The following is a 57,671-nucleotide window of genomic DNA, read 5'->3' as shown; positions in this document are numbered from 1 at the left end:
TTTCAGCCGGGATCTCAAGGTTGTCGAAGAACAGTTCGTTGGTTTCATGGTTCACCATGTTGGCAATAGGCTGAACGGTCAGGCCGTTACCGATGGCTTCATGCAGATCGACGATGAAGATCGACATACCTTCGGATTTGCGTTTGACCTCAGCCAGCGGTGTCGTCCGGGCCAGCAGGATCATCAGATCAGAATGCTGGATACGGGAGATCCAGACCTTCTGTCCATTCACCACATATTTGTCGCCCTGACGTACTGCCGTGGTCTTGATCTTGGTGGTGTCGGTACCGGTTGTCGGTTCGGTAACACCCATGGACTGCAAACGCAGCTCACCCGCGGCAATTCTCGGCAGATACTTCTGCTTCTGCTCCTCACTGCCGTTACGCAACAAGGTAAACATGTTGTACATCTGGCCATGCACGGTTCCGGAGTTGCCGCCGGCACGGTTCACCTCTTCCAGAATCACCGATGCTTCCGAAACACCCAGACCAGAACCACCGTATTCCTCAGGAATCATGGCCGACAGCCAGCCGGCGCGGGTCATCGCATCCACGAATTCTTCAGGGAATGCCTTGCGCTCATCCACACTGCGCCAGTAGGCCGCATCAAATTCCGCACAAAGGCCACGAACACCTTCCCGGATATCGTCATACTTATCATGGGATGGACTGGTCATTTTATTGTTTCTCCTCAAACACGAGTTCTGCTTCATGGGCCGGGCCATCGTCATTGGCAGCCCAGAGTTTTGCCTGGCCATCGCCATCAATCCGTCCTTCCACCCTGAAGGATTTATTGACAGTCAACGGACGTAAACCACGGTATGACAGGCGGACCGGTTTTAACCCCGGGTTGGCATCAACAAACGCCTGCACCATTAATGTAGCGATCAGAGGGCCATGCACGACCAGATCCGGATACCCCTCTACCTCAGTGGTATAGGGGTGATCATAGTGAATCCGATGACCATTGAAGGTCACCGCGGAATAGCGGAACAACAACAGCGGAGACGGTTCTACCGGCTGACTCCATTGTGCATCCTCAACTGGCTTGTCCAGCGACAGGCGGGGCTTTGCCGGGGCCTTGTAGACGATATCCTGCTCTTCACTCAGGCATAGTTCGCCATTCTGGCGATACTCATGCTCGACAGTAACGAACAACAACTTACCGGAGCGGCCGGTCTTTTCATTCACCGCCTTGATTCTGGATTGCCTCTGTGCAGAGTCACCAATGGTAAGAGGACGATGGAAATTAACCCGGCCCCCGGCCCACATCCGCGTGTTGCCCTCTGATTTTGGAAGAAATCCTCCCGGTGCAATATGGCCATCCGGGCCGGTCCCCTGCGGAGGAACCGGAATCTGGAAAAACGCCCAGTGCCAAAGCGCTGAAAGCTCATCCCCAGCCTGGGGGAAAGGTCTGTCCAACATGGCTGCAATACGGCCGGCATGGGAAGGATCAATCCTGTCCACGCAGGATTCCTGCTTGCCAATCCAGTCTTCGGGGGAGCTAGCCATTTCGCATCCTCTATCAATCTTTATTCTGAGTTTTGGATTTTCATTAGAATGCCGGTATACGATGAAAGAGAGAATTTGTTTTTCCACAAGGGTGCGTTTGGTTTCCATGAACACCCCGGTGGTTTAGACTGATCATCCCATTGTTAGCCTGCTGACTATCTGAACCATGCACTTTGACATCCCTGATCTCCGTCTGTTTATTCATGTAGCAGAGGCCAGCAGCCTCACTGGCGGCGCACGCCGTGCCAACCTGTCCACCGCGGCGGCCAGCATGCGAATCAAATCTCTTGAGGGACAGCTGGGTAGCCGGCTGTTTTACCGGGACAGCCAGGGCGTGGAGTTAACCCCTGCCGGGCATGACCTTCTCACCCATGCCCGCGCCATCATGCGCCAGGTGGAATACATAAAGGATGAGTTTTCCCAGTATGCGGAGGGCGAATCCGGCCACTTGCGGATTTTTGCCAATACCACCGCTGTCAGTGACTTCATGCCAGACGTTCTGGCACGCTTTCTGGTCAGTCGCCCCGGAGTCACCATCGACCTTCAGGAAAGACTCACCCACGATATCATTCGTGGAGTGATCGACGGCTCAACGGATCTCGGTGTGGTTGCCGGTCCGGTGAAGCCGAATAAAAAGCTGGAGGTCATTCCGTTCAGCGTAGACCGCCTGGTACTGGTGACGTCAAAAGACCACGAACTGGCAGAGCGTAAGAGCATTTCGTTCAAGGAAACCCTCAGCTACCCCCACATCGGATTACGGGAAGGCAGCACTCTGTTCAACTTCCTGAAAGATCAGGCCAGTGAAGCAGGCGTTGCGTTGCAGATGCGTATCCAGGTCTTTGGCTTCGAATCCGCATGCCGGATGGTCAGCCGGGGCGTCGGGATCGGTATCCTGCCTCGTTCCATCGCACACCGGTATGAAGAGTTCATGGACATTGCATCCATTGATCTTGAAGACACCTGGGCAGAGCGCGAACGTAGCCTGATCGTCAGAGAGTTCGATGCTCTTCCCAGGTGTGGCAAGGAGCTGGTAGAGGAGATCCGTTCCTGACCAGCTCCGGGAGATACCCTGAGGCTACCTGTCAGCGGGTAGCCTAAAGACCGGAACGCTTCAGAATCAGCATATCCGAAACGCCATCCTGAACCACTTCGTCGTGCTCATTGACCAGCTCAAGGCGTCGGTTAACGCGGCCAACCCGTGCACTTGTCCCCTCCTCAAAATCAAGGATGGTCAGTCGAAGCCTGAGCGTCATACCAACCAGTATCGGCTTGACGAACTTCCATTCACTCAGAGACATCATGGCAACCGCTGACTTATCAAAGATGCCCAGGGTGTGCATCATGCCGGTTGCAATGGCAATGCCGTAGGCACCATGAACCAGCCGCTCGCCGAATCGGGTCTTGCTGGCATATGACTGATCGCAGTGAATGGGATTCCAGTCTCCCGAAAGCATCGAGAAGAAGGTCATATCCGACTCGGTGACAGTACGCCCCGTACTCTCAAACACTTCGCCCTGCTTCAGGTCTTCAAAATAAAGGCTATGGTCCATATTAGTCTCCTGGAGCCCGGTACCATTGAAACATCAGCCACGCTCAAAAATGGCTGCCACACCCTGACCGCCACCCACACACATGGTTTCCAGGCCATAGCGACAGTCACGACGTTTCATCTCGTGCAGCAGGCTGGTCATGATGCGAACACCCGTCGCGCCGATGGGATGCCCCAGGGAGATGCCTGAGCCATTCACATTCAGAATGTCATGGTCATCCCAGCCCCACTCTTTCAGCACTGCCAGAACCTGACAGGCAAAGGCTTCGTTCACTTCAACCAGTCCCATATCGCCAAATCCCAGACCGGTCTTGCGGAAGAGCTTTTCGACGGCTGGCACCGGGCCGATTCCCATGATGCCCGGATGGCAACCCGCCGCTGACCATCCGGCCAGGAAGGCCATGGGTTCAAGGTTCAGGTCCGCCAAACGATCTTCTGCCACGATAAGGCAGGCCGCTGCCGCGTCACTCTGCTGACTGGCATTACCCGCGGTTACCGTTCCGTCTTTCATCAGCGGGCGAAGGTTGGCGAGCGAATCCATGGTGGTCCCCGGACGAATCCCCTCATCACGGGTAAACAGGAGCGGATCAGCTTTGCGTTGCGGAATGCTGAGTTCTACCACTTCTTCACTGAACCTTCCCTCATCCCAGGCGGCAGCTGCGCGCTGATGACTTCTGACCGCATAGGCATCCGCTTCTTCACGGGAGATGTTGTACTTAGTGGCAAGATTCTCAGCGGTTTCGATCATCCCGGAGATATAACCGAAGCGATCCTCCGGCTGAGAACGTTCACGGCCACGGTCAAGACGATCGTGCATGGTGAATGAGCCTGCCCGCTTGCCCCAGCGAACATCATTCGAGTAGTACTCAATATTACTCATGCTCTCGACACCACCAGCGACCACGACATCACAGGCACCGGATTCGATCATCATGGCGCCGTTAATGATGGCCTGAAGTCCGCCACCACAGCGGCGATCCAGCTGCATGCCCGGCACGTGCTCCGGAAGCCCCGCCTGCAATGCAGCCCACCGGCCGACACAGGGCACTTCGCTGTTGGCGTAGGACTGAGCAACGACCACATCCTCTATGACCTCCGGATCAATACCGGACCGAGTAACGGTCTCTTTAACAACTGTGCCAATCAGATCCTCCACCGAAACCGGGCGGAGAGTTTTTCCAAAAGCTCCAACACCGGTGCGGACGGGAGCCACAATAGCTGCGCGACGTTTTTGCATAACAGTTCCTCAATGACTCAGTTTGATAACAGCGCGTTGCTTCAGCTTTCCGCCAACCGCTCAGCGGCCATCTTTCGAAGTTGAACCCGCTGGACCTTGGTGCCATTGGCACTTTCGGTAACCGGGAAACGCTCGACCAGCCAGATACGGCGGGGCAGTTTGAATTTTGCGACCTCACTCTCCATCTGAGACAGAATGCCCGCTTCCGACAAAGAGACACCAGACTCCGGGATGACGAATGCGACACAGGCAGGCTCCCCGGCCAGGTCAACACCAATGACCTGAGCTTCAGCTACTCCGGGAAGCTCACACATGACATCTTCAATCTCCGCAGGATTGACCAGGAAACCCGCCAGACGGATCGCATCGCCCTGGCGACTCTGATAGACAAAGCCTCCATCTTCGCGGAGGTAACCGATGTCACCGGTTTTGAAGAACCCTTCCTGATCCACTGCCTCAGCCGTGGCTTCGGGCGCATTCAAATAGCCCAGGAAGTTCGTTGGCGCGGCGATTTCGATAACACCGCTTTCGCCAAAGCCACAAAGTTCACCACTGTCCACATCGCGAATCCGGACCCTCGCAGCAGGCGATGTCGGGTAACCTCCTCCGAGTACCCGTGAGCCGGGGTCCTTCTCAGCGGATTGCAGAGAGAACAGTGCCTGGACCTCACTGGAACCATACAGCCCAACCAGAGGCAGCTGCCGACTCTCGGCTTCCTTCACCAACTGTTCAGGGCTGGCATTGAATGAGGCGAAACCGCAGCAGCGAAGCGACGAAAACGCCGCCGGGGCGCTATCGACTTCCAGCATGCGATGAAACATTTCATCACTGCCGAAGCAGTGGGTGACGCCATAACGCTCAATAAGATTGACCGCTTCCGTTCCGTCAAAGGCGTCCATAACGACCACCGTTGTGCCCGCCGACAGGGCGGCCAACACCGGGACCAGTCCGAATACACCACAAAACGGAAGCGCGGCCAGAACCGACGCGCCGGCTTGCTCCAGCCCATAGGCGGCAGCAACATTCTGACCGTGAAGACTCAGGGTTTTCTGGGAATGCATGACCAACTTCGGCAGCTTGGTGGTGCCGGATGTGGTGAACAACATGGCCAGCTCGTCTGGTTTTGCCGCAGACACAACCGCTGCAGACACCGTATCGGGCCACTGCATGGGGATCACAGGTTTGCCGAGCAGGTTTGCAGGGATATCACCTGCATCAGCAACCACAATGGTTTCAAGTGCCGGGACGGTTTCCGCATCTACTTCTGCCAGCAACGCCAGAAAGTCGATCTTGCGAAATCGTGACTGGAGCACCAGCATTTTCGCCCCAGAGCCAGAAAGAATGTGCTGGAGTTCTGCGGACCGGTATCGGGTGTTCACCGCGACCACAGCTGCACCAAGGCGACAGGCACCAAACAGCAGGGCCAGCCACTCCACCCGATTCACCATCCATACAGCCACACGGTCTCCCGCCCCGATTCCGCGGCTGGCCAACCACGACGCTGCAAGGTCAGCCAGCACGTTCAACTCTTTGTAACTGACACGCTGCCCGTTTTCGATCACGGCACAGGCATCACCTGCCCGCTGGGCGCGATCCGCCAGGAGGCCTGAGAGTGTGCAGATTTGCGACATCAATACAGCTCCATCAGTTTGCTGTTGTCATCCAGATCCGAAGGCAGACCTTCCCAGGTCATTTCCCCGGACTTCATGACCACAACGCGGTCCGACACCTTCAGCGCTTCCCGGACATTTTGCTCCACCAGCAATATCGACATTCCGGTGCTCTGCTGGAGCTCCCGGATGGGCCCCAGCAGGTCCTGGAATAGCTTCGGAGCCAGGCCTATGGAAGGCTCGTCCATCAACAGGCAGCGAGGCTTGCTCAGCAAGGCCCGGCCAATGGAGACCATCTGTTGCTGGCCACCGGAAAGATTACCGGCACGACGATCATAGAACTGTTTCATGACCGGCAGCACCGACATCACCCAGTCCACCCGGTCGGCACGCTCTGCCTCAGGCACACCAGCGGCCCACATCCCGAGTTTCATGGTCTCTGCCACCGTCATCCCCGGGAATACGCCGCGTCCTTCCGGTACCAGAGACAACCCATTGGCCGTCATCCCTCTGGGGTCCGGTGTCACGGCTTCTCCATTCAGGAGGATCGCCCCGGATTCAGGCGCAACCAGGCCAAACAGGGATTTCAGGAGTGTGGACTTCCCTGCGCCGTTGTGACCAATCAGGCAAAGCACTTCATTGGCGTTCAGGGACAGGTCAATATTGTTCAGAACCGGACGCCCGCCATAGCCGACAACAAGGTCCCTTACACTCAGTACAGCATCAGACATGGCTATCGCTCCCCAAAATAAATGGCGGCAAGTTCCGGATTATTGAGAATTTCGTCTGGCAGGCCGTCCGCCAACAAACGCCCCTGATCAAGGAAGGCAATGCGATCAGAGATGTTCACAACAATGTCCAGGTTGTGCTCGATGATGCACACCGTTATGCCATTCGCGACTTCGCTGCGAAGAAGCTCGAGGAACAAACCATAGGAGTTGGGATCAAGCCCTGACGCAGGCTCATCAAGCAGCCATAACCGGGAATCTGTCGCCATGATTCTGGCCATGCAGAGAAACTTCCGCTCTGCGTAGGCGAGATCAATAGCCCGTACCCGAGCCTTATCTTTCAGCCCCGTTCGTTCGAGAATTGATGCAACCCGCTCCTGACGCGCCGTCTTGGCTGACATACCTCCGGACTGCCACAACCAGCCACCCTGTTCCATCACGGTCAGAATGTTTTCTTCAACCGTCATATGGGTAAACAGACGAAGATCCTGAAATGTTCTCGCAATACCTTGCCGCGCAATCTTCCACGGCGGCTTGCCCAGGAGGCTGTCGCCGAGCCACTCAACTTCACCCGCGGTGGGCTTCAGGTGGCCGGTGATCATATTGAACAAGGTTGTCTTACCGGCACCATTGGGGCCTACCAGCGTTGTGACGATGCCCGCCCGCAAATCCATTGATACATCCTGGATAGCCTTGAGACCGCCAAAATCCATCTGCAGGTTACGTACTTTCAGCAGGGTTTCCTGTTCCGTCACCGGCTGGGCCGCCGTCGTGTCATACGCTGTGTTCTGCATATTCATGCGGCCTCTCCCCGTGTTTTAGGACTGACAATTCCACCCGGGCGATAGATCATCAGCAACACCATGGCGGAGCCGTAAATGATTTGCTGAATCGAACCTATTTCCGTCTGGGGCAGGAAAGACAGGTAGCTCAAAGCACCCGGCAGAAGCATCAGCAGAGCGGCTCCGACGATCGGCCCCAGAATGGTTCCGGTACCACCGATAATGACCATCGCCATGACCAGTACCGAGGTCGCCAGCATGAAGCTCTCAACGTTAATGAAAGCCATGTAGAACGCATAGAGGCCGCCTGCCAGAGCCGTCAATGAAGAAGACAACACCACCGACAAAGTCTTGATGACCGTGATGTTCTTTCCTGCCGCCAAGGCAGCGGATTCACTGTCACGGATGGACTTGAGGCTGCGCCCGAAGCTGGTGTGCACAAGTCGTTGAATGATGGCAATAACCAGTGCCAGACATACCAGTGTCAGGATCAGGAAGTGCCACGGTTTCACAAGGGCAAACCCGAAGATTTCCACAGGTGGAATGCCGATCACACCACCAATGCCCCCGGTAAATCCTTTCCATTCGGAAAACAGCGTTACGGCAAGCATCTGTAGCCCAAGGGAGGCCGCCACAAAGTACTCCCCCCGCACCCTCAGGGCGGGGAGAGCCAGCGCCAGGGAGGTGAGCGCCGCCAACACCATCGCGATGGGGATCGCCACAAAGAACGACGGAGTCAGGTTCATTGCAACAAAGGCCGACGTATAGGCACCGATGCCGAAGAAAACGGCGTGGGCCAGGGAAAAGATCCCGGCATAGCCAATAATAAAGTTCAGTGTGGTGGACAGAATCGCGTAGATCGAAATCAGGACCACCAGGTTCAGTATGTATGCTGTCATGACAATTCCTCAGGACACGGCGGCCCGGCCGAAGAAACCGGACGGTCTGAAAATGATGAAGAAGAACAGAACCGCAAACGTAAGTGCCTCACTCCATTGGGTTCCCACCTGCCAGAGTGCGACGTTCTCCACCATACCGATCAGCAGGCCCGCAAAAGCCGCTCCACGAATACTGCCGATCCCCCCCACAATGGTCGCCGCCAGGCTGATCAGCATGACGTGGTGACCCACTGCAGGGTTCAGGCCTGAACTTGAGGCGGTAAAAATAGCCGCAGGCACAACCAACACCGATCCCAGTGCGAAGGCATAGGCTGACAGGCGGCGGGGGCTTAAACCAAAGGTCTTCACCAGTTCGGTATTCTCACTCAGTGCTCGCAGAGCCATACCCGCGTGGGTATGCATCAGGAACATGTGGACAGCCACAAAACACACCAGCGAGGTAAGAACAGCCAGCCCAACCAGCGGCGAAACGTATAGGTCCGGCAGCAATTCGACGCTTCGGCTCAGCGATGTGGATACCGAAATAAAGCTACGACCGAACACCATGCCGATCACATTCTCCACCACAATCCCGATGCCGAACGAGGCAACAAACACCGTGAAGAATGAACCCTCATGGCGCTGGATTGGCGCATACATGAAACGGTCCAGAAGGATGCCGAACAGCACAGCTCCACCAGCCGCCATGGCGACCCCAAGCGTCCAGTGCAACCCCAGGTTCGTCAGCGCGTAATGGAACAGATAGGCCGCAATGGTGAAGGTAGCACCATGGGCAAAATGGAAGATCTTGGTGGAACCGAAGATCAGCGAGAAGCCTGCAGCAGTAAGGGCATAAATTGCCCCTACCTGCAGACCATTCAGGATCAGCTGAAGTAACAGCATATCAGCCTCGATCAGTCTTCTGCGTAAACTTTCTTGATTTCACCGGCACCGCCAGTGACTTCAAGAACCTGAATCGGAGCCAGAAGTGTTCCGTTATCCTGGAACGACACGGAGCCGCCAACCAATTCGAACTTGTCGGTCGCCTTACGCTGCGCCAGCAGGTTCTCACCGGTAACGTCCTTGCCCTGCGCTTCCAGCTCTTTCGCCAGCAACGCAAACACCCTTACCGCGTTGTAGTAGTTGGCAACGTATGACGTCGGCGTCTTGCCGTTGGCCGCCCGGTAGTCATCAACAAAACGCTTGGTAACCGGGTCGGTAGAATCCCAATCAATGCTCTGGGTGGTGTAGAGCGCACCTTTTGCTTCGGGCAGAGCCTGCAGACTTGGCAGGGAGAATGCGGAGTAGCTGATGATCTGCTGATCGACACCGTTATCCCGAAGCTGCTTCACGATCTGCAATTGCTGGGCGCCGTAGGAGGCAATGTAGACCGCGTCCGGATTACTGCTGCGAACCCGTGCGGCAACACCGCTGAACTGCTGAGCCGATGGTGTGATCGAGTGTGCTTCTACCAACTCACCACCCAGAGGTTCCAGGGTTTTTTCCAGCTCATTCAAGATACCGGCACCCAGAGGGTCATCGACATAAATCAGGGTTACCCGCTTGAGACCAAGCTCTTCGACAAGATATTTACTCGCTGCTCCGACCTCGTTATTGGCCAGAGGAATTACGTTCCAGAAGTACTCCCCGAGTGCTGCCAGATCCGGGCCAACCCCTCCACCGTTTACCGCGACGGTTTCACTCCGCTGGGCCAGCGTTGAAATTGCTTTGGAGACCCCGGTAAACGCGCTCAGGACATAAGGCACCTCTTCAACATTCACCAGTTTATTCATGGCGATAACACCATGCTGAGGTAACGCCTGGCTGTCCTCATACAGTACGTTCAGGTCACCAGACAGCATGTGGTCTTCATTGGCGTGCTTCGCTGCCAGGTTTGCACCAGACATAAAAACATCACCGTAGGACGCGTTGGGACCACTGAGGGGGAATACCGCACCAATTGAAACATCGTCAGCAAGTGCGACAGAGGATGAAAACAACGTGGCGGCCAGCGTAAGGGCGGGAAGGCGCTTGCGTATCATGAGAAATGTCCTTTGTGATTCTGCTTTGTTTTATTTGTTGAGCAAAATCACACTACCCATGCCCGAACAACCGCACAATTTGGGATTTCCGAACGCTGTGTTCAAGAAAAATGAACATTTTAAGTATCCACCCAAACTCAGCATTTAGCCTTTCACTAACCCCCCTTTAATCACTTTGAAATACCCAAAACAACACCACTTGGGCACTCTATGAGACATACATAGCTGTATGTATGTCAGCTCATTTGCTAGCTACAAAACAAATCCAATAAAAGTGAAACACAGCCCAATGGACTATCTGGAACGAGTTATAAGCAGAATAAACACCATAGTGACGTTTCTGGGCGGGCTCGCGATTTCTCTGATGATGATTCACATCACACTGGATATCCTAGCCCGATTCCTGTTCAACACCCCCCTTCCGGGAACGATAACTATCGTCGCGCACTATTACATGCTGATCGCAATATTCCTGCCGCTGGCTTACGCCGAGCAGACGAACTCCTCAATTGCGGTGGAAATTGTGACCACGAAGTTCAGTCAGCGAATACAGCAGCGCTTCAACGGCTGGACGCACCTGCTGATAAGCATTACAGCTTTCCTCATGACCAGCGAGGCCTTCAATGTGGCCGTAAAGAACTACCGCTCAAATACGTCAGTCATGCAGGGCGATTACACAATTATCACTTGGCCCAGTTACTTCATCCTGTGTGCCGGCACTTTCCTTCTGGGAACTTACTGTCTTCTCCGATTCATCACATTTGTTGTAGGTAAAGCACGCCCTGTAGCAGTGGAGGCAGCTCATGTCTGATATCGCTATCGGCTTTACAGGACTTGCCTCGCTGTTCTCTTTGATTGCGCTCAGAGTGCCTATTGGCATCGCCCTGATCATTGTTTCTTTTGTCGGGATCTGGGCCTTGATCGGTGTTGAAGTTGCGATGTCCTCGCTCGGCATTATTCCTTACAACTTTGCATCCAACTGGACACTCAGCTCCGTCCCGCTCTTCCTGTTTCTTGGTTTTATCTGCTATCACGCAGAGTTGACCCAGGGAATGTTCCGGGCCGCAAGAGCATGGTTGGCGGGAATTCCTGGCGGGCTGGCAATTGCGTCAATATTCGGGTCGGCAGGCTTTGCAGCCGTTTCCGGGTCATCTATTGCCTGTTCTGCAGCGATGGGACGAATCGCCGTTCCTGAAATGATTCGCTACAAATACGACCCGGGGCTCGCAACGGGAACTGTCGCAGTAGCAGGAACCATCGGCGCGCTGATCCCCCCGTCAATCATCATGATCCTGTACGGCGTTATCTCCCAGACATCCGTTTCCCAGCTATTTCTGGGTGGTGTAGCGGCAGGTGTTATCACCGTCGTTGGTTATGTTCTGGTGGTCTGGATCCGGGTAAAACTGAACCCTGACATAGCCCACGACGTGACGGAAAAAGTCCCCGTTGAAGAAAAGATACGGTCTCTGAAAGACACCTGGCCACTCTTTGCCATCATGATCGGAATTTTCGGTGGATTGTTTGCTGGTGTATTCACTCCGAACGAAGCCGGCGCTGTCGGAGCATCCCTCGCGTGCATCGTTGCCCTTACGAAAGGAAAACTAACCTGGAAAGTGTTCAAGGCATCGGTTCTGGAGACGCTCGTGACCACCAGCGCCCTTCTGATTATTGCCGTAGGCGCCAGTCTTCTGACACGCTTCCTGGTCTTTTCCGGTGCAGGAGACTATATCTCCGACCTTATTCTATCCTTTGAAGCCAGCGACATTCTGATCGTAATCGGCATTGCGCTTATCTATCTGGCTCTGGGCATGTTCCTCGAGCCTATCGGCGCGATGCTCCTGACCCTGCCTATCGTTCTGCCAGTCATAGAAAGCACGCAGTACAGCCTCGTATGGTTTGGCGTGGTTCTGACCAAACTTCTGGAAGTTGGCATGATTACTCCGCCAGTGGGGATGAATGTGTTCGTCATCAAAAGCGTGGTTGGAAACCTGGTTTCCACGTCCCAGATCTTCAAAGGCATTCTCTGGTTCCTGGTAATGGACCTCGTCATTGTCGCCGTGCTCATTGCCGCACCCGACATCATCATGTACCTGCCCAATTTGCTTAAATCATAACAACAGGACAAGACTCCCATGACTGTATCCGATCAAGTAAAAGCGCTCATTCACAACCAATCGTTCGTCAATGGTGAATGGGTTAATGCCCTAAGCGGAAAGACCTTTTCGGTCATCAATCCCGCAAACAATGAACTGATCACAGAGGTACCAGAGCAAACCCAGGAAGATACCAGCGCCGCTATCGCGGCCGCTGAGGCTGCCCTTCCGGCATGGAAGGAGTTGACCGCAAAATCCCGCTCTTTGATCCTCAAACGATGGGCCCAACTGGTAAACGAAAACCTTGAAGCCCTGGCAACCATTCTGACCCTGGAGCAAGGTAAAGCGCTGGTAGAGTCCCGCGCGGAGGTCGCCTCGTCAGCCAACTACATCGAGTGGTTTGCCAACGAAGCCATACGCATCAACGGAGATACACTGCCAAGAAGTGCAAACGGTAACTTCGAGTACATGCAAAAGTTGCCGATCGGTGTGGTCGCCGCTATCACGCCCTGGAACTTCCCGAACTCCATGATCGCCCGTAAAGTAGCCCCTGCTCTTGCGGCCGGGTGCACCGTGGTTATTAAACCGGCAGAAGATACTCCGCTCTCCGCTCTTGCCCTGACACACCTGGCCGCAGACGCAGGTGTACCCGCTGGCGTCATCAACGTCATTACCGCCAGCACCGGAGCCGAAGTCGGCCTGGAACTCTGCAAGAACCCCACCGTGAAGAAGCTGTCATTCACCGGATCCACGGCCGTCGGCAAGATTTTGCTGGAGCAGTGCGCCAGCACCGTCAAGAAGCTCAGTCTTGAGCTCGGCGGCAATGCGCCATTTATCGTCTTTGAAGACGCTGACCTGGACGCCGCAGTTCAAGGGGCCATTGCCATCAAGTTCTACAACAGCGGGCAAACCTGCATCTGCGCCAACCGGCTTCTGGTTCAGGAAAGCATCCACGATGAGTTCCTGGAGAAATACAACGCAGCCATCAACCAAATGGTGCAGGGCCATGGTCTGGAGGAAGGCGTCAGCCACGGCCCCCTCATTAACGAAAAGGCCATCACGAAAGTTCAGAGCCTCGTAGAAGCCACCATCAAGCAGGGTGCAACCGTGTATCGCGGAGGCAAGGTGCTACCTGAACTGGGCTCGAACTTCTTCCAATTCACGATACTGTCCGATCTGGCTAAAGATATGGACATTTTCAGTTCGGAAATCTTCGGTCCCGTTGCCGCCGTCTACAAATTCCGCGACGAAAGCGAAGCCGTCGCTATGGCGAACGACACACCGTATGGCCTGGCCAGTTACCTCTACACCAAAGATACCGGTCGCATCTTCCGTGTTTCCGAAGCTCTTGAATATGGCATGGTGGGAGTTAACACACCGAAGTTTGTTTCCGAGACTGTTCCGTTTGGCGGGGTGAAGGAATCCGGTATTGGCCGCGAAGGGTCCGTACACGGTATCGACGAATTCCTTGAAATGCATTACGTCTGCATCAGCGCCTGATCAGGACAGAAAAAGGGGGGCTTGAAGCCCCCCTTTTTTGTCGCTATTAGCTATTCTGAAGAATAATACGTCCCGGAACATTACCTGCAGACAGGTCATCAACCGCAGACTCCGCTTTCTCCAGAGGGCGAACCTCCACCGGGATATCCACAAGGTCGTGCTGGCTGGCAAACGCAACCAACTCTTTCATTTCATTCAGCGTTCCTGTGTAGGAGCCAATGATGGAAACAGCCTTGGTAATCAGCACAGGAATCGGGTAGCGAATTTCACCGCCATGCAGACCTACAGCTACCAACCGACCACCTTTCATCAGAACACTCAGCCCCAGCTCTGCAGTCTGCTCATTACCCACAAAGTCCAGCACCGCACGGCAATTGCCATTTGTCGCTTCGAGGATAGTGTCAACGATGCCCTCGTCCCGTGGATCAAAGGCAAACCTTGCACCACTCTTTTTAACGAGCTCTCTCTTCTCCTCAGACACATCGATGGCAATCACGTTTTTGATACCGGATAGCACCAGTGTTTTTACCGCCAACTGCCCAAGACCACCACAGCCGACAACCACCACGAACTCTTCTTCGTGAACAGGCTGTATCTTTTTGATGGCGGAATATGTCGTTAAGCCGGAGCACGCCAGCAGTGAAGCATTTGCCGGGTTCAGATTACCCAGGTCTGCCAGGTACCGGGGATGGGGAATAATCACATATTCAGAATAACCACCGGGTTTAAAGACTCCCAGTGACGCCGGTTTTGTGCAGAGGTTTTCCTCGCCACGCTGACAAACAGAGCACTCGCCACAACCAATCCAGGGATATATCAGTTTCTGCTGACCAACCGCTGCACCTTCTGCGTCTGGGCCAACGGATTCGACGGTACCGACAACCTCGTGCCCCAGGGTAACCGGCAGTTTGATGCCACGCCCACCCAGATCGAGTTTTTTACCTTGACCCAGTTCGTAATATCCCTCGCGGACATGGACATCACTATGGCAAACACCACAAAAATCCACTTTCAACAATACTTCGGTGCCCGTGGGAACCGGAATATCATGATCTACCGGTTTAATTTTCCCGGCAAACTCTGAAAGCTCATACCTTACGTATTTACCATTGGAAGCAACTGTATCAGACATAAAATCTCCTGATTGTTTGAATTATTTTATAAATACGAGAAAAAAATTATATATATCAAATGACTTTGATATTTAAAGGCTACTTAATATACTAAACCCGCGCAACATAATTAATTAACATTTAAAAGACCACAAAAACAAACAATAGGATATTTATATGCCTTCCAGAACAAAATTATATAAATCAATATTTGGCGCCATACTTGCTGGCACTATGGCCAGCACCAGCCTTCAGGCAGACACACTTCGCTATGCGGTCGGTTTTCCTTCAGGTGCGCCTATTGAAGCCGCCAAAGAATATGCGAAAGCTGTAAAGCAGAACACGAACAACGAACACTCTGTAAAACTTTATGAGTTGTCGCTACTGAACCACAGCGAAATGAATTCCGGAATTAGTCAGGGTATGGCAGATCTTGGTTACCTGTTAACAGCTTACTCTCCGTCTGACTACCCTTACTCTAACCTCGGCGCTGACATGTCAATGCAAACCGCATTGAAAAGCGACATCCCAGGTAAAGAGGGTTATGCCTACTCAGGAGCGATGCTCGAGTACATTATGCTGAATTGCCCGGAGTGCCAGGGTGAATTCTCCAAAAACAACCAGGTGTATACCGCCGTCGTATCCACACCTGCGTACGTGATGTTCTGTAACGAGCCGGTAAAAACCCTCGAAGACGTAAAGGGTAAACGCCTGAGGATCTCCGGTGCTCCCTGGGCACGATGGGCCAAACATTTCGAGGCCTCTCCCGTTGCCCTGCCCATCACAGAAATTTATGAAGCTCTCGAACAAGGCGTTGTGGACTGTACCTTCCTGTCACCCACGGAACTGACAAACTTCAACCTCGTCGACGTTGTTAAGAACATTACGACCGATGTTCCTGGCGGTCTGTACGCGGCCGGTGGTGCCGCAACAATGAACAAAGACACGTGGAATCGTTTTGACGACGAAGAGAAAACAGCCCTTTTGAAAGCAGGTTCGGTGATGTCGGCCTACGTGACATTCCTGTACCAGAAGCAGGCTTTCAGTGACATGAAAAAGGCAGCCGCCAAAAACATCAACATCATGACGGCAGACCCAAGCCTGCTGAAGGCATCAAAAGAATTCATCGAAGAAGATCTGAAATTTGTTCCTGAATTCTATGCCAACGAATACAACATTGATGGGGCAAAGACTCAGGAACTGTCTGACACCATGGCGAAGCTTATTGAGAAGTGGAATGGGCTGGTAGGCGATATCGAAACAGCCGACCAACTGTCAGAACTTTACTGGAATGAAGTTTACTCGAAGCTTGACCCGACCAAGTACGGCAATTAATCGAGCCATTTCCTCTAACACAGGCGGAACCTGAGGTTCCGCCTTTTTTACGACTATGAAAAGTTTGTCTAAAACGGCAACGTAAACACCGCACACACTACGCTGGCAGCCCCCAGAGCAACCATCGAGAACTTCAGACTCCATTCATAGGAAGCTGTGTGGGCTTTGTACCCAGTGCACCGCTCAAGCAAAAGGGAGTTAGCCGAGTACGGGGTTCCGGCGATGGTCACACCCCAGCCAACAATGATGCCCAAACCCAGGCCAAGCAGTCCATACGATGGCCAGATAGGGCCGAGTATGCTCCCTGAGAGGGTTCCGGAAATGATCGGATTCACCCCCACACTACCACCGATGAAGAAAAGCCAGGGAACCGCCATAGCAACCATAGGGTAGGCCCATGACGGCAGGCTGAAATCCATGCCCAACCAGCCAAGGGCAAAGGTACCGATAATGCCACCCAGAAACGCCGAGCCTCCCATGATGGCCAATTCATTATTGATCATCGACAGCGAGGGTAGTGCGACCCGTCCGTCCTTTACACGACGATAGAGCAATCCGATAGCAACCGCTGCGAGACAACTGAAGGTCACCGACTGGGAGTATGGCAAACTGCCCTGCGAGTTCAGGAGAAATGCACCAACACAGATCGAACCAATGATTCCGATAAACCTGAGCCACGGAAACAGTGCAGATTCATTAGTGGCATCTGCCAGTTCCCTCACTGGCTCATCTTCCCGAGCCAGCAGACCACCCAACAGGTAGAGAATGGCGAACGGGAGGCCAAGCGCTATGAGCTTCCAGCTCGACAACCCGGGGACAAGCGTGACAGTCATCACGATCGCAATAGAGAGGGGGGATGCCATTGGCGAAGCACCAAAGCCCCGAACGACTGCCCGGGCAGCGTTGCGGGCCGACGCCGAATCGCCCTGCTCTTTGACCTGCAGACCTATCATGGTGGCGATTACGCCAACAGCCCCGAAATTCAGAGGCACAGATAACAACGCCGTGCCGGATGTCATTCCGAAATAGCGGAAGACTGCCCTGCCACCGAACAGGCTTCGCGAAATCACCTTGAGGTCATCCGACTGACTCAGGACTGCAGACAACAACATAACGGTGATGATCAGAGAGCCGATTCTCGTCATGTTTGAAGCTGCCTGTTCAACAGCTTTAGGCTCCAAAGCCAGCGCTACGCCTGCAAGCACGACAATGAGCAGAACGATAACCCTGCCTACCATTCTCAGATTTCCCCACCCAAGCACGATGGCAGAAATCATCAGCAATACCGCCAGGTAGGTATGACCGGGCAGAAAGACCGAAACGCCAACCAGCAGGCCGGCATAGGCAAGCACAGAACGGAGCAACGAGAAACTATCCGGTTTCAAGGGGAGGCTTCCTTATCATCATGACGTACCTCCCCCGGAAACCTCACCAAGCAGGTCGGAGGAGGCAATGCACAGTTATGAGGTAAGAGGCGGCAGCAGGCGGGCGCCGGTAAGCGCCTGGACCTCTTCCAGAGTGTTATCACCAAAGAGCTCAACAACACGTAGCCCTTCCGGTGTGACATCAATGACAGCAATATCCGTGAAAATCCGGCTCACCACCCCCATACCCGTCAGCGGGTAGGTACACTTCTCAAGGATTTTCGGTTCGCCCTCACGGGTCGTGTGATTCATGATCACAAACAGCTTTCGCGCGCCAACGGCAAGATCCATGGCGCCACCTACAGCAGGCGGAAACTTGTCGTCATTGGTTGCCCAATTCGCCAAATCGCCATTCTCAGCCACCTGAAAGGCACCCAGCACGGAAATATCCAGGTGGCCACCACGCATCATCGCAAACGACTCTGCGTTATCGAAATAGCAACCTCCGGGCAGCAGGGTAACGTACTGCTTTCCGGCATTGATCAGGTTCGGGTTTTCCTCTCCGGGCAACGGTGACGGGCCAACGCCGAGGATGCCATTTTCACTGTGATAGATAACCTGCTTGTCGTCAGACACATAGTTGGCCACCTTGGTCGGCATCCCAATACCCAGATTCACATAGGATCCGTCCGGAATATCCTGCGCGGCCCGGCGAGCCATCTCTTCAGAACTAAGCCGTAACATGTTTCTTCTCCTCTGACACGACCCGATCAACAAAGATACTCGGGGTAATAACCTTTTCCGGATCCAGCTCACCCAGCGGCAGGATCTGATCGACTTCGGCAATGGTGACTGCCGCGGCCATGGCCATCATCGGATTGAAGTTACGTCCGGCGGTGTTATAGATCAGGTTGCCCCAAATGTCGGCGGTTTCGGCCTTGATCAGCGCGAAGTCAGCTTTCAGGGGCATTTCCAGGACATAGCCCTTGCCGTCAATAACCTTGGTCTCTTTACCCTCAGCCAGCCGGGTACCGTAGCCGGTTGGGGTCAGAAAGCCGCCAATTCCCGCGCCGGCAATCCGGATACGCTCGCTGAGGGTGCCCTGAGGCACCAGCTCCAGCTCGACACTGCCCTCTTCAAACCGTTTTTCAAACCAGACAGAACCAGCAGAACGCGGAAAAGAGCAGACAATTTTCCGGACCAGTCCATCCCGTAGCAGGCTGGCAATACCTTCCTCCGCCACACCCGCGTTGTTGGAAATAATGGCCAGGTCTTTGGCACCGTGCTGCCTGAGCGCCTCGATTAACTCAAGCGGAATACCTGAGCTGCCGAATCCGCCAATCATCACATCGGCCCCGTCCGGGATATCAGCGATCGCTTCCCGATACGTTGCGACTCGTTTATCAATCATCTTTCTTACCTTTCCAAATCCGGCCAAATCCGGTCATTCAGTGGTTACGGGCAGGAAGCGTGGCAGAGCCAAACAGCTTCTTGCCGGCATAGATCGCAACAATCACGCCTACTCCGAGCATCTCCGAGATTGCATCCGGATAGATCAGCAGCCCGCCCGCAATGAGTGCAAGCACTCGCAACGGCCAGCCGATGATGCCAACACGATAGAGATACCCTTCCATTGCCGAAGCAATCAGCCAGATCGCCGCGATCGCGGTGATTGCAGACATCAGGATTCGCTCGATATCACCTTGTAGAATCAATGACGGATTCAGCACAAACAGGAACGGCAGGATGAACAGAATGCCGCCGAGACGCATGGCGTAAACACCTGTCTTGGTGGCATTTGAGCCAGCAACGCCCGCAGCGGTGATCGCTGCCAGAGAGACGGGTGGCGTGATGTACGACAGCATGCCCCAATACAGAATGAACAGATGACTCGCCAGCGGGTTCAGGCCCGCATTTACCAGAGCCGGAGCCAGCAGGATGGACAGGAAGATGTAGCAGGCGCTGACCGTCATCCCCATGCCCAGAACAAAGCTGGTGACCGCTCCGGCAATCAGCATCAACGGGATGCTGCCGTCGGCGTATAACAACAGTTCTCTTGAGAAGGCACCGGCCACGCCGGTGTACGACAAACCGCCGACAACCAGGCCGATACCCGCAAGGATCGCCACCAGGTTGGAGACATTAGTCGTCAGATCCATTATGAATGCTTTCGCACGGGTCAGGTTCATACGGTAATCACGTTTGAACAGTGCAACAACAAGCAAGACCAGGGACGCGTAGTAGGGAGCGTATGCCTCAATTCGCATGACCAGCAGCATGTAGATCAGCATCGCCAGCGAAAGCAGATACGGCCAACCTTCTTTCAGCGTTTCCTTCAGCGATGGAATCTCAGACTCAGGCAGACCTTCGAGCCCTCGACGAGCGGCATAGTTATCCACCTGGAACAACAACGCGAGATAGAAAAGCAGGGCCGGTAAAAACGCGGCAATCATGATTTCCGCATAAGCAACACCCAGGAATGACGCCATAATGAATGCCACTGCGCCCATCACAGGAGGCATCAGGGTGCCACCGGTTGAGGCACACGCTTCCACGGCTCCCGCATAGTGAGCCGGATAACCGGTCTTCTTCATGGTTGGGATAGTGATCGGGCCGGTGGTCAGAATATTGGAAATCACGCTACCGGACAGACTGCCGAGGATACCGCTGGACAGCACCGACACCTTTGCTGGCCCACCACGGCTCCTCCCCATCAACGCAGTCGCAAACTTCATAAAGAAATCACCACCCCCGGTAATGGTCAGAGCTGCGCCGAACACAACGAAGCCGATCACCAGTTGCGCGACCACCTGCATCGGAATACCAATGACACTCTCCACCCCGATCACATGGGCGCGAAGCAACTCAGGCAGTTCATACTCATTGCCCCAGAGGAAGCCAGGCATGCTGTCGGCATAAAGGGGATAGGTTCCGAAGAACAGGGACACAAACAACAGCGGCCAGCCGCCACAACGGCGCACGCCTTCAAGCACCAGAACCAGCAGGATGCCGGAGAACACTGTCGCCTCGGTGGGCGCCATGTATTCCCAGCCCATGTTGATCATGGTCAGACCGTGGTAACCAAGATAGCCACAGGACACCAGCGCCAACACCGCCAGTACCCAGTCATACCACGAGATACGATCCCGCGCGCCGGACCATGCCGGGAAGCACAGGAAAGCAGCAGCCAGGAAAATCCCGATCAGATAATAGAGATAGGAGTTCCCCAACGGCTCAAATCCGAGCAATTTCAGGTGGAAGGTCTGATTGATTGCCATCAGCAATCCCAATCCACCAAGGGCGAGAGCTGTCCAATAGCCGACCCCGTGAAGGCGCCCCTTTTTCGGGGCTTGAGTTTCAGGAGTATTGGTTTGGGCATCAACGCCCTGAGAAGAAGTCATGTTGCGAACCGCTCCGGAATAGAAGTCAGGAAGACAGCGAGCGCATAACGCACCCGCTGCCCTTGATCAGAACCGGCAATTCCTGCCGGGCACTCAGAGTGAGCTGAGTGCTTGCTTCCGATATTTCTCCCAGATATCGGCGAACTCTTCATCGCTCTTACCTTTGCCTTCGGCAACCGCCTTCGGCCAGGCTTCCAGCAAGGCATTCAGACGCGCTGTGCGAGCATCATTCCAGGCCTGGTATTCATCGTTCCAGATACCTTTCTCTTTCAGGTATCGGATCGCACCTTCGTGAAACGGAACATCAATCGCAGGAACACCAGATTTGTTGATATCCCAACGCGGCATAGCCGCCGTGGCGTCCTTGTACATCGGATAGGTTTCATCCACGGCTTTCAGCATGTTGTAAACCGTGTCTGCGTCCATATCTGCGCGAACCGCCAGAACCGGGTAACGGTAGGCCATGATGTTCACTGGATTTTCTTCACTGATACCGGCTCCAATGGTCTCCGTGTATGGTGCAAAGAACGGAGCCAGTTCGTTTACCTTGGCCCAGCCTTCCGCATCATTCGGGTCCATGTTCAGCCAACGAATACCCCGTGGTGATTCCGCCAGTTCATACACGTGGCTCGGTGTTGTCGTGGTGCAGGAGGCATCCGCTTCGCCCCGCGCAAGCGAGCTCATCGCACTGGCGTAGGTCGGGAAGGTAACAGCTTCTACGTCGTCCTCGGTCAGGCCGGCGAAGGCCAGAAAGGCGCCACACTTCACGTTGATAGACGGGTTACCGGCCACGAACGCAAAACGCTTGCCCTTGAGCTCTTTCAGGCTGGTGATGTTCGCATCACGGGCGGTAAAAATACCGATGGATGAAGGTCGACCAGCAATGGCACGAAGGTCCTGAGGGCCCCACTGACGTGTGGAGAAATCGTAGACACCTTCCGCAGCGAAGAAGGTTTCAGTCGCCAGAAAGCCTACATCTGCGCGACCACTCAGCAACGGCTGAAGCCGGCCGATGGCAGAACCTGAAGGCTGGATCCGGATGCGTGTTCCGTATTTTTTACCAAATGCGTCTGCAATAGCAGAGGCTTCGGCATAACCGGCAGAACCTACGTCGTAAGAAGACCAGGTCATGGTGTCCGGCAAGGTGGTTTCAGCCGCCTGAGCGACAGTCGCTCCAAGAACCAGGGCGGCGGAGCAGATCGTTGCGGCAAGGGGACGTACAAAGTTCGAGGTACGATCGAGCATGGCAGTTCTCCAGTATTTGTTTTTGTTTCATGCAAGGCCGAAGCTAGTTCATCAGAAACAGCATCAACAACTTTCTATAAAAAATGGTTATGCATGTCGCCCTAAGCTAACCGCTGGATGATTCCGTGGTCAACGATTGTTTGCCCCTCCTATAAACCAATTTTATATAGAGTTCATACCGCATTTTTATACCGTGACGAACTAACACGTTATGGCCTGAATCCCATAACAAAAAAGCATAATTTAAAGATTACCTGATACCTGAAACACCCACCTTCGGCGTGACAGGTATCCGGCAAAACAACAGCTAGTACATCAACGAGGGAAGGAAAAGGGAAAGACCGGGGAACGACATAAGGAGAATCAGCACCACCGCCTCTGCAGCAAGGAACCAAACCGTTCCTCTGACGATTGTGCCGAACGGGACACGGTTTCCTACACCGGCACTAACCACAAACAGATTCAGCCCGATGGGTGGTGTCAGCAGCCCGATTTCGATGAACTTGACCACCAACACCCCAAACCAGATGACATCCACATCAAAAGCCATCACGAAGGGTGCCAGCACCGGAAGGGTCACCAGCATCAGACCGATAGGGTCGAGAAACATACCCAGCACGATGTAAAACACCGTCACAATGAGAAGGAACAACCAGAGCGAAACCGCATAACCTTCAACCCAACCGCCAACATTCATCGGTATCTGGCTGAGTGTCAGCATACGGCTGAACAACACCGCACCTATTGCAATCAGAAATATCGCTGCTGTGCTGCGTACGGTTTCGGCAACCGCCTCCTTCATCGCAGACCAACTGAATGCACCCTGCAGAACAGCTGCAATCACCGCAACCGAAGCACCGAATGCCCCCGCTTCCGTAGCCGTGACCATACCCGTGTACAAACCGCCCACAACCCCGGCCACGATGACCGGCAGCGGCCAGGACCGAATCAGCAACCGCACTTTTTCGGACATTTCATAACGATCACCCGAAGCGGGGGCCAGTTCAGGGCTCACTTTTACGCGCACAACAATCAGGACGGCATAGGCCAGCATGGTCAGTAACCCTGGGATAATTCCCGCCATCAACAACTGCCCGACAGAAGCCTCCATAAACACAGCATAAAGAACAAAAGGAATACTGGGCGGAATAAACGCCCCCAGGGTTCCGGACGCTGCAACCACCCCGGTAGCCAACCCCGGGTCGTATTTAGCACGCAGCATTTCCGGCACCGCAAGCCGGGACATAGCACCGGCCATAGCGACACTCGAACCGCTGGCAGCAGCAAAACCCGCGCTGGACACGTTCGTCGCAATCGCCAATCCGCCCGGCAGAAAACCCAGCCATGCACGCCCTGCGTCATAGAGGGTTCGTGTCAGGCCGGTATGGAAGGCTATCGCCCCCATGAGTATGAACATCGGGATGGCAGTTAATGACCAGTGCGCAATAAACTGGAAGGTGGTAGCACCCATCAGTGAAAAGGCAGCAGACGACCCCCTCAGCCACCAGATACCGGTGAATGCCGCAAGACCCAGCGCCACCCCAATAGGTATTCTCAGCGCAAGAAGCACCAGCAACAGGCCAATGCAGGACAGACCAATTTCAACAGGGCTCACGGCTTATCCTCCTGCTGAACATCCTTTGACACCAGAAGCCGGTACACCCCATACAGCGAAGCGAGGAAGGCGAGAAATATTCCGGCCAAAGCAAGCCAGCGCGAAGGCCAGGTGGTCAACTGAAAAGCGATAGCATCCACGGTTTCCTGGCGCTTCCAGCTCCCCACTGCTTTCAGGTATAAGCCGTAGGCGAAGATACCAAAATAGGCAGCAACGGCTATCGCACCGACCCAGTCAACCAGGCGCCTGACGCCGCCTCTGAGAAACTGCGCAAACACGTCCACCCGGACGTGACAGTCCTCCACCGTGCAGGAAAAAATACCGATAAACACCGCAGTCACCATGTAGTAATACGTAACCACTTCCATGGTCCCGGGAATATGGAGTTCAAACAGAACCCGCAACAATACCTCCGCGGTAACATGCAACATCATCAGCACAATGATGCAGCCTACGGCTACCGCTGCCCCATCACTGGTTTTCTTCAGCCAACGATTCATCATCGCCCCCTCAACAAATCCTGAGAATGACTTTGCCAACTGACCGGCGCTCAACAACGCTGGCAATTGCCTGTATTGCTTCGTCAAACTCGAAGGTTTGCGAGTCCCTGACGTTCAGGCGTCCCCCCGCGGCGGCCTGGAACAGTTCCGCCATGAGCTCCTGAATCTGGCTTGCGAACTCCTGACGGCGATCCACTTTGCCCCAGCCGATGTACTCAGAAAAGTTCACCCCATGCAGGCTGATGTTCTTAACCAGCAGGAGGTTCAGAGGCGCCTGGGGGATAACACCACTGGCAAATCCCAGCGTGAGGATATTGCCGCCAATAGCCGTACTGCGGATGAGCTGCTCGAACTGATCACCACCAACCGGATCGAACACAATATCAACACCCCGCCCTCCGGTTTCCGCACGGACAACATCCAGCAGGTTCTGGGTGTTGTAATTGATCAGAACCTCCGCCCCACTCTTTCGCGCAATGTCGAGTTTGGCATCCGAGCTTGCCGACGCAATCACTCGCGCGCCCTTCAGGCTGGCAATCTCAACGGCCGCCAGACCCAGGGCCCCGCCTGCTCCGCACACAAGTACCGTTTTGCCCGCTTCCAGACCACCGCGCTCCAGAGCCGTGGCGGCAGTACCGAAAGACAGAGGGATTCCGACTGCCCGAGCCAGGGGAACTCCGGCAGGGACCGGGTAAACCGTCGCGTCAGGGGTAACCACTTCTTCCCCATAGGCCCCGGCATCCACGATAGCTGCCACCCTGTCTCCCGGTTTGAAACGATCGACGCCGTCCCCGCATTCGAGAATTTCACCCGACACTTCCGTACCCGGAATAAAAGGCAACGGCATTTTGCGCTGGTAACGCCCGCTCACCATCAACGAAATGGCATAACTCACACTGGCATAATGAATCCGGATCCGAACGGCACCGGGTACCAGCTGTGGCCGGTCGGTTTCCGTCAGTTTGAGGTTTTCAAAACCTGAGTACTGCTCACACAAAACTGCTTTCATGACTCACCCGCATGATTATTGTTATTTGCTTGCGCCTGGACACAGGCCCTCTCTCGCATCAGGGCAGCGATTGCCTCATCGTCATATCCCAGTTCCTGAAGCACTTCACATGTGTGTTCTCCCAGTCCCGGGGCGGGCCTGAGATTTTCTGCAACAGCCCGGGAACCCGGAAATTGAGGTAATGGCACGCTACCAAACGCTTCATGATTCACCTCGGGCATCAACCCCAGATGCCGGACCTGGGGGTCCATCAGCAAATCCATGTAGCTGTTCTGCGGCCCACACAAAACACCGGCCTCGTTCAGACGATCAATCCAGTGAGCCCTCGGACGGGTTAAAAAAATGTCGCCCATCAAAGCGTGAATCTCCGTCGCATTCCGCTTCCGGGATTCGTTGTCGGTAAACCTCGGATCGGACTGCCATTCGGGGTGGCCAAGCACATTGGCCAGTGCATAGAACATCTCATTTCTGAGGCAGACGACGGAAATGGCACCGTCGGAGGCATCAAACGTACCGGAGGGCACAGTGACATGGGCATTACGCTGGCCACCCTGAAGGAACGATTCCATCATCGGCATAGCCTGAAACGCGGAGGCTGATGCCAGAAGGGAAAGATCCAGATGGCACCCTTCACCTGTCATCTTCTGCTCATACAGTGCTGAGGCCAGTGCAAAGCCTGCGTATAGCCCGGTGATCATATCCACCGCCAGCATACCAACCCGCTGTGGCTGTCCCGATTTGTCGGCATTCATAACGGACATACCGGTGACCGCTTGCAGAATGCTGTCTGAGCCAGGGCGCTCCACGTACGGGCCTGACTGACCGAAACCGGAAATCGATCCCATGATGATGCCCGGCCGAATCGCCTTGAGCGATTCATAGCCCAGGCCCAGTTTCTCGACAATGCCGGGCCGGAAGCTCTCCATCACCAGATCGGCCTGCCCCGCCAGCTTTTTCAGAACGGCTGCACCGCCCGTTGTCCTGGCATCCAGACAAATCGATCGTTTGTTCCAGTTCGCGGAAACACTCAGAGTGCTCTGATCCCCCCGACGCACACCCATCAACCTGCCCCAATCTCCCTGAGGAGGCTCCACTTTCAACACAGTGGCGCCCATCATCGCCAGCATCTGCGTGGCATAAGGACCCGCAAGGCCCTGACTGACATCCAGCACCCGAACACCGCGGAACGGTAGCCGTTCAGTTTTGTTGTTAGTCATCAATAACTCATCCCGGGAAGGGGGCTACAGGCAGGTTCTGGTGCCTGCAACCCAACGGAGGTTTGGCTCAGAAGGCTTTGTCGTAGATCTCACTTTTCAGAAGCGCGGCGTACTCTTCCTCTGTGATGTCCGGATCGGCCAGCAATTTCTCCCATTTCTCTAGATTGGCGATGAAACTGGCGACGATCCTGTCGGCATTCTCTACACCACGCCCGGCAGCAGTGGCAGCTGCCCGTTCCACCTGTGCCTGCATAAAGTCAGCCCGAACCTGCTTCATCTGGTCTGACACCTCAATAAAGCCAATGCCCTTCTCCGCTGCAGATCCACGCACTTCCTGCTCTTCCTTCTGATACTCGAAAATGGTCTTGGCGACGCCCAGAGGTACCGCAGAAACAACCGCTTGCTGCTCGGCATCAGACAACTCCTCCCACACCGAGTTACGAATGTTGAGTAGTGATCCGCCCACAAACGATCCCATGGGCAATTCAACAACACTGTTGGCCACCTCATTGAGCGACAGGGATTTCAGCCAACTGGTCGCTCCAATCACACAATCGAGCTGACTACGCTCCATCGCCTCATAGGATTCACTATTCGGAATATTGACAGGGATACCGCCGATCTGGGTTACCCAGCGCCCGATTTCCTCGCCGGCAACCCTCATCCTCAGCCCTTTCGGGTCGAAACCATTGGCAAAGTCGGCCTTGCACATAGCCTGATACGGCGGCGTTCCGTAGCTTGCAAGGAAACGCACGTCGTTGTCCTCGAATTCCTGAATGCATTGGGGACAGCCGGTCAGAACCGTATCGATACTGGCCGCGGTCGCAACCAGAGAATTCTGGTCCCAGAAAGACAGATCGCTGATGGTGGTATTCGCCGGCAGGGACGTCGGGTAATACACCGTCACCAGAAAACCGCCATCAATCATGCCGTCGCGGACAGCTGACAGCAGTTCTTTGCCAGAGGCCGCAGCACCGGAGGGGAAAAAATTGAACTTGATGTCGCCCTCAGTTCCGCTCTCCACCTCGTCAAAAAACACTTTCATGCCAGTGCTGGTGGGATGGTGCGGAGGCAGGTATGAACCGTAGGACAGGTCACGGGCCAGGGCGGGGGTAGCAGTAATCGAACCCGCCACGAGAACAACACTGACACCAATCGATGAAAACAGGCCAAGACGTTTTTTTAGCATTGTTGTTATCTCCAAACTGTGGATTTTGCCGCAATGACTTGCACTTCGTTCGCATTGCGAACACAATGTTCTTATTGGGAACACCAAGAAAATAAGTTCAGAAAACAGGCAATGTCAAAATATTTCGGGGAGACAACAGCCATGAATTCAGATGGCCAGGACGAACAGTTACCTATAGTTCAATCGTTTATACGTGGTCTGGAGGTGATAAAAACATTTGGTGAGGGGGCAGCCCAACTATCACTTTCAGAAGTCGCAAACAGGGCATCCATCTCAAGGGCCAGTGCCAGAAGATTACTTCACACACTTTGCGACCAGGGGTACGCGCGTACCGACGGAAAACTTTTCTGGCTGACGCCCCGCATTCTGGAACTGGGATTCTCGTACCTGTCCTCCATGGATATCTGGTCGTTTGCACAGGCGCACATGGAGGAGCTGGTACAGCGTGTCCACGAATCATGCTCCATTGCCGTTCTGGACGGATACGACATCTACTACGTGATGCGCGTTCCTACCAGAAAGCTTCTGAAGAGCACGCTGAATATCGGCTCATCGCTGCCAGCCCACGTGGTTTCGCTGGGACGAATACAGTTGGCGGCGCTTTCTGATGACGAACTGGATTACTTTCTCGAGACCGCAAAAATCGAGCGTTACACGCCCTTCACCATCACCGACAGGGAAGAACTCAGGCGTGCCATTCGGGAGGATGGAGCCAAGGGCTGGTCGTTGGTAGACCGTGAGCTCGAAGAAGGCATGTACGGTATTTCCGTTCCGATTCATAACCGGCATGGCAAAACCATTGCAGCCATCAATATCACCCTTCCCCCCAGCAAAGGAGCCGAACCCGGCATGCTGGACTATTTGCTGGCAGAGCTGCAGGAAACCGCAAATCAGATCAACAAGGAGCTGGCACGGAGACAATAACCGACATGCCACGGGTATTCATACCGGGCATAGCTCCAATAAAAAATATGCTTTTCCCATCTGCCCCTTAACTTGTTACGGTGCAGGGAACAACAATTTCAAGTGCCATCCTGGAGAAAGCTATGGACATGCCAAACCCGACCATTTCGCTGGTTGATTCAATCACGTCGCGACGCTCCATTCGCGGCTTCCTGCCGAAGCCTGTTTCTCAACAGACGCTTGAGCAGGTTTTTCAGCTGGCTCAGCAGGCACCGTCCAACTGCAACACCCAACCCTGGAAAGTATTCGTGGCCTCGGGCGCGACTAAGGACAAACTTCGCGATCAGTTTGTTGCAAGGCAGCAACAGGGTGTAGCTGGCAACCCGGACTTCGAGTATGTGTCTCGCTGGGAAGGGGAGTATCGGCAGCGCCAGGTAGATTGCGCCGTAGCCCTTTACAATGAAATGGGCATCGCCAGGGACGATAAAGCAGGCCGACTCCACGCCGTACAACGCAACTTTGAGCTGTTTGATGCGCCCCATATCGTCTTCCTCGGAATGGACAAGAACTTCGGTTCGACTATTGCTCTGGATGTGGGCATATACGCTCAGACCCTGATGCTGGCCATGCACGCATTTGGCATTGGCTCATGCGCCATGGGTAGCATGCGCGCATACCCTGACCTGGTTCGGGAAGCCTTCGATCTGGACGACAATGTCGGTATTCTGCTCGGTATCAGTTTTGGTTACGAAGACTCCGAAGTAGATGCCAACCGGACAAGGACCGTTCGCGAGCCGCTCTCGCAATCCGTCACGTTCCGGGAGTAATGGGTGCACTTGTGAACACCCTGTCACTACGATGGCCCCGGAGCTATGACTGGCCCACCACAAACCGCAACCTTGCGGCGATCTGTCTGGTCGTCACGTCTGCGTGTGCCATTCTGGAACAGTTTGTCAGTTCTGAGTGGCTGAGTGGGGTAGCCGGTCTGACCCTACTGTTGTTTGTCCTGCTGCAGTGGCATGGCATCACCCGCACCTATCGCATTTTCGCCATTCTCGCCCCATCCCTGACGGTGGGGCTTTGGCTCTCAGGCAGGATTGATCATACGGTTGTTGCGGCGGGTGTTGATCGAGCCACTTTTTTTACGCTCTTCCTGACGTCTCTCGCGGTATTGCGGGAATCCGCCCAGTCATCATCGCTGGTCCAGAGGTGTGGCAAAGTACTGGTCAATCAGCCCCCTGCCCGACGCTACATGCTGATGACTTTCGGCTCCCATCTTTTTGGCGTCATGCTCAACATAGGCGCTCTCAATGTGCTGGGAACCATGGTTCGCCGTGCAACTCGCCAGACGCCTGACCCGGAAGCCAGCCGGATCGCAGGGATTCGGCGAAAACGTATGCTGACAGCAACATTGAGAGGCTTCTGCGGAGTTCCGCTCTGGGCCCCCACATCCGTCACCATGCTGCTGGTACTTTCTTCCATTCCAGAACTGGACTGGGAGCATTACGCACCACTGGGACTGGTATGGACCCTGCTGTTTATTCTATGGGGGGGCATTCTGGACTGGTTTTCGTACCCTCGTCCAAAACCAGATGCAACGCCCGGTGGCGGGCTCAAGCAACTGATCCCTCTGGTAGGTCTGGTCGCGCTGATACCAAGCCTCGCGTTCGCCATCTCCAGGATAACCGGGCTGTCGTTGTTTCCAACCCTGCTGATGTGCGCACCGGTTATCGGTCTTGCCTGGATCTGGCTCCAGTTCCGAGGCCGCCCTACCCGGATAAAATCCGGGCTTTTTGTCAGACGCCTGACGCGGTCATTCCCCCGGACGTTCACTCAGCAGAGAAACGAAGTCGTACTCTTCACCTCATCGGGCATCATCGGCGTCATACTCATTCCGCTGATTGATCCCGTTGCCGTCAGTCAGCTGCTTATCGCCGCCAATATCACCGACGCGACGCTGATGGTCGGCATGTCCTTGACCATGTTGATATGCTCATTTGTAGGCATAAATGCCATCATAACCGTTACCCTGATGCTGGGCGCACTGCAGCAAATCCCTGACATGGCCATTTCACCGCTTGTGCAGGCCTCTGTCATTGCTATCACCTGGGCCGTTTTCGCCGGCGCATCTCCGTTCACTGCTTCTCTGAGATTCATTTCCAACTTCTCTGGCACCCCACCCCTACATTTTGGTGTGGTGTGGAACGGCTGGTTCAGCGTGAGCGTACTGGCAATCATGTACCTGACTCTGTACCTGGTGCTGTAAAGCACTTAGTTACGGGTAATCATACAAGAAGGAGTAAACCACCATGAGCTTACCTGACACCCTGAAAGGAAAACTGAACTTACCGGTTCTGTGCTCTCCCATGTTCATCATCTCAACCCCTAAACTGGTCATTGAGCAGTGCAAGGCCGGAATCATCGGTTCGTTCCCGGCCCTGAACGCACGCCCTGCCGAAAAGCTCGATGAGTGGTTAACGGAAATTGAAGAAACACTGGCCAGGTATAAGGAAGAAAATCCGGACGCCAAGGTAGGCCCCTACGCCGTCAACCAGATTGCGCACCCCACCAATGACCGTCTCGAACACGATATGCAGGTCTGCGTGAAGCACAAGGTGCCCATCATCATCACCAGCCTGCAGGCCAATCCCATGGTCATTGAGGCCGCTCACAGCTATGGTGGACTGGTCTTCCACGACGTGACCAACATCCGTCATGCCAGGAAGGCTCTCAGCATGGGCGTAGACGGCCTGATTCTGGTAACCGCCGGTGCAGGTGGTCATGCAGGCACCCTGAGTCCGTTTGCCCTGTTGTCTGAAATTCGCGAGTTCTTTGATGGCCCGGTCATCCTCGGTGGTGCAATCACCAAGGGTAACCACGTTCTCAGCGCGCAGGTGATGGGTGCAGACATGGCGTATATGGGCACACGCTTCATTGCCACCGAAGAAGCCAATGCCGACCAGGCCTACAAGGATATGGTCGTCAGCTCATCCGCCTCAGATATTGTATACACCAACCTGTTCACCGGGGTGCATGGCAACTATCTGCGAGGAAGCATCGAGAAAGCTGGTCTGAATCCGGATGACCTTCCTACATCCGACAAGAGCAAGATGAGCTTTGGTTCTGGCGGTAGCAGCAAAAGCAAAGCCTGGAGAGACATCTGGGGTGCCGGCCAGGGTGTCGGCGGCATTAGCGGCCAGACCTCTGTTGCTGACACTGTCGCCAAACTTCGGGATGAATACGATACCGCCAGACAGCAGATTGCGAACGGGCAGTAAGCACATTCGCCAAATGTAATCGGCGGGGCATTGCCCCGCCGCGTTACTCCCTCAATTCACCCGCCCGGGAACGTGCCAGCCACCACCTATCTGGAAACGATGTCCCATGCATTGCCAGGAGCTGGGTCCCCTCCCTGGGCAACCAGTTCGTTAGCCACTGCCATGCCCAGGCGCTCGGACCAATAGAACTCCGACCCGAACTCCTCCCGCCAGCACCAGACCCGACGGCTGTACTGCTGGAGAGGGTATTCAAAGCTGAACCCCATGGCTCCGTGAGCCTGATGGGCATCGCGACAGACTTTTCCAGCCGCTTCAGATGCCACCACTTTGGCAGTGGCGACGGCCATGAACACTACGGAATCACCATGAAATGCCTCAGAGTGTGAAGATAGGCTGCGTACGGCCTGTTCCACAGCTGCTGTCGTCAATGCGCTTTCGCCTGCAATATCGGCAACCTTATGCTGAATGGCCTGAAACTTACCGAGAGGCCGACCAAACTGGCTCCGTTCTTTCACATATGCCACGGTAACCTCGCCCATTTTCTCCAACGCGCCAGCTACCTGACTGGCACGAACCAAAGCACAGAACTGGCGGAGCCCGTCTTCGGTCATATCATTCACCGGTTCGGACAACTGACCGGGTATCGCTGATCGAAGAATAACCCGGGTTCTCGCCTCACCTGCCAGACTTTCCCGGTGCTCCATATCGATAGTGGACGGTACGAACGTCGCAATCCGAACCTCACCTTTCTCAATGACCGGCACCACCAGGAAACCCGATTCAACCGCGCCGCTGGCATTCTCCACTACGCCATTAACCTCGCCCTGAACCAAAACCGGCAAATCTCCGCCATCATAAGCAAGGGCCGCCCAACGATCAGACACCTCAAGCCCGCTGCGGGCCAGCAACAGGTTGGCAACCAGGGTATCAGCCAACGCGACAGGCAAAGCAAAACTTGAAGCCATCCGAATCAGGTTAAATCCCAGCGCCAGCGATCCGCCGACACCACCCGCCTCCTCCGGCACCCAGGCGAGGGTCAGGCCACATTCCAGTATGGCCTGCCTCAGTTGTTCAGGCTTTTCTCCGAGCTCTGCTCCGTTAACAACCTCAGCCCCGCTCAGCTCTGAAAATAAGCGGTGGGCTGTATCCAGGATCAATTGATCGGTCTGTTCCATTTCTAACCCCTAAATTTTTTGGTGATAGAGCAATCAACGCAGCCCAATGCCGCGGGCGATAATGCCCTTGAGCACTTCGTTAGTACCGCCTCGCAAGGTAAACGACGGCTGCCTCAGAAGACTGTCTGACATCAGGTACTGAAGCTCATCGCCATAGCCCTGCTTGAGCACGATAGGCCAGAACTCCCTCAAACGCTCAATCACATCCTGTTCGAGTCGGGTTCCCAGGTCCTTCACCAACGCAGCTTCGACATCGGGAGAACATCCCTCCCCAATCAGTGCTGCCACTCCCTGGGACATGGCTCTCAGAGCCCTGATACGGGCCAGGATGCCACCAAGTACAACTGCCTGGCGGCCCTGCATAGAGGGAGCCGCCTGCTGGATAGCCCTCTCCACCGAGACAAAAGTGCTCAAAAAGCGCTCCGGGCCGGACCGTTCCAATGCGAGTTCACTGGTAATCTGTTTCCACCCTTCTCCGACCTGCCCCAGTACGGCATCGTCTGGCACCATAACCCGGTCGAAGTGGCTTTCATTGAAATGTTCAACACCGCTCATATCTCGGATACCCCGGACGCTGACACCATGAGAGTCCAGAGGCACAAGGAACTGGGTCAGGCCCTCGTGGCGTTTGTCAGGATCCCAATCTCCGGTGCGTGCCAGAACGGTCATGTACTGGCAGTGTTGTGCCCCCGAAGACCAGAGTTTGGTACCGGTGATTTCCCAGCCACCATCAACCTTTCGTGCCCGTGTTCGCACGGACGCGAGGTCCGAACCGGATTCCGGTTCACTGAGCCCCAGGGCGACAAAGCAATCACCGGCGGCAATACGCGGGAGAATGTTCCGTTTCATGGCTTCCGTGCCGGTACTCAGGATCAACGGCCCGCTCTGCCTGTCGGCGATCCAGTGCGCATGGACAGGCGCTCCGGCTGCGAGGAGCTCTTCAGTAATGACATAACGGTGGAGAGCACTCATTTCGCCACCACCATACTGTCGGGGCCAGGTAATCCCGATCCAGCCTTTTGCTCCTAGCTTTCGGCTGAATTCGAGATCCACACCTGCACACCAACAATCGGTTACGGGTACAAAACCGCCATTCTGAATTTCTTCCCTGAGGAACTGGCGCACTTCCATGCGTAACGCCTCGACAGTTTCGTCAATTTCAGGGGCAGGAAAGTTGAACCGGACATTATCCATCACGATTACTCTTATAAATTATTTGTATTATTTATATATAAAAAAAGGGTTTTCCGAGAATATCGGAAAACCCTGAAAAGAACCTCACCAGAGGTCATAAGACAACAACGAGATTTCAATATCTAATATATCTTTCCGCATAACAAATACCAATTAAAGATAACACCCATAACAGGCAGGCATTACCTACCATCATTAATTATTTTTTTACGCAATTCAGCCTTCAGGACCTTATTAATTGTCGAGACAGGAAAAGCATCTTCCATAAATGTTACGGATGTTGGGCATTTATAATGAGCAATTCGTTGACGACAATATTCAATAACTTCTTTCTCGGTAATACTTCCAGGTTTCAATAGCCGGACAACGGCATGAACCGATTCCCCCCACTTATTATGGGGAACACCAACAACGGCACATTCTTTAATATTCGGATGGCGTGACAGGATATTCTCAATTTCGATGGGATAGACATTCTCACCACCGCTGACGATCATATCCTTGATCCGGCCAGCCATGAACAGATAACCCGCGTCGTCAAGATAGCCGCTATCACCGGTGTAATACCAACCATCCTGCAATACATCCCGGGTCAGGTCCGGAGCACGCCAATACCCCTTCATGACGTTGCTTCCCTTGACCACAATTTCTCCGACAGAACCGCGAGGCACTGACCGACGCCTGCCATCAACGATCCTGACCTGATTGTGAAATACCGGGCGGCCAACCGATTCCAGACGTTGAATGTGCTCACTGGAAAGGGAGTGGTCCTCGCTATCCAGCACAGTCACAACCGGAGACGCTTCTGTCATGCCGTAGGATTGTGCGAATGACACCCCAGGCAGGACCTCAAGCGCCTGCTCCAGCAGGGCAACCGGCATCGGTGAGGCGCCGTAGGTGATCAGCCGCAGGCTGGCAAACTTTTCGCTCGAAAAGTCAGGATGATCCAGCATCATCTGCAACATGGTCGGTACGATCTGCATCGTGCTTATACGTTCTTTCGCCACCGCCTCCATGACTCCGGGCACATCAAATTTCGAGAGTATGACCGAGTGGGTGCCCGTCATGGTTGCGGTGAACACCCGCGAGCCAGCCGCCGTGTGAAACATCGGGCTGGCCTGCAGGTGGGTTTCCCGTTCCCGCATGCGATACCAGCCAAGCCCGCCCAGCGCATTGGTAAACTGGTTGATATGGGTGAGCATGACGCCTTTTGATCGCCCGGTCGTGCCGCCTGTGTAAAAGAGCACCAGGGTGTCATCATTGCCACTTGGAGCCGTTTCCACCGGGCTGGCCTCGCCAAGCAGGCGCTCATAGGAAACCATGTCCCATGGTTCCTCCTGCCGCCCCGCGTAGATAACCGTTTTCAGCCAGGGGCACGCCTGGGTTATCGCAGCAGCCTGCGCCAGATGATGCTGGTCCACCACAAGAACTGTCGGCTCAGCATCAGTCACGCAGGCAATCATTTCACCCACTGAAAGCCGGAAATTCACCGGTACAAAGATCGCTCCCGCCATCGGTGATGCGAAGAAAAGCTCAAAGCACCAATGGGAATTGAACCCCAGATACGCAACCCGGTCACCCGGCTCGACACCTCGACTGGCCAGCCCCCAGGCAACACGTTGACAGCGGTCACGGGTCTGCTTCCAGTTGAATCGCAGGCCCTCGTAGGAAACCGACGGACTGTCAGGCCAGCGCTCGGCCGCAGCTTCCAGCAAGTGCTGAACTGCGATTGATTGGCTCGTTGCGTTAACGGCGGATTTGGTTTCGACGGCACACATAGGAACTACCCATCACCCCATACTGTTCGGAATAAGGAGAGAGATGATCGGGAACGCAACGATCAATCCCAACACAATCAGGTCAGCAACCAGGAACTTCATGACACCAAAGAAGATGGTGTGCACTTTAATTTCCCGGCCAACCACACTATTGATTACAAAAACATTCATACCCAAGGGTGGGGTAACCAACCCGATTTCGAGCAGTTTGACCACCACAACACCGAACCAGATCAGATCCATGCCCATACCTTCCACCAGGGGAATCACAAAAGGCAGGGTCAGCAACATGGTGCCGATCGAATCCAGGAACATGCCCAGCACGATATAGAGCAACACGATAAAGAACAGCACCATCCAGTTTTCGAGACCAAGGCTCGCAACAAACTCTACAAAAGTGCCGGTAACGCCGGTCAGAGAAACAAACGAAACGAATATCTTCGCCCCGATGGCAATGAAGAACAGGGATGCCGACTGGAAGGCTGTTTCTTTCATCGAGCTGAGGAAATCCGCCCAGCTCAGGCGACGCGAAATCACACCAAAGCCCAGCGCAAAGACAAGACACACCGCAGCAGCTTCCGTTGCGGTGAACAGCCCGCCATAGATACCGCCGATGATGATGGCCATCAACGCCAGAGCGGGCCACCCCTTAACAGCCGCTTTCAGGCGGTCACGATTAGTGAAGTTGAGGTCCTTTGGCGCTGGTGCATGACCCGGCTTCAGCATTGCCCAGACCATCACCACGATAATGAACCCACAAACCGTGAGAATTCCAGGCAGAACTCCGGCCAGGAACAGCTTGTTAACCGACTGCTCGGTGAACATGCCATAAAGGATAAACAGCACGCTGGGAGGAATCAGAGAGCCGAGGGTTCCGCCCATGGCGACGGTTGAAGTAGCCAACTGCTTGTTATAGCCAAACCGCAACATCTCCGGCACACAAATACGGCCCATGGAAGATGCACACGCCAGGCTGGAACCGGTGATCGCGGAAAATCCGCCGCAACCAAACAAAGAGGCAATAGCCAGACCACCCGGGAGCTTCGCCAACCAGACCCTCACAGCTTCATAGATGTCTGTGGTGATCCGTGAATGGTAAGCAATATGTCCAGCTGCAATAAACAGCGGAATCATACTCAGCGAGTAGGAATGGATAAAATCAAACGCATTGGATTCAATCAACGCCAGCGCCGGACGCACGCCACGCTCGAAGATGAATTCGCTTCCCGGTCGCCAGGCATAGGCAATCAATGAGCACACAGAAGCCACGCCAACCAACACAAACGCGATTGGTACCCGCAGAATCATCAGTACCAGGGCAACCGCAAATCCCCAGGTGCCAATTACGGAAGTTTCCATCAGTCTTCTACCTCATCGTTGAGGGTCAATTGCTTGCTCTTGATCACTCCCAGGGCGATGAGAGAGTCGTATACAGCCAGATCAATCAAACGGATAAAGAACAGGACATAACCCAGGAAAAACAGCGTGTGGCCCGGCCACTTTGGCAACGCCAGAAGGCCGAAGAAATACGATTCGGACTCAAAGGCATCAACCATGGAGAGGAAGGCCGCGTAGGTGATGGGCGTAACCGCCAACAGCCCGACTACAACGGTCAGAACATTCAGCACCTGCTGCCACCTGGGCCCTAGCTTCTGGGTGAAAATTTCAACGGAAATAAAACCACGGTCAGCAGCCACAAAAGCCAGCGGCAGAATCAGTGCGCCGATCATCAACTCACCGACAATGACGACTTCATCGGGTATACCGGAAGCCGAAAACAGGCGCAGAAACACACTGCTGGTGATAATGGCACAGAGCCCCAGAATACAGACGACGCTCAGGAGCAGGAAAACGCTCTCAAGCCGCGCCAGGAAGCCCCTGGCCGAGCACAGAATTTTTAAGGAACCGGTTGGGGAATCTTCGGACTGCAACTGTTCCACATGCCCAGTGGTAACCATGTGTACCTCCCGCGGAGCACCCTGACACAAGCGTGCTCCAAATGACGTGCATTGTTATTGGTAGTGGACTGATGGTCTTTTACGGGACAAGGACACCCGAAAAAGACCATCAGTAGTCAGAATCAGCCTCTGGCCCAGGGGTAACCTTTCTCGTCCAGCTCACTCTGGTATTTGTGGAGCAGTCCGCGGTACTCATCCCAGATGGCCTGGCCATCGAAGCCCGCTTTATTCATATCCTCGACCCACTCTTTGACGTACTTGTCAGAGTGTGTGAACAATTTGGCCCGCTCCTCGTCAGACCATTCGATGACTTCGACCTTGTTGCCCAACTCACCAGTCGGCAACTTCTCGCGAACTTCCTGATTATCACTAATCAATTTCTCTGCGTAGAAATCGACCATCTCAGAACCAACCTTGCGCAGCAGCTGCTGCTGTTCTGCAGACAGGTCATCCCAGGTCCACTTGTTCATCACCATGGCAAAACCGGCAATCTGGCCCCAATCCATCAATGCCACGCTGGTGCTGACTTCCGGAGTTTTGAATGCCTTCATGGCATAGAGATAGCCACCGGAGCAATCAACCAGTCCGGTATCCAATGCCTGGTAGATTTCGGAATAGGTAAAGTTGACCAGGTTGGCACCCACTTCATCCAGAATTTTGGCGTAAATGGCGGAAGCCCGAACTTTCTTTCCTACAAAGTCGTCCAGGGTTTCAATTCTGGCATCGCCTGCACACTCAAACTGTATCTCACTGGTGGAGTAGTTAGTGATGTAGACAACGTCGTTCTGAACAAAAGCTTCCTGGATCTGCTCGTTGGTCGTCATCAGCTCATACATTGCCCGCATGCCAACCCAGGCATCAGACTGAGGAACCGGAATATCTCCCACACTCAGAACACGCATTTTCTGGGGCTCATAGGCCGCCAGCACAGAGCCCATATCCGCTGTACCGGAGCTGACACCACCGAGAATCGCGCTGTACTTCAGCAATGCTCCGCCCCAATGGATATCCAGCTTCATGTCACCACCGGACTGTTCATTGAGCTGGTCCGCAAAATGTTGCAACGCCGCTGCCCTCGCCCCCCGGTTTGGGGTCGCCTCGGCATAGCGGAATGTTGTTTCTGCGGCGACCTGCCCCACGGTTGCGGCCGTAAGAACGGAACCAACCATCAGGGATCTGATCAGCTTATTGATACCCATACTTTGAATCCTCTTGTTTTTTTAGTAGCGGCCTGGCCGCCTGTTCGCTGTATTCCAATGCCCCAATCCGTTGTGTGTCCGGGATTGGCCAGCACTCGCTTTGTCAGTTGTTCCAGGGGTAGCCTTTGGTATCGAGTGTCGTCTGATACTGTGTCAACAACTCGATGTAGCGATCCCAGATTTTGCTACCCGCCATACCCCGGGCATTTACATCCTCAATCCAGCTATCCCGATACTTGTCAGCCGCGGCAAGAATTTTGCTGCGCTCATCCGGGGCCATACGGGTCACTGGAACAGTTTTACCGAAAGCACCATTAGCGAGACTCTCCGCCACGACGGTTGCGTCCTCAATCGTCCTTTGGGCGAAATGGTCGATCATGTTGGAGCCAGCCTCCAGAAAAATGGCCTTCTGACGGTCATCCAGATCACCCCAGATGTAGGAGTTCATCACAATGCCAAAGCCCAACAGTTGCCCCCAATCCACCTGGGTCACAGACTCCACAACCTCGTAGGTTTTGTAGGCTCTCATGGTGTAGAAATAACTGGCGAGACAATCCACCAGACCTGTATCGAGAGCCTGATAAACCTCACCGAACGTCATACTTACTGTGTCTGCCCCCAGATCGGACAACACGCTGGTGTAGGTGCCGGTCGCACGAATACGTTTGCCCTTGATGTCGTCAACGGAACGGATCACATTGCCTTCCGTACATTCAAACTGGACACCCGTGGTACTGAAATTGCTCAAATAGACCAGGGATTGGTCAGCGAGGGATTTCCTGAGCTCTGGCTCGGTGGTCATCAGCTCATACATAGCTCGCATGCCGACCCACGGATCAGAAAACTCAAGGGGGATATCACCGATGCCCAGAGCCTTGAGTTCCTGCGGCTCATAGGACGACAGTACGGAGCCGAGATCGGCACTGCCCGCGGAAACCCCCTCCATCACACCGCTCCACTTCAACAGTGAACCACCCCAATGGATATCAAGGGTTATATCGCCGCCGGAAAGGCGTTCAACTTCATCGGCGAAAAATTGGACAGCTTCAGCACGGGTACCGCGATTCGGGCCGGCCTCAGCGTAGCGCAGGACAAGCTCTGCAGACGCCTGCGCGGTCCAGGTCATCGCAAGCACCAGCCCACAGGCCAACGACTTGAACTTTGTTCTCATGATATATAGCTCCGGTCTACCAAGTGTTATTTTTGTTAAGCGGGACGAGAAAACTCACACCCCACGTCCACTCAAGCTATCACCGGAAACCAATATCAACAACGACCTATATTTTATAGAACCCATGCCTGAACAGCATAGGATGAAAAACGTTAATCCGCGGGCACACCTTCCTCGTTCTCGCCGCCAAGAACATAGCGAAACGTTCCCTGCCCCGTCGCGATCAGCAAGTCATCACAGAGAATTTTCGACTCCACAAAGAAAATTTTCCGGCCCCGGTTAACCACCCGGGCCTCAATCCTCAGGGTCCCGGATTTAACCGGGTTCATGAAGTGGGTATTCAGTGAGATGGTGATGCATCGGCGGACATTCCCCGGTACAGAACAATAGGTTCCACAAAGCCCCGCAGCACTGTCCAGAAGCGACACGAATACACCTCCGTGCACGAAACCGTTCCGGTTCAGGTGTCGCTCTTCCATGTTTGCAGTGATAACGGCGTACTCAGGCTTCCACTCGGCAATCTCGAAGCCAAGCACTTCCCGGAACCCGCTTCTGTTCTCCGTTTCATACTTCAGATTTTGTTCGCTCATAACATCCACATCATTTCGGCAGCGGTGCCAGGACAACACGTGGCACTATTTTTTTTATAAATCCGGTTTTCCTGATACAAAAACCGGATAACGCTTTGCAACCTAACAAACTGGTCTGGCAAAAAACATGAAGATCAACGCTAACACTATCCCCATCGCCGTACCTTTATAATTTCTCTATGTTTTCCATGCCAACACGGTATGGCAAAAGCTGGAGTCATGCAGGAATTCCGGGTTAATTTCAGAAGCCATGAAAGAACTTCCCACAATTTCTGACACAAGAACAAAAGGCACCAGCATGAGTGATCTACTGCACAGCATCAGCAATAACATTCTGACCATCACCCTGAACCGGCCAGACAGACTCAACGCCCTGTCCAACGAGATGCGCGAAACCCTGTTGGAGCTGTTATCTCAACAAACAGAGAAGCCCACCGTGCGAGCGATTGTCATCCGGGCTGAAGGTCGCGGCTTCTGCACCGGCGCCGATGTCCAGCCCGATCAGATCCTGGCGCGCAGGGGGAACATTGGCGAGCAGGTCGAGGCCGGGATCAACCGGGTTATCAAACTTATGACGAACTTGCCCATACCCGTGATTGCGGCCGTCAATGGTCCTTCAGCTGGCGCAGGAGTCAGCATAGCCCTGGCATCAGACCTTATGGTGGTCAGCAGCGATGCGGTATTCCACGTGTCATTCGCACGGATAGGCGCCGTTCTGGATGGCGGCGGCTCCTGGTTTCTGACCCGAGCCCTTGGACCACGCCGCACAGCCTCGCTGGCGCTGACCGGGGGAGCCTTCTCCGCCGAGGAGGCGCTGTTGTGGGGGTTAGCCCACAAGCTGACAGAAAGGGAAACCCTGTGGAACGAAGCCGACGCTCTCGCAAACCAACTGGCTTCCGGGCCGACAACAGCACTGGGACTGATCAAAAAGGAAATCCACGCAGCCGCTACTCATGACCTGGCGACATCCCTGAGCCTGGAGGCAGAGTGCCAGCAGATTGCCTTCAATACAGAAGATTTTGCCGAGGCCATCGATGCCCGTCAGAACAAGCGGGTACCGGCATTTACCGGCCGCTGAAAACCAGATAACGAAAAGGACCAGGCCCATAAGAGCCTGGTGTTTTGCTGACAGGCAGCGGTATCAGATCTTGCGGCCTGCTTTTTCCCAGTAATGATCCCTCAACCGGCGCTTGAAAATCTTTCCGGAGTCTTCACGGGGCAGGTTTTCGCCAATGACGATACTCCGTGGAACCTTGAAACCAGCCAGATGCTCCCTCAGGTATACGGTCACTTCGTTGATTGAAACGCCGTCTTCATTTTCCACTTCCAGAACCGCCATGACCGATTCGCCAAACTCGTCATCTGGCACCCCGAATACCGCACAATCCTTGATACCCGGATAGTTATGAAGGACTGATTCAATTTCAGCCGGGTAGATATTCACACCTCCGGAAATCACCATGTCCTTGACCCTGTCAGCGATAAACAGGAAGCCATCTTCGTCCATGTACCCCACATCCCCGGAAGTGATGTAACCATCCCGATCAATTTCAGCCCGGGCTTCCGGCTTGCCGTTATAGGTGAAGTCGTTGATTGGAAAACGGGAATAGATTTCCCCGATGGTATTAGCCGGAACGATATTACCCTGCTCATCCAGTATCCGGACGTCAGCTTCGGGAACAATCGTTCCGACACTTCCCGGTTTGGCCAACGCCTGCTCGGAGTTGCAAGCGACGACCGCCCCGGACTCAGTGGAACCGTAGAACTCGTTAATCACCGGACCAAACCAGTCAATCATCTTGCGTTTGATATCCGCCGGGCAAGGTGCCGCCGCGTGGATAACGAACTCGAGACTGGAGAGGTCGTAACGGCTGCGGGTTTGTTCGGGCAACTTCAGCAGACGGATAAACATGATCGGCACCATCATAGCTGCCGTCAGCTTGTATTCTTCGATCAGCCTGAGAGTATCTTCAGCATCAAAGCGCGGCACAATCACCAGCAGGTCACTGATTCTTGAGGCCTGGACGCCATAGCCGTTAGGGGCACTGTGGTATAACGGACCGGGCACCATACAGCGGGCTCCCGGAGCACAACCATAAACCCGGGAGCGGAAATCCAGCATCTGTTTGGCTTCATCTGCCGCCAGGGGAATACGGCGAACGCCTTTAGGGTGTCCCGTTGTGCCGGAGGTGTAGAGCATTGAGGCGGGCCCTTGCAGCGGTGGCTCGCCGGTCGGCTCATGGGAAGCCAGCCACTTGTCCCAGCTCACCATTCCCGAAGGTACCTCACAATCTCCCGGGCTGAGGCCATAGGCCGCCCGGATGTCCTCATGGGTTTCCACCACAAGACACTGCACACCCTCAGGAATATCGTCACGGATACCCCGCCAGAGATCAGCGTGAATCACCAACACCTTGGCTCCACAATCCTGCAGGATGTAGGAAAGTTCCTCGCCTGCAAGGTGCCAGTTGATCGGCACCGCGTAGGCGCCGATATAACTCGCGGCCTGGTTTACCGCAACAAACGGTATGTCGTTGCGTAGGAAAATACCGATGCAGTCTCCAGGCTCAATGCCCAGGTGCCGAAACCCGGTCGCAGCCCGAAGCATAGTCTGCCGGAACTCTTCATGGGTCAGATGCCTGCTACCGCAGACGATACCTTTGAATGTCGACTTGTCGATTGTTGTCATTGTTTCTGCCACTCATACACGCAAACTGCCACCAGGATCTGAGATCGGGGCCTGAAATATAGCCTTGGATCAACGGCCAGTGAACTGGGGTTTTCGCTTCTGATTAAAGGCGCTGACACCTTCAACCCAGTCTTCACTCATCACCGTTTCACCGAAGGTTTCCGCTTCTGACTGGAGTTGCTGGTCCAGCGAATTCTCAGAGGATTGCAGGATCAGTTTCTTGATGTTGCCATAGGCAACCGTTGGGCCCTGGGCCAGTCTTTCGGCAAGCTTGCGGGTTTCATCCTGCAGATCTGCTGTCGGTACAACACGGTTGATCATGCCCAGATCCTTCGCCTCCTGAGCGGTGAAGCGATCACCCAAAAGCGCAATCTCCATGGCCATTTTGGTACCGACCAGACGCGGCAGATAATAGGTAGCACCGCCATCCGGGCTACTGGCGATCTTTGAGTAGGCGAGGGTGAAGAAGGCGTCATCAGACGCCACAACCAGGTCACAGCTCAGCGCAATACTGACCCCGGCCCCTGCGGCAGCGCCGCGAACGCTCGCGATGATCGGCTTGCTCAGGCGGCGCATCGCATACATCATGCCGTTAAGATTTCGGTGAATGCGGTTTACAAACACGACTCGCCGCTCATCCGGCGTCAGCTCGGTAAACTCCATGAACGACTTCACATCCCCTCCGGACATGAAGTGTTCGCCTTCACCCCGCAGAACGACACAACGCACCGAGTTGTCCCCTTCCAGGGACTGAAATAACGAAATCATCTGCTCCCGCATATCCAGAGACAGTGCATTCCGCACCTCTGGCCGGTTCATGGTCAGATAGGCAACACCATTTTCGACTTCGTATAAAAGATCACTCATCTGTGGCCTCACACCTTATCAATTCGTCAATCACTGCCCCGCCAGCTAACTCAGTTGGCCAGGGCCTCAATTTGTTCAACGCTGTATCCCAACTCTGCAAAAACCGATTGGGTATCGGTACCGTAAGAGCGGGCTGGATGACGTACTTCCGGTTCCGTACGACTAAACCGGGGCGCAGGTGCCGGTTGCATCATGTCGCCAACCTGAACGTAGGTCTTCCGTTCGACGTTATGGGGATGGTCCTGGGCTTCCTGAAAATCCAGAACCGGGGCGAAACAGATATCGGTGCCTTCCATCAGCTGACACCATTCGTCACGGGTTTTCTGCAGGAACACTTCTGCAATGGCCTGTTTCATCTCGGGCCAGCGAGCCTTGTTACCCTGATCCGCAAACGGATCATCCGGCAATCCGGCAACACTCCTCAGCTGCGCATAAAACTGAGGCTCAATGGAACCGATGGAAATGTACTTGCCATCCCGGGTCTCGTAGGAATCGTAGAAGTGGGCCCCACCATCCAGTTTGTTAGTACCACGCTCCAGTGAGTGCAGTCCCATCGCATGCATGGTATGAAACATCGACATAAGAACAGCTGAACCGTCTGTCATGGCCGCATCAACAACCTGCCCCTTGCCAGACTTCTGTGCCTCCAGCAGACCAGAGACAACACCCAGAGCCAGAAACATACCGCCACCACCGAAATCACCCACCAGATTGAGCGGAGGAACCGGTTTCTCTCCAGCACGACCAACGGCGTTGAGCGCGCCGGTCAGGGAAATGTAATTAATGTCGTGGCCGGCAGCGTTGGATAGCGGGCCGAACTGGCCCCAGCCCGTCATACGGCCATAGATCAGTTTCGGATTCCGGGCCAGACAGTCGTCCGGTCCGAGCCCCAGTTTCTCAGTGACGCCTGGACGAAAACCTTCAATCAGAGCGTCGGCGGATTCCACCAGCTTCAACAGGGCTTCAACCCCGGCGTTGCTTTTCAGGTTCAGGGCAATGGATCGCTTGCCTCGCCGGCTGCAATCCAGCTCTGCCTTGGGCGCCTTGGCGCCCAGACGTTCCACACTGATCACTTCCGCCCCAAGGTCTGCCAGCATCATGCCGCAGAACGGGCCTGGCCCAATACCCGCCAGTTCAATGATGCGGTATCCGTGCAATGGTCCCATTGGATTCTCCATGGCTGCCGGGCTTCGGCGGCTCTTGTTATTGTTGATCTGATCCAGCGACGATTTTTGCGTCAAACAGCTTGGCGATCTCACCCGAGCTCAGCCCCAGGGTGTCTGCCAGAATTTCCTCGGTATGCTGTCCCAATCGGGGCGCCGGGCGCACCGCTTCCTGTTCCAGGCCGGTAAACCGGAGCGGATGGTCCGGCATCAGGTATTCGCCGATACCTGGCTGATCCACCATCTGGAACAGCGGGTTATCAGCGGAGCAGTCGATGTCGTTCTCGACCACTTCCCGGATACTCTGATACTTGCCCCAGCAGGCGCCCGCATTGTCGAGTTCGGATGCGACCTGTTCGAACCGGCGCTCCGAGAACCACGGACGGAAGATCTCCGTGATGCCATCACTGCCTTTATAGCGATCGCCTTCCTTGATGAAGTCCAGACCCATGCGCTGCTGCAATTCAGCAACCTGGGCTTCCGTACCAGTAACATTTACCAACGCTCGCCACTGGTTCGGGCTAACGCCCACCACCATGACGCGCTCACCGTCCTGACACTGGAAGTCGTGACCATAGGTTCCGAAGAGGTTGTTACCGATCCCATCCCGCTCTTCACCATTGATCATCATCTCTGCGATATAACCAAGGTTACCCAGAGTCGCCAATGCAACGTCTGCCAGAGTAATACGCACCAACTGGCCCTGCCCCGTACGTGTGCGGTGGCGCTCTGCAGCCAGTAAACCAAGCGCAATCTGCTGACCGGTGATCACATCCCAGGCGGGCAAAGGATTATTGAGCGGGGGAATCTCGCCACTTTTGCCAATACCGGTAATGGCTGGAAAACCGACCTTGCAGTTAACGGTGTAATCCAGTGCGCCACGACCGTGACGGTCACCGATGAGATTCAGATAAATAAGGTCTTCTCGTTGTTTGGCCAGCTGGTCATAAGACAGCCAGCCCTTGGCCGGAAAGTTCGTCAGGAACAGGCCTGCGTCATCACCGGGAAGCGTAATCAGGCGGGTCAGCAATTCCTGCCCTTCCGGGCGACGAAAGTCCACCGCAATGGAACGTTTGCCCTTGTTCAGGCTGTGCCAATAGAGGCTTTTCTGGTCGTTGGTCACTGGCCAGCGGTTGTAATCAATACCGCCACCGATAGGGTCGAATCGGATAACATCGGCCCCGAGCTGGCCCAGGGTCATTCCGCCTGAGGGCGCTGCGACAAAAGCACTGCCCTCAACGATACGAAGTCCGGAAAGAATATTCTGCATAATGTAGGTTCCAGGTTAGCCAGGGGCTGGAATTACTGGCCACTCTCGGAACTACCGTTAGCGGCCAGACGAGGAGATCAGCTGACTTCTGCGTAGCCGTTGTTGATTACGACAACATCGCGCTCAACAACGCGGCAGCGGAACGCCACCTCGTTACCATCACGCCAGATCTCAGTGCGGATGGTTTCACCCGGATAAACCGGTGAAGAGAATCTGAGGCGAATACGATGGAAACGCTCAGGATCATAATCACACAGGTTCTTCAGAATCGCGTGGGTTGCGACACCAAAGGTACACAGCCCGTGCAAAATAGGTGCTTTGAATCCTGCCGCTGTCGCCACCGAAGGAGATGCGTGCAATGGGTTATAGTCACCCGAAAGCCGGTATATCAACGCTGCCATCGGCAGAGTCGGAAGATCACAAACCATGTCGGGCTCGCGCTCGGGAATGGGATCTGGTTTCGGGGACGGAACTGAGGGGCCGCCAAAACCACCGTCACCACGAGCCATGGTGGTGCTGATGAGGGTACACAGATCTTCACCGGTCGCGGAGTCGCGGACGGTGCGTTCGGACAGAATCAAAGCGCCTTTTCCTTCGCCCTTGTCCACAATTTCGTTGATCCTGGTGGTGGCCTCTACCTTACCGGAGGCAGGCAGCGGTTTGTGCATGATCATTTCCTGCCCGGCGTGCAGGATTTTGACCCAATCAATACCGGTATCCGGTTCTTTTGCCCAGAAGCCCGGATAAGCCAGAACGTTGGCCATGCTGGGCATCGCCTTGAGGCCATCTTCGTAAACGAACTTCAGGCAATCTTCGTCGAGCGGGTCAATCCCCATGCCAACACCCAGGGCATACAGAATAGTGTCTTTCTCGGTATAGGTATGCTCGAGACGTTCGAACTTGCGATTCATCAACTTGTCGTAATCGATGGCCACCGTGGTGCTCCTTTTATTGTTGCTGGCTTGGCCTGAAAGGCGTCCGGCCCCTCGGGGCCGGAACTAAACGGCAGAGACGGACCTTAGAACGGGTCCCAGCTGAAGACGTCTGCGGAACGATCAAGCGGGTAGAAATCCGCTTCGAAGGCCGGAAGAACCCGATCCAGCACAGTTTCCGGAGTCCAGCCTTCAGAGGTATGGGCTGAACGGAACGGACGCGGCTGACTGAACAGGAAGATTTCGTTGTTGCGAACACCGAAGATCTGACCCGTTACATTCTTTGCTTTGTCACTGCACAAGGAAACGGCAAGGGTAGCGATCTTGTCTGGGGTCATCTGCTGGATTTTGGCAACACGCGCCTTCTGTTCTTCGCTGTCTGTCGGGATGCTGCCGATCAGACGGCTCCAGGCGAACGGAGCGATGCAGTTGGAGGTTACACCAAAGCGTTGCATGTCCAGAGCCATGGACTTGGACAGACCGACGATACCCATTTTGGCTGCGGCATAGTTAGCCTGGCCAAAATTACCGATCAGACCGGACGTAGACGTCATATTCACGAAGGTGCCGCTGCCCTGCTCGCGGAAAATCGTTGCAGCAGCACGGCTGACGTTGAAGGTACCTTTAAGGTGAACAGCCAGCACCGCGTCGAAATCGTCTTCAGTCATTTTATGGAAGATCACGTCACGCAGGTTACCCGCGTTATTGATCACCGCATCGATGCGGCCGAAGGTATCGACAGCACACTTAACGATATTCTGACCACCTTCCCAGGAGGTAACGCTATCGAAGTTCGCTACGGCTTCACCACCAGCTGCTTTGATTTCGTCAACCACTTCCTGCGCCGGGGTGGCATCATTGCCGGATCCATCTGCAGCACCGCCAATATCGTTCACAACAACTTTGGCACCGTTCTCGGCCAACATGATCGCGGTAGCACGGCCAATACCACGGCCGGCGCCAGTGACAATAACGACTTTTCCGTCAACAATCTTTTCGTTACTCATGACACCCTCCTACAGGTCTCTTGTTTTATGTCTCGGACATTGATTCAGGTTGGTCAGGCGGTAGCACTGCCGACCAGATTTCTTGCTATCACTTTCAGCGCCAGGGTTTCCTCTGCGCCTTCAAAAATCGACAACACGCGTGCGTCGACAAAATAACGGCTGACCGCGCTTTCTTCCGCATACCCCATACCACCGTGAATCTGCATGGCCTCTCGGGTCACCCATTCAGCAGCACGACAACTGAACAGCTTCACCAGGCTGGCTTCCATCTGGCCAGCCCCTTGATCCATCATTCTCGCCACTTCGTAGCTGAACTGACGGGAAGCTACCAGCGTCGAAATCATGCGCCCCAGTTTCACCTGGGTCAGTTGGTAATCACCCACAGGACTACCGAAAACCTTGCGTTCACGGGAATAACTCAGTGCCTTTTCGAACGCTGCCTGCATGACACCGGTAGCTCGAGCGGCTGTCTGGATACGACCGCCGGCAAAGCCCGCCATGGTGAAGTAAAAGCCTTTCCCACGACCCTTTTCCTCGCCAATAAGGCAGTCCGCAGGGACAAAGTAGTCTTCGAAGAACACGTCATAGGAATGCATGCCGCGATAGCCGATGGTCGCGATGGCCTTGCCTGAAATTACGCCACCTTCCGACTGCTGATGCCGGAACTCGTGGCCGGACGCAGCGGGCTTCTCAACGATAAACATACTCAGGCCTTTATGGCCCAGAGACGGATCAGATTCGGTTCGAGCCATGGCCACCAGAATGCGGGCTTTGCCGGCGAAGGTGCACCAGGTTTTGCTGCCATTCAGTACCCAACCACCCTCAATCGGTGTCGCTCTGAGCCCAAGTGAGGCAACGTCCGATCCGAAGTTTGGTTCGGTAATCGCGATTGCGCACAACTTTTCGCCGGAGGCAATCTGGGGCAGCCAGGTCTCCTGTTGGGCTTGAGTGCCCCCCTGCAAGAGGGCTTTGGCTGCAATTTCCGGGCGGGTAATGAGAGACCCTGCGCCACCCAACGATGCTTTGGACAACTCTTCGGTGACGACGATCATACCCAGGCTGTCATCATGATCATCAGGCTGAAGCCCGCCAAAACGCTCGGGAATACTGATACCAAAGCAACCCAATTCGGCCGCCGCCGACAGGATCTCGTCCGGGATATCAAGGTCTTCCCGATGGATCTTCTCCGCCAGAGGCGCGACAACGTCCGTACCGAAACGTGCGAACATGTCCCGCACCATTTCTTTCTCATCGTTCAGCAGAGAAGGAAGGTGGGTACTGCCACGCTCGGTAACCTTGGCACCGACCGCAGCCAGAAACTCAGAACTACCGTATGCCGCACGGAACTCGCCTAACGCGCTGTCGCCATACAGAGAAACCAGCTCACCGTACTCAAAGCCCAGATCCCCGGCACGACCGAGAAGCCTTTTCAGAACAGAGTCCAGCGCTTCTGCTGTGAACGCCAGTGCCGTATCAACCGCAAAACTGTCGAGACCACCCGCATCCCGGGCATACCGACACACAGCCTCAGAGGCGGCAAGCTCAGCACTGCAGAATGCGAGTTCGTAACAGCTCAGCTGATGCCGGTCCAACAGCACCGAATCCAGCTTTCCGTCCACGGTACAGAAAGCATTCAGTTGCCTGAGCCCTGCCTGGACCTTTTCACGTAACCGGCTGATACATTCATCAGCCTGTTTCAGGGATACTTCCCGATCACTGACACTCATCGCATAACCTTTCAGAATCTGTTGGTAAATAAGCGCATCAGAGTGCCCGGACCTGTTAGCCCGGGCACGCCGTTTTACTCGTACCGGCCAATAATCGAAATACTGCAGATATTCTGGTGCGGGAAGCCGCCCAGGTTATGGTTCAGGGCGATACGCGGATCGCTCAGCTGGCGATCCCCTGCCCGGCCATGGAACTGCAGGTAGTTCTCATAGATCATCCGCATGCCGGACGCGCCGATGGGGTGACCGAAGCACTTGAGACCGCCGTCGATCTGGCAAGGGATACGTCCATCGGCATCGAAGTCGCCATTCAGGATGTCCCGAACAGCCTGACCTTCATCAGAGAGCTGCAAGTCTTCCATAGTCACCAGTTCAGTGATGGAGAAGCAGTCGTGCACTTCAGTCATGCTGATTTCGTCACGCGGATTCTTGATACCGGCTTCATCGTATGCCCGCTGAGCCGCAACCCGCGTCGTCTTCAGGTAGGAGCCATCCCAGGTGTTGTAGGTCGCTTCCTCACCGTTTGACGCAGCCAACTGCAAGGCTTTGACCGACACCAGGTCCGCCTTGCTCAGGGCTTTGGCAATTTCCGGAGTACAAACGATGGCACAAGCAGCACCATCGCTGACGCCACAGCAATCGAACAGGCCAATCGGCTCCGCAATGTATGGGGCATTCATTGCCTGCTCTTCGGTAATTTCACGCTGCAGGTGCGCTTTCGGATTTTTCGCACCATTGGCGTGACTCTTGACAGAAACATGCGCCATGGCTCGTTTCAAATCTCCCTTGTCGATACCGTGCTTGGCACGATAGCCACTGGCCAGTTGCGCGAAGGCGCCCGGCGCTGACAGGTTCGGCCAGAACATATCGTTCTCGACACCACGGGTGCGTTGGGGCAGCCCGCCGTAACCCACATCCTTGAGCTTCTCCACACCCAGGGCCAGAGCAATATCACAGGCCCCGGAGGCCACCGCATAGACTGCACCGCGGAAAGCTTCTGTACCGGTGGCACACATATTCTCCACCTTGGTTACCGGAATATTCGGCAACCGCAGGGCGATGGAGAGAGGCATCGCACTGGAGCCAACGTTGAACGCGTCGATGCCTGCACCGAACCAGGCCATTTCGATCTGGGACTTTTCGATTCCGGCATCGGCGAGACATTCTTCAAATGCTTCAGACATCAAGTCCGCCGGGCTGGCATCCCAGCGCTCACCGAACTTGCTGCAGCCCATTCCAAGGATCACTACTTTATCTTTGATTCCACTAGCCATTGCTATTCACCTGTAATTAGCTGCGTGAGTTACTTCTGGACCGGAGTCGCTTTCCAGAAATACTTGCGGAAGCCGCGCTGGTTATCGAACTGACGGATGCGGAAGTGCACAGAGACTTCGACACCGGTATCCATGGTGCCCGGCTCCACTTCCGTGAAGTCCATCATCAGGCGGCCGCCGCCTTCGAATTCCACCAGGCCGAAGTAGGCCGGCGGGTTCCAGTCGAAGGTCAGCCGGTCCGCAGTCCAGGTTTTCACATGCCCTTTCAGGGCTGACATCGGGTAGTCATCCTGGCTGTCCAGGTGTCCACATTCCGGATTTACGCAGTAGCGGTCCTTTGGAATCTGAACCGTTTGGCAATCCCGGCACTTGCCACCGATAAAGCCGGTCAGCAGATCTTTGCGACGGTACATAGCCGCCAGATAACTCTGTTTATCCAGCTCGCCACGCTTGCCGATTTCCCGGTCGACGAGATTGTTGAAACTCAGGAAGCGGTTGTAGTTACCATCCTGACGACCACGCTCAAGCGCGCCGGAAAAACCACTGGCAGGACGCTTGTCAGCAATGGTATCGGTTGCCCGGAACAGCACTGCGTCGGTGCCCTGACCAAAACCAGCCACCAGTATCAGCTGACCCGGCTTAGCAGACTCCAGAACCTTGGTCAGCAACATAACGGGGTGTGCCACACCCGTAACACCCAGGCTCTGGATGTGGTTATCCACAACCGCGTCAGCATTGATACCAAGCTTCTTGGCAACCGCTGGCGGCGTACGGGCCTGATCCGTCGCAAGCACAAAATGGGCGACATCCGCCGCTTTTACACCATTCGCTTCAAGAACACGGTTAACCGCTGTGGGAACGGCTTTCATGTAGCCTTCATCACGAATCCAGCGCTCTTCCCACTCATAATCCATGGTGGAATCTTCACCACGGTAGTGGTCAACAAAATCCGTAACATAAGACGCACTGCCCAGGTATTCAGCAATCACGCCTTCATTACCGACAGCAACCGCAGCAGCGCCATCACCCCAGAGCATTTCCGAACGGGAACCACACTTGCTACGACGGTGCTCGGAAGCCACCAGCAGGGAATGACCAGCCGCAGAGGTGTTACCCTCAAGCAGAGAAATCAGGGCAGACGTTGCAGCGCGCTGGGATGCAGCCACATCCATGGTCCGGATGTTGTCGGCAAGATTCAGAGCCTGGCTAATCACTACGGAATTCTGGCGATCCAGGAATGGCAGGGTGGTAGAAGCAAGGCACAGGCTATTAACAGCTGCCCCCTGACCCAGTGCAGACAGACAGTCCTGACTGGCTTCCACACCCATCGTGATGGTGTCTTCATCCCAGTTACAGACGCTCCGCTCGCCTTTGGCCAGGCCACGCAGACTCGCATCGAACCAGTCGTTGGCATCCGCAATCGCAGATTTCAGCAACCGGGTTTTCGGAATGTAGGTACCGTAAGCGGTAATACCAAACATAGGATTTCCTTCCTTATCTTTTCGGCGCCCCGGCTGACCGGGGCGGCCACAATTGCCACAATTAGAGAGAGCGACCAATGACCAGCTTCATAACTTCAGATGCACCACCGTAGATACGGCGAACACGCGCATCAACGAACATGCGGGCAATTGGGTATTCACTCATGTAGCCATAGCCACCAAACAACTGCAGACATTTATCCACAACCACGCCTTCATTCTCGGTTGTCCACAGCTTGGCCATAGCCCCTTCTTCCGGAGTCAGAGTGCCTTCGGAACATTTCTCTATGCACTGGTTCAGGAACGCCCAACCCACTTCGAGGTTGGTCTTGAGTTCTGCAAGGGTAAACTGGGTGTTCTGGAAGTCGGCCAGGGTCTGACCAAACATTTTGCGCTCTTTGACGTAAGCGTTAGTGATATCGAAAGCGCGCTGAGCCTCGGCCTGCGCACGGCAGGCAATGGTGATCCGTTCCCGGGGCAGCTCATGCATCATCATGGCAAAACCGGCGCCCTCTTCACCCACGAGATTAGTAACTGGCACGCGAACGTCCTGGAAAAACATCTCGGAGGTATCGGCAGCTTTCTGGCCGATCTTGTCCAGGTTACGACCACGCTCAAAACCAGGACGATCAGTCTCAACGATAATCATGCTGATACCACGAGCACCTTTAGACGGGTCGGTCACACAGGCAAGCAGGACAAAATCGGAATTCTGGCCATTGGTAATGTAAGTTTTCTGGCCATTAATGACGTATTCATTGCCATCCCGCACGGCAGATGTTCGGATAGCCTTAAGATCACTACCAGCGCCCGGCTCGGTCATACCAATGGAAGCAATCGCCTCGCCGGTGACCATTTTCGGTAGCCACTGCTTTTTCTGGTCCTCAGTACCAGCATTCATCAAGTAGTAAGCAACGATATCCGCACTGACCGAGAAGCCGACACTGGCACCGCCAATGGCATAACCAGTCTCTTCAGAAAGGACCATGTTGTATTTAAAATCAGCACCGGGACCGCCATACTCTTCCGGCACACCACAACACAGAAAACCGTTCTCGCCAGCCTTGCGCCAGAATGCCCTCGGCACAACACCATCTTTTTCCCACTGCTCAATATTGGGCTCGAGTTCCTCACGGAAAAAGCGGCGGGCATTCTCTCGAAACAGCTCGTGATCGCTGTTATAGATAGAACGGTTTTGCATAGTTTTTATCCTCTTGATGACCTTTTTTCAGGGAAGCCTTCCCACCTTCCTGTCACCGTTTCGTGCGTAGGAAAAGCCAGATATCCCAAACCGTATCAGCAAGAAAAAACTACAACAATTATATACTTTTTATATCACCTATAATTTAACGGCATACATTTCTACAACATCTGCTAGTCATGAAGTACAGGGATGATATAGAGTCAACAAAAACAGATAACCAATTTTTATAGAAGAGGCGCGTCATGTCCTTCAACCTGAATATTGACCTTCGCCAGTTGAACACCTTTCTTACCGTAGCGGATACGGGCAGTTTCAGCCGCGCCTCAGAGAAGCTATTCGTTGCTCAACCAGCCCTGAGCCGACAGATTCGCATGCTGGAGGAAGCGCTGAACGTGGAGGTTTTCGTCAGACATGGTCGTGGCGTGGTACTTACAGCAGCAGGCGAACTTCTTTACGAACGGGCCAGAACTCTATTGCAAAGCCTGGAACGAACCCAGGCTGACGTTACCGCTGTGGCGGGCGAAGTGACCGGTCAGGTTATCTTCGGCTTGCTTCCTACCGTCACCCACAGTTTCTCTGCATCTATTATTGAGAATTACCGAAAGCGGTTTCCGCAGGTTCAGCTGGCGGTCAAATCCGCCATGAGTGGCACGATGCAGCGCATGGTGATGCAACACCGTTTGAATCTCGCCATAAGCTATACTAACTCCAATCACAAAAACCTCCGTTTCCGGCCATTGATCGAAGAACCCCTTTACCTTATATCCCCCAACAATACCCGGGTATCCAAGCTGTCGGAAATTACGCTGGACGAAGTCCTTGAACTTCCCCTCGTCATGCCAGAGGAAAAGCACGGTCTGCGCGTGACAATTGAGAAAGTTGCTGCCGAACGCAAAAAGATTCCTAAACTCGCGATGGAGGTCAGCGCCTGGCCGATGCTGACCGACATGGTTCGCAGGGGCCTGGGTTACAGCGTGCTGTCCCCTGCTGCAGTCCACGACATGGTGCAGCGGGATGAAGTGGTGGCAATCCCGATCACTTCCCCCGAACTCACCCGCACGCTGGCGATCGTGACCCCAACCGACCTGCCGTCGTCTGTCGCCACCATCAAGCTGTCTGAAATGATCATGCAGCAGGTTGCTGAGCAGGTTGAAGCGGGCACATGGAAAGGCAAGCTACTGTTCAACCCTAAGGAAATCAGCCAATCCGCACGCCAGGACGGCGCCATCGAAGAACTCACAAACTAACAACGCAAACTATCAGGCAAACCATCTCCAGAACCACCTATGCCGAAACCGAATACCAATTATCGAATATAGATAATTGTTGACGCTCAATGTCACTGATAGCGTGGGCAAATCGCTTAGCCGAAGGACTCGTGCTAACGCGTACTCAGGTTTTGACGACACATTAGAACAAACTATTTCAACAATAATTCTGGAGACAATTTATGCCTAATAAGAAACTGGCCAGAGCCATTCGACTGACCACTGCCGCCCTCGCTATGGGTATTGCCGGTCAAGCCAGCGCCATCAACTTTCAGGCAGGCGATGTAGATGCGAGCATTTATGGTTATGTTCGCCTGAACATGACTTACGATCTTGATGAGAATCTGGGCGGGCCAGCTCAGGAAGGCTCCTTCACCCGGATCAGCGATTCAGACGCTAACGGTTACTTCGGCGCTTCCGCCAACCAGAGCCGCATTGGTATCCGGCTCAAGAACCCCGATGGAGTGAAAGTAAACGTCGAAGGCGACTTCTACGCGGGCACCTTCCGCCTGCGTCACGCCTACGGTGAGTACAACGGTGTTCTGGCCGGTCAGACCTGGTCCAACTACACCAGTTTTGCAGGCGGCACATCTGTCCTGGACTTCAACGGCGTAGCAGGTAATGCCGGCCTCTGGCACCGTGAGGCACAGGTTCGTTACACCACCGGTAACCTTTCCCTGTCTGTGGAAAACCCCCGCAGCCGACTGGCAAACTCTGTTATCCGTGACAGTTCACCGTCATTCACAGCTCGCTACGAGTCAAAAATGGACGGCGGTGCCTTCGCGGTTGCTGCTCTGACCAAGCAGAATACCTATGACACCGGTACCGACGATGACTCTACCATTGCCTACACCGCGTTCGTGACCGGTAAGATCGCACTGGGCGAATCGGTCACCGTCCAGGGCGCCGTTAACTACTCAGACGGTGCTAACCGCTATCTGTACCAGTCCAATGCAGATGACGCCTATGTTGCTAACGGCAGCATTGAAAACATCAGTGGCTATGGCGGTAACATCGGTGCCACCCTGAAGCTTGACGGCGGCAGCAGCATCAACTTTGTGGCAGGTATGACCAAGGTCGATTGGGACGATGCCCTGGCTGACGGCGTTGCCAATGGCAGCGAAGCCGAAACCAACCGCAACATCCTGGTGAACTACCAGTGGGTTCCGGTCAAGAGCGTCAAAATGGGCGTTGAGCTGAGCAACTGGTACACCGAGTACGTCAACGGCAACGATGAAGATGCTAACCGCATCATGTTTGCCGCCCAGTACAACTTCTAAGGGCTGGTAACGCGATGAAGAATCCGCCGGAGCCTGCTTGGTCCCGGCGGATTCCACGCCCGGAATACCGCAAGTGAAGTGACCCATCGTCTCAGCGCAACTGCCTCTCCGGTCCCGCCCGAATACCTGTTTAGTAGTGAGTACCCCCAAGCAAAACTGGAGACATGAATGAAAATTCTGGTCGCTGTAAAACGAGTCATCGACTACAACGTAAAGGTGCGCGTCAAGCCGGACAACACCGGCGTTGATCTCGCCAACGTCAAGATGGCAATGAACCCGTTCTGTGAAATCGCTGTTGAAGAAGCGGTTCGCCTGAAAGAAAAGGGTGTTGCCAGTGAAATCGTGG

At 54.6% G+C, this 57,671-nt stretch carries 51 protein-coding genes and 1 pseudogene (1 of these 52 running past the window's edge); 13 read left to right on the top strand and 39 right to left on the bottom strand.

Going from position 1 to position 57,671, the window contains the following annotated elements:
* On the bottom strand, positions 1-676 hold the 5' portion of the coding sequence (locus tag FWJ25_RS14135; RefSeq protein ID WP_149600912.1) for an acyl-CoA dehydrogenase family protein. Its footprint begins 488 nt before the window's first position; 676 of the gene's 1,164 nt are visible here — the first part of the coding sequence; its start codon is at positions 674-676; its stop codon lies beyond the left edge, outside the window.
* A gap of 1 nt (position 677) precedes the next feature.
* A complete protein-coding gene (locus FWJ25_RS14130; RefSeq protein ID WP_149600911.1) occupies positions 678-1,511 on the bottom strand; it encodes an HTD2 family dehydratase in 834 nt (277 codons plus the stop codon).
* 166 nt (positions 1,512-1,677) lie between these two features.
* Between FWJ25_RS14130 and FWJ25_RS14125 the strand changes: the two genes are divergently transcribed.
* Positions 1,678-2,562, top strand: a complete 885-nt coding sequence (locus FWJ25_RS14125; RefSeq protein WP_149600910.1) for a LysR family transcriptional regulator — start codon at positions 1,678-1,680, stop codon at positions 2,560-2,562.
* A 43-nt stretch (positions 2,563-2,605) separates the two neighbouring features.
* Here the strand turns inward: FWJ25_RS14125 and FWJ25_RS14120 are convergent, their stop codons facing one another.
* Genes FWJ25_RS14120 through FWJ25_RS14085 form a run of 8 tightly spaced genes read right to left on the bottom strand, consistent with a single transcriptional unit; the run spans position 2,606 to position 10,337 of the window.
* Positions 2,606-3,061, bottom strand: coding sequence for a MaoC/PaaZ C-terminal domain-containing protein (locus FWJ25_RS14120; protein WP_149600909.1), 456 nt, complete (start codon positions 3,059-3,061; stop codon positions 2,606-2,608).
* Positions 3,062-3,094: 33 nt separating this feature from the next.
* The gene (locus FWJ25_RS14115) at positions 3,095-4,297 is read right to left on the bottom strand and encodes an acetyl-CoA C-acetyltransferase (protein ID WP_149600908.1); all 1,203 of its coding nucleotides are present in this window, start codon (positions 4,295-4,297) and stop codon (positions 3,095-3,097) included.
* Between the two features lie 41 nt (positions 4,298-4,338).
* Positions 4,339-5,928, bottom strand: coding sequence for an AMP-binding protein (locus FWJ25_RS14110; RefSeq protein WP_149600907.1), 1,590 nt, complete (start codon positions 5,926-5,928; stop codon positions 4,339-4,341).
* On the bottom strand, positions 5,928-6,638 hold the full coding sequence (locus FWJ25_RS14105) for an ABC transporter ATP-binding protein (protein ID WP_149600906.1): 711 nt from the start codon (positions 6,636-6,638) through the stop codon (positions 5,928-5,930). The genes FWJ25_RS14110 and FWJ25_RS14105 overlap by 1 nt, the downstream gene beginning before the upstream one ends.
* A 2-nt stretch (positions 6,639-6,640) precedes the next feature.
* Positions 6,641-7,435: an ABC transporter ATP-binding protein gene (locus FWJ25_RS14100; RefSeq protein WP_149600905.1), complete on the bottom strand. Its 795-nt coding sequence runs from the start codon at positions 7,433-7,435 to the stop codon at positions 6,641-6,643.
* Positions 7,432-8,316 (bottom strand): branched-chain amino acid ABC transporter permease, encoded by an 885-nt coding sequence (locus tag FWJ25_RS14095; protein ID WP_149600904.1) that lies wholly within the window; start codon positions 8,314-8,316, stop codon positions 7,432-7,434. The genes FWJ25_RS14100 and FWJ25_RS14095 overlap by 4 nt, the downstream gene beginning before the upstream one ends.
* 9 nt (positions 8,317-8,325) lie before the next feature.
* The gene (locus FWJ25_RS14090; RefSeq protein ID WP_149600903.1) at positions 8,326-9,198 is read right to left on the bottom strand and encodes a branched-chain amino acid ABC transporter permease; all 873 of its coding nucleotides are present in this window, start codon (positions 9,196-9,198) and stop codon (positions 8,326-8,328) included.
* Positions 9,199-9,209: 11 nt separating this feature from the next.
* Positions 9,210-10,337, bottom strand: coding sequence for an ABC transporter substrate-binding protein (locus FWJ25_RS14085; RefSeq protein WP_149600902.1), 1,128 nt, complete (start codon positions 10,335-10,337; stop codon positions 9,210-9,212).
* Between the two features lie 289 nt (positions 10,338-10,626).
* Between FWJ25_RS14085 and FWJ25_RS14080 the strand changes: the two genes are divergently transcribed.
* From FWJ25_RS14080 to FWJ25_RS14070, 3 genes are read left to right on the top strand one after another with little or no spacing between them, the layout of a single operon-like run.
* Positions 10,627-11,148: a TRAP transporter small permease gene (locus tag FWJ25_RS14080; protein WP_188093637.1), complete on the top strand. Its 522-nt coding sequence runs from the start codon at positions 10,627-10,629 to the stop codon at positions 11,146-11,148.
* Positions 11,141-12,451, top strand: coding sequence for a TRAP transporter large permease (locus FWJ25_RS14075; protein ID WP_149600900.1), 1,311 nt, complete (start codon positions 11,141-11,143; stop codon positions 12,449-12,451). Before FWJ25_RS14080 ends, FWJ25_RS14075 begins: the two co-directional genes overlap by 8 nt.
* An 18-nt stretch (positions 12,452-12,469) precedes the next feature.
* Entirely contained in the window at positions 12,470-13,930 is a 1,461-nt protein-coding gene (locus FWJ25_RS14070; protein ID WP_149600899.1) for an NAD-dependent succinate-semialdehyde dehydrogenase, read from the top strand.
* A 46-nt stretch (positions 13,931-13,976) separates the two neighbouring features.
* On the opposite strand, the gene FWJ25_RS14065 is transcribed toward FWJ25_RS14070, so the two are convergent.
* Entirely contained in the window at positions 13,977-15,062 is a 1,086-nt protein-coding gene (locus FWJ25_RS14065; RefSeq protein WP_149600898.1) for an alcohol dehydrogenase, read from the bottom strand.
* A 214-nt stretch (positions 15,063-15,276) separates the two neighbouring features.
* Here FWJ25_RS14065 and FWJ25_RS14060 point away from each other — a divergent pair, with 214 nt between their 5' ends.
* The gene (locus FWJ25_RS14060; RefSeq protein WP_188093636.1) at positions 15,277-16,377 is read left to right on the top strand and encodes a C4-dicarboxylate TRAP transporter substrate-binding protein; all 1,101 of its coding nucleotides are present in this window, start codon (positions 15,277-15,279) and stop codon (positions 16,375-16,377) included.
* Between the two features lie 68 nt (positions 16,378-16,445).
* Here FWJ25_RS14060 and FWJ25_RS14055 read toward each other — a convergent pair whose 3' ends face one another.
* From FWJ25_RS14055 to FWJ25_RS14010, 10 genes are all read right to left on the bottom strand, one after another.
* Complete coding sequence (locus FWJ25_RS14055) at positions 16,446-17,762, bottom strand: hypothetical protein (protein ID WP_149600896.1); 1,317 nt, start codon at positions 17,760-17,762, stop codon at positions 16,446-16,448.
* 75 nt (positions 17,763-17,837) lie between these two features.
* Positions 17,838-18,485: a 3-oxoacid CoA-transferase subunit B gene (locus tag FWJ25_RS14050; RefSeq protein ID WP_149600895.1), complete on the bottom strand. Its 648-nt coding sequence runs from the start codon at positions 18,483-18,485 to the stop codon at positions 17,838-17,840.
* A complete protein-coding gene (locus FWJ25_RS14045; protein ID WP_149600894.1) occupies positions 18,472-19,152 on the bottom strand; it encodes a 3-oxoacid CoA-transferase subunit A in 681 nt (226 codons plus the stop codon). The genes FWJ25_RS14050 and FWJ25_RS14045 overlap by 14 nt, the downstream gene beginning before the upstream one ends.
* 37 nt (positions 19,153-19,189) lie before the next feature.
* The gene (locus tag FWJ25_RS14040) at positions 19,190-21,142 is read right to left on the bottom strand and encodes a TRAP transporter permease (RefSeq protein WP_149600893.1); all 1,953 of its coding nucleotides are present in this window, start codon (positions 21,140-21,142) and stop codon (positions 19,190-19,192) included.
* Between the two features lie 93 nt (positions 21,143-21,235).
* Positions 21,236-22,387 carry a TAXI family TRAP transporter solute-binding subunit gene (locus FWJ25_RS14035; protein WP_149600892.1) on the bottom strand — a complete coding sequence of 384 codons (1,152 nt, stop codon included), beginning with the start codon at positions 22,385-22,387 and terminating at the stop codon, positions 21,236-21,238.
* A 307-nt stretch (positions 22,388-22,694) separates the two neighbouring features.
* Entirely contained in the window at positions 22,695-24,002 is a 1,308-nt protein-coding gene (locus FWJ25_RS14030) for a TRAP transporter large permease (RefSeq protein ID WP_149600891.1), read from the bottom strand.
* Positions 23,999-24,502 carry a TRAP transporter small permease gene (locus tag FWJ25_RS14025; protein ID WP_188093635.1) on the bottom strand — a complete coding sequence of 168 codons (504 nt, stop codon included), beginning with the start codon at positions 24,500-24,502 and terminating at the stop codon, positions 23,999-24,001. The genes FWJ25_RS14030 and FWJ25_RS14025 overlap by 4 nt, the downstream gene beginning before the upstream one ends.
* A 10-nt stretch (positions 24,503-24,512) precedes the next feature.
* Positions 24,513-25,511: an NADPH:quinone oxidoreductase family protein gene (locus tag FWJ25_RS14020; protein ID WP_149600889.1), complete on the bottom strand. Its 999-nt coding sequence runs from the start codon at positions 25,509-25,511 to the stop codon at positions 24,513-24,515.
* Complete coding sequence (locus FWJ25_RS14015; RefSeq protein WP_149600888.1) at positions 25,508-26,728, bottom strand: CaiB/BaiF CoA transferase family protein; 1,221 nt, start codon at positions 26,726-26,728, stop codon at positions 25,508-25,510. Before FWJ25_RS14015 ends, FWJ25_RS14020 begins: the two co-directional genes overlap by 4 nt.
* Before the next feature lie 67 nt (positions 26,729-26,795).
* Positions 26,796-27,917, bottom strand: coding sequence for a C4-dicarboxylate TRAP transporter substrate-binding protein (locus tag FWJ25_RS14010; protein ID WP_149600887.1), 1,122 nt, complete (start codon positions 27,915-27,917; stop codon positions 26,796-26,798).
* A gap of 141 nt (positions 27,918-28,058) precedes the next feature.
* Between FWJ25_RS14010 and FWJ25_RS14005 the strand changes: the two genes are divergently transcribed.
* From FWJ25_RS14005 to FWJ25_RS13990, 4 genes are all read left to right on the top strand, one after another.
* Positions 28,059-28,841 (top strand): IclR family transcriptional regulator domain-containing protein, encoded by a 783-nt coding sequence (locus FWJ25_RS14005; protein WP_149600886.1) that lies wholly within the window; start codon positions 28,059-28,061, stop codon positions 28,839-28,841.
* Positions 28,842-28,963: 122 nt separating this feature from the next.
* Positions 28,964-29,647: a nitroreductase gene (locus tag FWJ25_RS14000; protein WP_223163256.1), complete on the top strand. Its 684-nt coding sequence runs from the start codon at positions 28,964-28,966 to the stop codon at positions 29,645-29,647.
* The gene (locus FWJ25_RS13995) at positions 29,647-31,086 is read left to right on the top strand and encodes a hypothetical protein (protein ID WP_149600885.1); all 1,440 of its coding nucleotides are present in this window, start codon (positions 29,647-29,649) and stop codon (positions 31,084-31,086) included. The genes FWJ25_RS14000 and FWJ25_RS13995 overlap by 1 nt, the downstream gene beginning before the upstream one ends.
* A gap of 43 nt (positions 31,087-31,129) precedes the next feature.
* The gene (locus FWJ25_RS13990; RefSeq protein WP_149600884.1) at positions 31,130-32,098 is read left to right on the top strand and encodes an NAD(P)H-dependent flavin oxidoreductase; all 969 of its coding nucleotides are present in this window, start codon (positions 31,130-31,132) and stop codon (positions 32,096-32,098) included.
* An 86-nt stretch (positions 32,099-32,184) separates the two neighbouring features.
* On the opposite strand, the gene FWJ25_RS13985 is transcribed toward FWJ25_RS13990, so the two are convergent.
* The 8 genes from FWJ25_RS13985 to FWJ25_RS13950 form a co-directional block, all read right to left on the bottom strand.
* The gene (locus FWJ25_RS13985) at positions 32,185-33,273 is read right to left on the bottom strand and encodes an acyl-CoA dehydrogenase family protein (RefSeq protein ID WP_149600883.1); all 1,089 of its coding nucleotides are present in this window, start codon (positions 33,271-33,273) and stop codon (positions 32,185-32,187) included.
* Between the two features lie 33 nt (positions 33,274-33,306).
* Positions 33,307-34,467: an acyl-CoA dehydrogenase family protein gene (locus FWJ25_RS13980; RefSeq protein WP_149601025.1), complete on the bottom strand. Its 1,161-nt coding sequence runs from the start codon at positions 34,465-34,467 to the stop codon at positions 33,307-33,309.
* Between the two features lie 182 nt (positions 34,468-34,649).
* Positions 34,650-36,245 carry a long-chain-fatty-acid--CoA ligase gene (locus FWJ25_RS13975; RefSeq protein ID WP_149600882.1) on the bottom strand — a complete coding sequence of 532 codons (1,596 nt, stop codon included), beginning with the start codon at positions 36,243-36,245 and terminating at the stop codon, positions 34,650-34,652.
* 12 nt (positions 36,246-36,257) lie between these two features.
* Positions 36,258-37,604, bottom strand: coding sequence for a TRAP transporter large permease (locus tag FWJ25_RS13970; RefSeq protein ID WP_149600881.1), 1,347 nt, complete (start codon positions 37,602-37,604; stop codon positions 36,258-36,260).
* Positions 37,604-38,203 carry a TRAP transporter small permease gene (locus FWJ25_RS13965; RefSeq protein ID WP_149600880.1) on the bottom strand — a complete coding sequence of 200 codons (600 nt, stop codon included), beginning with the start codon at positions 38,201-38,203 and terminating at the stop codon, positions 37,604-37,606. Before FWJ25_RS13965 ends, FWJ25_RS13970 begins: the two co-directional genes overlap by 1 nt.
* Before the next feature lie 122 nt (positions 38,204-38,325).
* Complete coding sequence (locus tag FWJ25_RS13960; protein WP_149600879.1) at positions 38,326-39,402, bottom strand: C4-dicarboxylate TRAP transporter substrate-binding protein; 1,077 nt, start codon at positions 39,400-39,402, stop codon at positions 38,326-38,328.
* A 103-nt stretch (positions 39,403-39,505) separates the two neighbouring features.
* Positions 39,506-40,573 (bottom strand): C4-dicarboxylate TRAP transporter substrate-binding protein, encoded by a 1,068-nt coding sequence (locus FWJ25_RS13955; RefSeq protein WP_223163254.1) that lies wholly within the window; start codon positions 40,571-40,573, stop codon positions 39,506-39,508.
* A 152-nt stretch (positions 40,574-40,725) separates the two neighbouring features.
* Positions 40,726-41,163: a PaaI family thioesterase gene (locus tag FWJ25_RS13950; protein ID WP_149600878.1), complete on the bottom strand. Its 438-nt coding sequence runs from the start codon at positions 41,161-41,163 to the stop codon at positions 40,726-40,728.
* A gap of 298 nt (positions 41,164-41,461) precedes the next feature.
* Here FWJ25_RS13950 and FWJ25_RS13945 point away from each other — a divergent pair, with 298 nt between their 5' ends.
* Complete coding sequence (locus tag FWJ25_RS13945; protein WP_149600877.1) at positions 41,462-42,241, top strand: enoyl-CoA hydratase-related protein; 780 nt, start codon at positions 41,462-41,464, stop codon at positions 42,239-42,241.
* A 63-nt stretch (positions 42,242-42,304) separates the two neighbouring features.
* Here the strand turns inward: FWJ25_RS13945 and FWJ25_RS13940 are convergent, their stop codons facing one another.
* From FWJ25_RS13940 to FWJ25_RS13895, 10 genes are all read right to left on the bottom strand, one after another.
* The gene (locus FWJ25_RS13940; RefSeq protein ID WP_149600876.1) at positions 42,305-43,852 is read right to left on the bottom strand and encodes an acyl-CoA synthetase; all 1,548 of its coding nucleotides are present in this window, start codon (positions 43,850-43,852) and stop codon (positions 42,305-42,307) included.
* Between the two features lie 69 nt (positions 43,853-43,921).
* Positions 43,922-44,719 (bottom strand): enoyl-CoA hydratase/isomerase family protein, encoded by a 798-nt coding sequence (locus tag FWJ25_RS13935; RefSeq protein ID WP_149600875.1) that lies wholly within the window; start codon positions 44,717-44,719, stop codon positions 43,922-43,924.
* A 50-nt stretch (positions 44,720-44,769) separates the two neighbouring features.
* Complete coding sequence (locus tag FWJ25_RS13930; protein ID WP_149600874.1) at positions 44,770-45,885, bottom strand: CaiB/BaiF CoA transferase family protein; 1,116 nt, start codon at positions 45,883-45,885, stop codon at positions 44,770-44,772.
* 37 nt (positions 45,886-45,922) lie between these two features.
* Positions 45,923-47,152, bottom strand: coding sequence for a CoA transferase (locus FWJ25_RS13925; protein WP_149600873.1), 1,230 nt, complete (start codon positions 47,150-47,152; stop codon positions 45,923-45,925).
* A 77-nt stretch (positions 47,153-47,229) separates the two neighbouring features.
* Entirely contained in the window at positions 47,230-48,087 is an 858-nt protein-coding gene (locus FWJ25_RS13920) for a MaoC/PaaZ C-terminal domain-containing protein (RefSeq protein WP_149600872.1), read from the bottom strand.
* An 83-nt stretch (positions 48,088-48,170) separates the two neighbouring features.
* Positions 48,171-49,091 (bottom strand): SDR family NAD(P)-dependent oxidoreductase, encoded by a 921-nt coding sequence (locus FWJ25_RS13915; RefSeq protein ID WP_149600871.1) that lies wholly within the window; start codon positions 49,089-49,091, stop codon positions 48,171-48,173.
* A gap of 53 nt (positions 49,092-49,144) precedes the next feature.
* The gene (locus FWJ25_RS13910) at positions 49,145-50,818 is read right to left on the bottom strand and encodes an acyl-CoA dehydrogenase family protein (RefSeq protein ID WP_149600870.1); all 1,674 of its coding nucleotides are present in this window, start codon (positions 50,816-50,818) and stop codon (positions 49,145-49,147) included.
* A gap of 74 nt (positions 50,819-50,892) precedes the next feature.
* On the bottom strand, positions 50,893-52,092 hold the full coding sequence (locus tag FWJ25_RS13905; protein ID WP_149600869.1) for an acetyl-CoA acetyltransferase: 1,200 nt from the start codon (positions 52,090-52,092) through the stop codon (positions 50,893-50,895).
* A 29-nt stretch (positions 52,093-52,121) separates the two neighbouring features.
* Positions 52,122-53,573: a 3-oxoacyl-[acyl-carrier-protein] synthase III C-terminal domain-containing protein gene (locus tag FWJ25_RS13900; RefSeq protein ID WP_149600868.1), complete on the bottom strand. Its 1,452-nt coding sequence runs from the start codon at positions 53,571-53,573 to the stop codon at positions 52,122-52,124.
* A gap of 61 nt (positions 53,574-53,634) precedes the next feature.
* A complete protein-coding gene (locus tag FWJ25_RS13895; protein ID WP_149600867.1) occupies positions 53,635-54,774 on the bottom strand; it encodes an acyl-CoA dehydrogenase family protein in 1,140 nt (379 codons plus the stop codon).
* Positions 54,775-55,019: 245 nt separating this feature from the next.
* Between FWJ25_RS13895 and FWJ25_RS13890 the strand changes: the two genes are divergently transcribed.
* The 3 genes and pseudogenes from FWJ25_RS13890 to FWJ25_RS13880 form a co-directional block, all read left to right on the top strand.
* The gene (locus FWJ25_RS13890; RefSeq protein ID WP_149600866.1) at positions 55,020-56,024 is read left to right on the top strand and encodes a LysR family transcriptional regulator; all 1,005 of its coding nucleotides are present in this window, start codon (positions 55,020-55,022) and stop codon (positions 56,022-56,024) included.
* 203 nt (positions 56,025-56,227) lie between these two features.
* Positions 56,228-57,325 carry a DcaP family trimeric outer membrane transporter gene (locus tag FWJ25_RS13885; RefSeq protein WP_188093634.1) on the top strand — a complete coding sequence of 366 codons (1,098 nt, stop codon included), beginning with the start codon at positions 56,228-56,230 and terminating at the stop codon, positions 57,323-57,325.
* 168 nt (positions 57,326-57,493) lie between these two features.
* Positions 57,494-57,671, top strand: a pseudogene (locus FWJ25_RS13880) (electron transfer flavoprotein subunit beta/FixA family protein); the annotation flags it as partial.

Source organism: Marinobacter salinexigens (genome assembly GCF_008370345.1).
Classification (GTDB): Bacteria; Pseudomonadota; Gammaproteobacteria; order Pseudomonadales; family Oleiphilaceae; genus Marinobacter; species Marinobacter salinexigens.
The sequence above is the reverse complement of the archived record's forward strand: the minus strand, read 5'-3'. Positions and strand labels throughout refer to the sequence as shown.

Bases quoted from the DNA above. Each gene is read 5' to 3' on its own strand.
- FWJ25_RS13930 (WP_149600874.1), bottom strand. From the start codon at position 45,885: ATGGGACCATTGCACGGATACCGCATCATTGAACTGGCGGGTATTGGG.
- FWJ25_RS14025 (WP_188093635.1), bottom strand. From the start codon at position 24,502: ATGAATCGTTGGCTGAAGAAAACCAGTGATGGGGCAGCGGTAGCCGTA.
- FWJ25_RS13885 (WP_188093634.1), top strand. From the start codon at position 56,228: ATGCCTAATAAGAAACTGGCCAGAGCCATTCGACTGACCACTGCCGCC.
- FWJ25_RS14060 (WP_188093636.1), top strand. From the start codon at position 15,277: ATGGCCAGCACCAGCCTTCAGGCAGACACACTTCGCTATGCGGTCGGT.
- FWJ25_RS13980 (WP_149601025.1), bottom strand. From the start codon at position 34,467: ATGGATAATGTCCGGTTCAACTTTCCTGCCCCTGAAATTGACGAAACT.
- FWJ25_RS14085 (WP_149600902.1), bottom strand. From the start codon at position 10,337: ATGATACGCAAGCGCCTTCCCGCCCTTACGCTGGCCGCCACGTTGTTT.
- FWJ25_RS14020 (WP_149600889.1), bottom strand. From the start codon at position 25,511: ATGAAAGCAGTTTTGTGTGAGCAGTACTCAGGTTTTGAAAACCTCAAA.
- FWJ25_RS13985 (WP_149600883.1), bottom strand. From the start codon at position 33,273: ATGGAACAGACCGATCAATTGATCCTGGATACAGCCCACCGCTTATTT.
- FWJ25_RS14005 (WP_149600886.1), top strand. From the start codon at position 28,059: ATGAATTCAGATGGCCAGGACGAACAGTTACCTATAGTTCAATCGTTT.
- FWJ25_RS13990 (WP_149600884.1), top strand. From the start codon at position 31,130: ATGAGCTTACCTGACACCCTGAAAGGAAAACTGAACTTACCGGTTCTG.
- FWJ25_RS13945 (WP_149600877.1), top strand. From the start codon at position 41,462: ATGAGTGATCTACTGCACAGCATCAGCAATAACATTCTGACCATCACC.
- FWJ25_RS14015 (WP_149600888.1), bottom strand. From the start codon at position 26,728: ATGACTAACAACAAAACTGAACGGCTACCGTTCCGCGGTGTTCGGGTG.
- FWJ25_RS13950 (WP_149600878.1), bottom strand. From the start codon at position 41,163: ATGAGCGAACAAAATCTGAAGTATGAAACGGAGAACAGAAGCGGGTTC.
- FWJ25_RS13960 (WP_149600879.1), bottom strand. From the start codon at position 39,402: ATGGGTATCAATAAGCTGATCAGATCCCTGATGGTTGGTTCCGTTCTT.
- FWJ25_RS13935 (WP_149600875.1), bottom strand. From the start codon at position 44,719: ATGAGTGATCTTTTATACGAAGTCGAAAATGGTGTTGCCTATCTGACC.
- FWJ25_RS14070 (WP_149600899.1), top strand. From the start codon at position 12,470: ATGACTGTATCCGATCAAGTAAAAGCGCTCATTCACAACCAATCGTTC.
- FWJ25_RS13890 (WP_149600866.1), top strand. From the start codon at position 55,020: ATGTCCTTCAACCTGAATATTGACCTTCGCCAGTTGAACACCTTTCTT.
- FWJ25_RS13970 (WP_149600881.1), bottom strand. From the start codon at position 37,604: ATGGAAACTTCCGTAATTGGCACCTGGGGATTTGCGGTTGCCCTGGTA.
- FWJ25_RS14010 (WP_149600887.1), bottom strand. From the start codon at position 27,917: ATGCTAAAAAAACGTCTTGGCCTGTTTTCATCGATTGGTGTCAGTGTT.
- FWJ25_RS14035 (WP_149600892.1), bottom strand. From the start codon at position 22,387: ATGCTCGATCGTACCTCGAACTTTGTACGTCCCCTTGCCGCAACGATC.
- FWJ25_RS14095 (WP_149600904.1), bottom strand. From the start codon at position 8,316: ATGACAGCATACATACTGAACCTGGTGGTCCTGATTTCGATCTACGCG.
- FWJ25_RS13965 (WP_149600880.1), bottom strand. From the start codon at position 38,203: ATGGTTACCACTGGGCATGTGGAACAGTTGCAGTCCGAAGATTCCCCA.
- FWJ25_RS14125 (WP_149600910.1), top strand. From the start codon at position 1,678: ATGCACTTTGACATCCCTGATCTCCGTCTGTTTATTCATGTAGCAGAG.
- FWJ25_RS14115 (WP_149600908.1), bottom strand. From the start codon at position 4,297: ATGCAAAAACGTCGCGCAGCTATTGTGGCTCCCGTCCGCACCGGTGTT.
- FWJ25_RS14120 (WP_149600909.1), bottom strand. From the start codon at position 3,061: ATGGACCATAGCCTTTATTTTGAAGACCTGAAGCAGGGCGAAGTGTTT.
- FWJ25_RS14100 (WP_149600905.1), bottom strand. From the start codon at position 7,435: ATGAATATGCAGAACACAGCGTATGACACGACGGCGGCCCAGCCGGTG.
- FWJ25_RS14080 (WP_188093637.1), top strand. From the start codon at position 10,627: ATGGACTATCTGGAACGAGTTATAAGCAGAATAAACACCATAGTGACG.
- FWJ25_RS13995 (WP_149600885.1), top strand. From the start codon at position 29,647: ATGGGTGCACTTGTGAACACCCTGTCACTACGATGGCCCCGGAGCTAT.
- FWJ25_RS14105 (WP_149600906.1), bottom strand. From the start codon at position 6,638: ATGTCTGATGCTGTACTGAGTGTAAGGGACCTTGTTGTCGGCTATGGC.
- FWJ25_RS13895 (WP_149600867.1), bottom strand. From the start codon at position 54,774: ATGCAAAACCGTTCTATCTATAACAGCGATCACGAGCTGTTTCGAGAG.
- FWJ25_RS14000 (WP_223163256.1), top strand. From the start codon at position 28,964: ATGGACATGCCAAACCCGACCATTTCGCTGGTTGATTCAATCACGTCG.
- FWJ25_RS13900 (WP_149600868.1), bottom strand. From the start codon at position 53,573: ATGTTTGGTATTACCGCTTACGGTACCTACATTCCGAAAACCCGGTTG.
- FWJ25_RS14110 (WP_149600907.1), bottom strand. From the start codon at position 5,928: ATGTCGCAAATCTGCACACTCTCAGGCCTCCTGGCGGATCGCGCCCAG.
- FWJ25_RS14065 (WP_149600898.1), bottom strand. From the start codon at position 15,062: ATGTCTGATACAGTTGCTTCCAATGGTAAATACGTAAGGTATGAGCTT.
- FWJ25_RS13975 (WP_149600882.1), bottom strand. From the start codon at position 36,245: ATGTGTGCCGTCGAAACCAAATCCGCCGTTAACGCAACGAGCCAATCA.
- FWJ25_RS14050 (WP_149600895.1), bottom strand. From the start codon at position 18,485: ATGTTACGGCTTAGTTCTGAAGAGATGGCTCGCCGGGCCGCGCAGGAT.
- FWJ25_RS14090 (WP_149600903.1), bottom strand. From the start codon at position 9,198: ATGCTGTTACTTCAGCTGATCCTGAATGGTCTGCAGGTAGGGGCAATT.
- FWJ25_RS14045 (WP_149600894.1), bottom strand. From the start codon at position 19,152: ATGATTGATAAACGAGTCGCAACGTATCGGGAAGCGATCGCTGATATC.
- FWJ25_RS13910 (WP_149600870.1), bottom strand. From the start codon at position 50,818: ATGAGTGTCAGTGATCGGGAAGTATCCCTGAAACAGGCTGATGAATGT.
- FWJ25_RS13925 (WP_149600873.1), bottom strand. From the start codon at position 47,152: ATGCAGAATATTCTTTCCGGACTTCGTATCGTTGAGGGCAGTGCTTTT.
- FWJ25_RS14130 (WP_149600911.1), bottom strand. From the start codon at position 1,511: ATGGCTAGCTCCCCCGAAGACTGGATTGGCAAGCAGGAATCCTGCGTG.
- FWJ25_RS14075 (WP_149600900.1), top strand. From the start codon at position 11,141: ATGTCTGATATCGCTATCGGCTTTACAGGACTTGCCTCGCTGTTCTCT.
- FWJ25_RS13905 (WP_149600869.1), bottom strand. From the start codon at position 52,092: ATGGCTAGTGGAATCAAAGATAAAGTAGTGATCCTTGGAATGGGCTGC.
- FWJ25_RS13955 (WP_223163254.1), bottom strand. From the start codon at position 40,573: ATGAGAACAAAGTTCAAGTCGTTGGCCTGTGGGCTGGTGCTTGCGATG.
- FWJ25_RS13940 (WP_149600876.1), bottom strand. From the start codon at position 43,852: ATGACAACAATCGACAAGTCGACATTCAAAGGTATCGTCTGCGGTAGC.
- FWJ25_RS14040 (WP_149600893.1), bottom strand. From the start codon at position 21,142: ATGACTTCTTCTCAGGGCGTTGATGCCCAAACCAATACTCCTGAAACT.
- FWJ25_RS13915 (WP_149600871.1), bottom strand. From the start codon at position 49,091: ATGAGTAACGAAAAGATTGTTGACGGAAAAGTCGTTATTGTCACTGGC.